This is a genomic window from Streptomyces sp. NPDC006516 (genome assembly GCF_040611875.1).
In the GTDB taxonomy this organism is placed as follows: domain Bacteria; phylum Actinomycetota; class Actinomycetes; order Streptomycetales; family Streptomycetaceae; genus Streptomyces.
Map to the genome: position 1 here is coordinate 57,672 of NZ_JBEXPD010000012.1, position 57,671 is coordinate 115,342.

General features: G+C 71.3%; 44 protein-coding genes, 1 tRNA gene and 1 pseudogene (1 of these 46 only partly in view). 16 read left to right on the forward strand and 30 right to left on the reverse strand.

Annotated elements, in window-relative coordinates:
• Positions 1 to 87: 87 nt before the first annotated feature.
• A pseudogene (locus tag ABZY45_RS27120) lies at positions 88 to 186 on the forward strand (SAM-dependent methyltransferase); the annotation flags it as partial.
• A 133-nt stretch (positions 187 to 319) separates the two neighbouring features.
• On the opposite strand, the gene ABZY45_RS27125 reads toward ABZY45_RS27120, so the two are convergent.
• The 3 genes from ABZY45_RS27125 to ABZY45_RS27135 form a co-directional block, all read right to left on the reverse strand.
• Entirely contained in the window at positions 320 to 2,140 is a 1,821-nt protein-coding gene (locus ABZY45_RS27125) for a VWA-like domain-containing protein (RefSeq protein ID WP_356743876.1), read from the reverse strand.
• Complete coding sequence (locus tag ABZY45_RS27130; RefSeq protein ID WP_356743878.1) at positions 2,137 to 3,198, reverse strand: MoxR family ATPase; 1,062 nt, start codon at positions 3,196 to 3,198, stop codon at positions 2,137 to 2,139. The genes ABZY45_RS27125 and ABZY45_RS27130 overlap by 4 nt, the downstream gene beginning before the upstream one ends.
• A gap of 237 nt (positions 3,199 to 3,435) precedes the next feature.
• Entirely contained in the window at positions 3,436 to 4,311 is an 876-nt protein-coding gene (locus tag ABZY45_RS27135; RefSeq protein WP_356743880.1) for an NAD(P)-binding domain-containing protein, read from the reverse strand.
• A gap of 189 nt (positions 4,312 to 4,500) precedes the next feature.
• Between ABZY45_RS27135 and ABZY45_RS27140 the strand changes: the two genes are divergently transcribed.
• The gene (locus tag ABZY45_RS27140) at positions 4,501 to 6,558 is read left to right on the forward strand and encodes an ATP-binding protein (protein WP_356743882.1); all 2,058 of its coding nucleotides are present in this window, start codon (positions 4,501 to 4,503) and stop codon (positions 6,556 to 6,558) included.
• A 111-nt stretch (positions 6,559 to 6,669) separates the two neighbouring features.
• Positions 6,670 to 8,109, forward strand: a complete 1,440-nt coding sequence (locus ABZY45_RS27145; RefSeq protein WP_356743884.1) for an FAD-dependent oxidoreductase — start codon at positions 6,670 to 6,672, stop codon at positions 8,107 to 8,109.
• A 353-nt stretch (positions 8,110 to 8,462) separates the two neighbouring features.
• Here ABZY45_RS27145 and ABZY45_RS27150 read toward each other — a convergent pair whose 3' ends face one another.
• The 3 genes from ABZY45_RS27150 to ABZY45_RS27160 all read right to left on the reverse strand — a co-directional run bounded on the left by ABZY45_RS27150 (position 8,463) and on the right by ABZY45_RS27160 (position 12,915).
• The gene (locus tag ABZY45_RS27150) at positions 8,463 to 9,974 is read right to left on the reverse strand and encodes a hypothetical protein (RefSeq protein ID WP_356743886.1); all 1,512 of its coding nucleotides are present in this window, start codon (positions 9,972 to 9,974) and stop codon (positions 8,463 to 8,465) included.
• Positions 9,975 to 10,138: 164 nt separating this feature from the next.
• Positions 10,139 to 10,687, reverse strand: coding sequence for a GNAT family N-acetyltransferase (locus tag ABZY45_RS27155; protein ID WP_356743888.1), 549 nt, complete (start codon positions 10,685 to 10,687; stop codon positions 10,139 to 10,141).
• Positions 10,684 to 12,915: a protein kinase gene (locus ABZY45_RS27160; protein WP_356743890.1), complete on the reverse strand. Its 2,232-nt coding sequence runs from the start codon at positions 12,913 to 12,915 to the stop codon at positions 10,684 to 10,686. Before ABZY45_RS27160 ends, ABZY45_RS27155 begins: the two co-directional genes overlap by 4 nt.
• A 397-nt stretch (positions 12,916 to 13,312) precedes the next feature.
• Here ABZY45_RS27160 and ABZY45_RS27165 point away from each other — a divergent pair, with 397 nt between their 5' ends.
• The 5 genes from ABZY45_RS27165 to ABZY45_RS27185 all read left to right on the forward strand — a co-directional run bounded on the left by ABZY45_RS27165 (position 13,313) and on the right by ABZY45_RS27185 (position 20,624).
• Complete coding sequence (locus ABZY45_RS27165) at positions 13,313 to 15,904, forward strand: glycoside hydrolase family 9 protein (protein WP_356743892.1); 2,592 nt, start codon at positions 13,313 to 13,315, stop codon at positions 15,902 to 15,904.
• A 227-nt stretch (positions 15,905 to 16,131) separates the two neighbouring features.
• Positions 16,132 to 16,890 carry an alpha/beta hydrolase gene (locus ABZY45_RS27170; protein WP_356743894.1) on the forward strand — a complete coding sequence of 253 codons (759 nt, stop codon included), beginning with the start codon at positions 16,132 to 16,134 and terminating at the stop codon, positions 16,888 to 16,890.
• 174 nt (positions 16,891 to 17,064) lie between these two features.
• Complete coding sequence (locus tag ABZY45_RS27175) at positions 17,065 to 17,619, forward strand: YceI family protein (RefSeq protein WP_356743896.1); 555 nt, start codon at positions 17,065 to 17,067, stop codon at positions 17,617 to 17,619.
• A gap of 86 nt (positions 17,620 to 17,705) precedes the next feature.
• Positions 17,706 to 19,214, forward strand: a complete 1,509-nt coding sequence (locus ABZY45_RS27180; protein WP_356743898.1) for a DUF4246 domain-containing protein — start codon at positions 17,706 to 17,708, stop codon at positions 19,212 to 19,214.
• A gap of 189 nt (positions 19,215 to 19,403) precedes the next feature.
• On the forward strand, positions 19,404 to 20,624 hold the full coding sequence (locus tag ABZY45_RS27185; protein WP_356743900.1) for a metallophosphoesterase: 1,221 nt from the start codon (positions 19,404 to 19,406) through the stop codon (positions 20,622 to 20,624).
• Between the two features lie 51 nt (positions 20,625 to 20,675).
• Here the strand turns inward: ABZY45_RS27185 and ABZY45_RS27190 are convergent, their stop codons facing one another.
• A complete protein-coding gene (locus ABZY45_RS27190; protein WP_356743902.1) occupies positions 20,676 to 21,509 on the reverse strand; it encodes a PIG-L family deacetylase in 834 nt (277 codons plus the stop codon).
• Positions 21,510 to 21,773: 264 nt separating this feature from the next.
• Positions 21,774 to 23,630 (reverse strand): NAD(P)/FAD-dependent oxidoreductase, encoded by a 1,857-nt coding sequence (locus tag ABZY45_RS27195; protein WP_356743904.1) that lies wholly within the window; start codon positions 23,628 to 23,630, stop codon positions 21,774 to 21,776.
• A 197-nt stretch (positions 23,631 to 23,827) separates the two neighbouring features.
• Between ABZY45_RS27195 and ABZY45_RS27200 the strand changes: the two genes are divergently transcribed.
• Entirely contained in the window at positions 23,828 to 24,847 is a 1,020-nt protein-coding gene (locus ABZY45_RS27200) for an SMP-30/gluconolactonase/LRE family protein (RefSeq protein ID WP_356743906.1), read from the forward strand.
• Positions 24,848 to 24,859: 12 nt separating this feature from the next.
• Here the strand turns inward: ABZY45_RS27200 and ABZY45_RS27205 are convergent, their stop codons facing one another.
• From ABZY45_RS27205 to ABZY45_RS27220, 4 genes are all read right to left on the reverse strand, one after another.
• Positions 24,860 to 25,450 (reverse strand): helix-turn-helix domain-containing protein, encoded by a 591-nt coding sequence (locus ABZY45_RS27205; protein ID WP_356743908.1) that lies wholly within the window; start codon positions 25,448 to 25,450, stop codon positions 24,860 to 24,862.
• 171 nt (positions 25,451 to 25,621) lie between these two features.
• A complete protein-coding gene (gene selB / locus ABZY45_RS27210) occupies positions 25,622 to 27,394 on the reverse strand; it encodes a selenocysteine-specific translation elongation factor (protein ID WP_356743910.1) in 1,773 nt (590 codons plus the stop codon).
• A gap of 2 nt (positions 27,395 to 27,396) precedes the next feature.
• Positions 27,397 to 28,707: an L-seryl-tRNA(Sec) selenium transferase gene (gene selA / locus ABZY45_RS27215; RefSeq protein ID WP_356744179.1), complete on the reverse strand. Its 1,311-nt coding sequence runs from the start codon at positions 28,705 to 28,707 to the stop codon at positions 27,397 to 27,399.
• A 32-nt stretch (positions 28,708 to 28,739) separates the two neighbouring features.
• Positions 28,740 to 28,833: transfer RNA gene (locus tag ABZY45_RS27220), tRNA-Sec, on the reverse strand.
• 56 nt (positions 28,834 to 28,889) lie between these two features.
• Here ABZY45_RS27220 and selD point away from each other — a divergent pair.
• Entirely contained in the window at positions 28,890 to 29,933 is a 1,044-nt protein-coding gene (gene selD / locus ABZY45_RS27225; RefSeq protein ID WP_356743912.1) for a selenide, water dikinase SelD, read from the forward strand.
• Between the two features lie 54 nt (positions 29,934 to 29,987).
• Here the strand turns inward: selD and ABZY45_RS27230 are convergent, their stop codons facing one another.
• The 9 genes from ABZY45_RS27230 to ABZY45_RS27270 all read right to left on the reverse strand — a co-directional run bounded on the left by ABZY45_RS27230 (position 29,988) and on the right by ABZY45_RS27270 (position 37,423).
• The gene (locus ABZY45_RS27230; protein WP_356743914.1) at positions 29,988 to 30,926 is read right to left on the reverse strand and encodes a penicillin-insensitive murein endopeptidase; all 939 of its coding nucleotides are present in this window, start codon (positions 30,924 to 30,926) and stop codon (positions 29,988 to 29,990) included.
• Between the two features lie 34 nt (positions 30,927 to 30,960).
• Positions 30,961 to 32,709 (reverse strand): glycoside hydrolase domain-containing protein, encoded by a 1,749-nt coding sequence (locus ABZY45_RS27235; protein WP_356743916.1) that lies wholly within the window; start codon positions 32,707 to 32,709, stop codon positions 30,961 to 30,963.
• 185 nt (positions 32,710 to 32,894) lie between these two features.
• The gene (locus tag ABZY45_RS27240) at positions 32,895 to 33,629 is read right to left on the reverse strand and encodes a D-Ala-D-Ala carboxypeptidase family metallohydrolase (RefSeq protein ID WP_356743917.1); all 735 of its coding nucleotides are present in this window, start codon (positions 33,627 to 33,629) and stop codon (positions 32,895 to 32,897) included.
• A gap of 198 nt (positions 33,630 to 33,827) precedes the next feature.
• The gene (locus ABZY45_RS27245) at positions 33,828 to 34,328 is read right to left on the reverse strand and encodes a hypothetical protein (RefSeq protein WP_356743919.1); all 501 of its coding nucleotides are present in this window, start codon (positions 34,326 to 34,328) and stop codon (positions 33,828 to 33,830) included.
• Positions 34,329 to 34,400: 72 nt separating this feature from the next.
• The gene (locus ABZY45_RS27250; RefSeq protein ID WP_356743921.1) at positions 34,401 to 34,589 is read right to left on the reverse strand and encodes a hypothetical protein; all 189 of its coding nucleotides are present in this window, start codon (positions 34,587 to 34,589) and stop codon (positions 34,401 to 34,403) included.
• The gene (locus ABZY45_RS27255) at positions 34,590 to 35,507 is read right to left on the reverse strand and encodes a peptidoglycan-binding protein (protein ID WP_356743923.1); all 918 of its coding nucleotides are present in this window, start codon (positions 35,505 to 35,507) and stop codon (positions 34,590 to 34,592) included.
• A complete protein-coding gene (locus tag ABZY45_RS27260; protein ID WP_356743924.1) occupies positions 35,504 to 36,100 on the reverse strand; it encodes a hypothetical protein in 597 nt (198 codons plus the stop codon). The genes ABZY45_RS27255 and ABZY45_RS27260 overlap by 4 nt, the downstream gene beginning before the upstream one ends.
• Positions 36,076 to 36,714, reverse strand: coding sequence for a MauE/DoxX family redox-associated membrane protein (locus ABZY45_RS27265; RefSeq protein ID WP_356743925.1), 639 nt, complete (start codon positions 36,712 to 36,714; stop codon positions 36,076 to 36,078). Before ABZY45_RS27265 ends, ABZY45_RS27260 begins: the two co-directional genes overlap by 25 nt.
• 7 nt (positions 36,715 to 36,721) lie before the next feature.
• On the reverse strand, positions 36,722 to 37,423 hold the full coding sequence (locus tag ABZY45_RS27270; RefSeq protein WP_356743927.1) for a hypothetical protein: 702 nt from the start codon (positions 37,421 to 37,423) through the stop codon (positions 36,722 to 36,724).
• A gap of 206 nt (positions 37,424 to 37,629) precedes the next feature.
• Here ABZY45_RS27270 and ABZY45_RS27275 point away from each other — a divergent pair, with 206 nt between their 5' ends.
• Both ABZY45_RS27275 and ABZY45_RS27280 read left to right on the forward strand, forming a co-directional pair.
• Positions 37,630 to 38,049: an FKBP-type peptidyl-prolyl cis-trans isomerase gene (locus tag ABZY45_RS27275; protein ID WP_356743929.1), complete on the forward strand. Its 420-nt coding sequence runs from the start codon at positions 37,630 to 37,632 to the stop codon at positions 38,047 to 38,049.
• A 299-nt stretch (positions 38,050 to 38,348) separates the two neighbouring features.
• A complete protein-coding gene (locus tag ABZY45_RS27280) occupies positions 38,349 to 38,882 on the forward strand; it encodes an EF-hand domain-containing protein (RefSeq protein WP_356744181.1) in 534 nt (177 codons plus the stop codon).
• Positions 38,883 to 38,996: 114 nt separating this feature from the next.
• On the opposite strand, the gene ABZY45_RS27285 is transcribed toward ABZY45_RS27280, so the two are convergent.
• The 7 genes from ABZY45_RS27285 to ABZY45_RS27315 all read right to left on the reverse strand — a co-directional run bounded on the left by ABZY45_RS27285 (position 38,997) and on the right by ABZY45_RS27315 (position 49,622).
• Positions 38,997 to 39,983, reverse strand: a complete 987-nt coding sequence (locus ABZY45_RS27285; protein WP_356743930.1) for a class I SAM-dependent methyltransferase — start codon at positions 39,981 to 39,983, stop codon at positions 38,997 to 38,999.
• Complete coding sequence (locus tag ABZY45_RS27290) at positions 39,980 to 41,086, reverse strand: NAD(P)-dependent alcohol dehydrogenase (RefSeq protein ID WP_356743932.1); 1,107 nt, start codon at positions 41,084 to 41,086, stop codon at positions 39,980 to 39,982. The genes ABZY45_RS27285 and ABZY45_RS27290 overlap by 4 nt, the downstream gene beginning before the upstream one ends.
• Entirely contained in the window at positions 41,083 to 42,492 is a 1,410-nt protein-coding gene (locus ABZY45_RS27295; RefSeq protein ID WP_356743934.1) for an aldehyde dehydrogenase family protein, read from the reverse strand. Before ABZY45_RS27295 ends, ABZY45_RS27290 begins: the two co-directional genes overlap by 4 nt.
• Positions 42,493 to 42,500: 8 nt before the next feature.
• Positions 42,501 to 43,256, reverse strand: a complete 756-nt coding sequence (locus ABZY45_RS27300) for a (5-formylfuran-3-yl)methyl phosphate synthase (protein WP_356743936.1) — start codon at positions 43,254 to 43,256, stop codon at positions 42,501 to 42,503.
• 473 nt (positions 43,257 to 43,729) lie between these two features.
• Positions 43,730 to 46,981: a GH92 family glycosyl hydrolase gene (locus tag ABZY45_RS27305; protein WP_356743938.1), complete on the reverse strand. Its 3,252-nt coding sequence runs from the start codon at positions 46,979 to 46,981 to the stop codon at positions 43,730 to 43,732.
• Between the two features lie 893 nt (positions 46,982 to 47,874).
• Entirely contained in the window at positions 47,875 to 48,861 is a 987-nt protein-coding gene (locus ABZY45_RS27310; protein ID WP_356743940.1) for an aldo/keto reductase, read from the reverse strand.
• Between the two features lie 338 nt (positions 48,862 to 49,199).
• Positions 49,200 to 49,622, reverse strand: a complete 423-nt coding sequence (locus ABZY45_RS27315; protein WP_356743942.1) for a secondary thiamine-phosphate synthase enzyme YjbQ — start codon at positions 49,620 to 49,622, stop codon at positions 49,200 to 49,202.
• 72 nt (positions 49,623 to 49,694) lie between these two features.
• Between ABZY45_RS27315 and ABZY45_RS27320 the strand changes: the two genes are divergently transcribed.
• Entirely contained in the window at positions 49,695 to 50,777 is a 1,083-nt protein-coding gene (locus ABZY45_RS27320; protein WP_356743944.1) for an NAD(P)-binding domain-containing protein, read from the forward strand.
• 159 nt (positions 50,778 to 50,936) lie between these two features.
• Here ABZY45_RS27320 and ABZY45_RS27325 read toward each other — a convergent pair whose 3' ends face one another.
• Positions 50,937 to 51,563 carry a hypothetical protein gene (locus ABZY45_RS27325; protein WP_356743946.1) on the reverse strand — a complete coding sequence of 209 codons (627 nt, stop codon included), beginning with the start codon at positions 51,561 to 51,563 and terminating at the stop codon, positions 50,937 to 50,939.
• Between the two features lie 51 nt (positions 51,564 to 51,614).
• A complete protein-coding gene (locus tag ABZY45_RS27330; RefSeq protein ID WP_356743948.1) occupies positions 51,615 to 53,423 on the reverse strand; it encodes an ABC transporter ATP-binding protein in 1,809 nt (602 codons plus the stop codon).
• Between the two features lie 172 nt (positions 53,424 to 53,595).
• On the opposite strand from ABZY45_RS27330, the gene ABZY45_RS27335 reads away from it, so the two are divergent.
• The 3 genes from ABZY45_RS27335 to ABZY45_RS27345 all read left to right on the forward strand — a co-directional run.
• Positions 53,596 to 54,042, forward strand: coding sequence for a MarR family transcriptional regulator (locus tag ABZY45_RS27335; RefSeq protein WP_356743950.1), 447 nt, complete (start codon positions 53,596 to 53,598; stop codon positions 54,040 to 54,042).
• Between the two features lie 46 nt (positions 54,043 to 54,088).
• The gene (locus ABZY45_RS27340) at positions 54,089 to 57,031 is read left to right on the forward strand and encodes an FAD-binding and (Fe-S)-binding domain-containing protein (protein ID WP_356743952.1); all 2,943 of its coding nucleotides are present in this window, start codon (positions 54,089 to 54,091) and stop codon (positions 57,029 to 57,031) included.
• A 231-nt stretch (positions 57,032 to 57,262) separates the two neighbouring features.
• Positions 57,263 to 57,671, forward strand: partial view of an ABC transporter ATP-binding protein gene (locus tag ABZY45_RS27345; protein ID WP_356743954.1) — the 5' portion only. Its footprint extends 1,421 nt past the window's final position; the window shows 409 of its 1,830 coding nt (coding positions 1-409); it begins with the start codon at positions 57,263 to 57,265; its stop codon lies beyond the right edge, outside the window.

Consider the following 57,671-nt stretch of genomic DNA (forward strand, 5'->3'; position numbering starts at 1 on the left):
GCGCGACGACCCTCAAGCCTTCCGGGTTGGTCGTGCATGCCCCGGAAGGGTTCGGGACAGCCGCAATCCACCAAGGAGTCACGCATGGCCACGTCGTCGCTGGGCACGGGGGTCGAGGACGCGTTCATCAGCTCCTACAGTGACGAGTCCTTCCAGTACCTCCTCATCGCGGCGGGCCGGGTCTGACCCACTGACCGGGTCGGCCCGCCCCGACGCGCGCTTCGGGCGGGCCGTCCCCGTGCTCGTATGTCGAACTTCCCGGGCCCTTCCCACCCGGCGCCCGTGACCGGCGGACCGTCGCCCCGGCGCCCACCGGGCATCAGCTCAGCCGGAACACCGGCCCCTGCGGTGTGAACGGCAGGCCGGCGCCCTGCGGGATCAGGAAGGCGTGCTCGCGCCGGATCCGCAGCGTGTCGCACCGGCCGTCGGTGATGACGAGCACCGGGGCCGCCGCGGGGAAGTCGTCCGCCCTCCGCAACAGGTCGATTCCTGGCTGCAGTTCGGTGCCGCCGCGGCCACGCACCCGTACCCGGCCCGCGATCTCGGCCGGGTGCAGGTACCCCGCGTCGTAGGGCGCGGCGTCGCAGAACACCACCCGCACCGCCGGTACGTCGCGTGCCTCCGCGTACGAGGCGATCGCTCCAAGAGCCTTGCCGAGCAGGGTGCTGTTCATCGAGCCGGAGGTGTCGAGTACGACTCCGAACGTGCAGCGGACCGTCTCCTCGGGTGGGAAATACCTGCCCGCCCGCGGGATGTCAGGGGTCGACGCCTGCCGGCGGGCAGGGCGGGCGTAGGAGCGGACGGCTTCGGGCCGCGGCACGTACTCGTCGAACCAGCGGGCGAGTCGCGCGTCCCACGGCACGGGCGGGTGGGCGAGCGCCCGGATCTCCTGGATCAGCCCGGCGGGCAGCAGGCCTCGCTCGCCGTACTGGTGGAGGTCGAAACCCTGGAGCAGGCCACGCCGGTAGAAGCCGTCGAGGTCCGTGTACGGGCGGGCACCGGCGTGCGGCACCGGCTCGCCGAGGATGTCACCGACCCCCTTGCCCCGCAGGGTCGCGAGCCTCCGCCGGCGGCGCAGGTCACCGGCGATCCGGTCGTACACCTCCTCCGCCGACAGATCCCGCAGCTCCGGGTCGTACAGCACGCCTTCGGGCATGTCGCCGACGCGCATCTGGACGAGCCAGTCGTTGACGACGTAGTCGGCGGCGACGTTGAAGAGGAACGGGTCGCGGCCACCGCGGCGTTCGCCGTGCCGCAGGGCGGCGTGCAGCATCTCGTGCGCGAGGACGAAGCGCCACTGCTCGTCGGTGAGCGGGCGCAGCGGGTTGACGTATATCTCCCCGGCGGCGGAGCTCACCGCCGCGATCGCGATGCCCTGCGCACGGGCCAGTTCCTCGTCGGCCACGACGGAGAGCCCCGCAGCGAGTCCGCCCAGCAGGGGGTAGGAGGACACGAACCAGTTCAGGGCGCGGTCCCAGGGCTGCAGCGGAGCCAGTTCACCGGTCTCCCGGTCGCGGCGGCCTCCCGCCGTGTCCATGGCGGCGGAGACACTGCGGGTGAGCGCGCGGGCGAAGGCGGTCTCCCAGTCGGGGACGGCGGAGTTCCACGCGTTGAAGATCGTGAGGATCTGGTCCGGATGCCCGCCCGCCGTGCCGCACTGCTCGTAGGCGGCAGGGATGCCGTCGCGTCGCCAGCGGGCCGCGAGCTGCTCCTCGTCACCGGCCGGGTATGCCGTCGGCAGGTGGTCGGGAGGACGGCCCATCGGGAAGGTGAGCAGGAAGCGGTTGACGACCGTGCAGCGGGCCGCGAGCGCGTACCGGTCGGGCTGCACCCGCGGATCGTCCTTGGACGCGGGCACGTGGCCGAAGCCCAGATGCAGCACGCAGTGGGCAAGAACCCAGGCCCATTCGGCGGGCTCCGCGCGCTTCGTGGGGTGCACGTGGACGATGCCGCCGGAGGTGACCGCGGCCAGTCCCCCGGGCGGTGTCAGGGAGCATCCGGTCTTCCGGCAGACGGAGAACGTCAGCGCGCCGAAGGCCGGGTTCCGGTTGAGGAGCACGAGGCCCGCCGCGAACGCCTCGGCGGCCGGATCGGGCTGGTCGCCCTTGCCCTTCCCGCCCTTGCCCGCCGTCGTCCTCACCGCCGGGCCTCGACGAGCCGGGGCATGTCTCGGGCCGCCTCGACGAGGAACCAGGCAGGCAGCACGGGCCGCCCGTCGGCGTCGTCCGCGATCACGGTCTGCGCGACCTCGACGGAGATCTCGGCGAGGCGCACGAGCAGCGACTTGGCCCGGTAGGCGGTCTGCCGCATCGACTCGGACACGTGTTCCTTCTGCCGGGGGAGCTCCTTCACCAGCCGTCCGCGGAACGCCTCGGCCAGGTAGTACAGGAGATCGCGGTCCTCGAGCCGGGTGGGCCAGGAGGCCTCGCCCTTGAGGATCGCCTCGATGCCGAAGGTGTGGCGCACGATCTTCGCGTAGCCGCAGAAGGAGACCGCGTGCGCGGGCGTCAGCGTGCCGTGCACGACGACCTTGAGCGTGTCCTCGTCGATGTCCGGGCCGAAGGAGTGCAGGGCGTCGGACAGCATGTGCCAGGAACGGGGCGTGGAGAACGGCTCCTCCGTCTTGGGCGGCTGCGACCACAGGTGGTCGGGGCGGTCGGTGACGTAGTCCGTCACCCAGGGGTGGATGCCGTTCTCCCCCGCCCAGACCAGCCAGTCCGCGGCGGAGGCCCGCAGGTGGACGTGGGTCAGTCGGTTGACCAGGGCGGAGGCGACGGGCCTCGCGAGCGCGTTGTCCGTCGCGCGGTTGCCGGCCCCGATGACGATCGAGCCGGCGGGGAGCTCGTACGAGCCGATCCGCCGGTCCAGGATCAGCGAGTAGAAGGCCTTCTGGACATCGGGGGTGGCGGCGTTCAGCTCGTCGAGGAAGAGGCAGTACGGCTCGTCGCGCGCGATGCTCTCCGGCGGGCAGAACACCGAGCGCCCGTCACGGATCTGGGGTACGCCGATCAGGTCCTCCGGGGCCAGCTGCGTCCCGAGGAGACTGACGCACTCCAGGCCCAGCGACTCGGCGAAGCCGCGTACGAGCGAGGACTTGCCGATACCGGGCGCTCCCCAGATGAACACGGGCCGCACGGTGGCGAGTCCGAGCAGCAGATGGGGAATCCGGGCGGGGGTGACGGTGACAGCGGCCTGCACGCGGAGGTGTCCCTTCGGGACGCGGAAGATGGAACCCGCTCAGTATGGGAGGCCTCCTCCGGCTGTCGCAGCTGAATTAACGACCGTGGCCAAGGGCCGGTGTCCGGGGGCATCCGCCCTGTCGGCCCGCACCTGACGAAGCCTCTCGGCGCCACCGCGGCACCACTCGGTCCACGGCCCCGCACCGTCGCCCGCAGTCGCCCGGGGGCAAGGCGCGACCCCCGTCCGCGCGGGTTCCTAGCCCGGCTGCTTGATGCTCTCGATGATGCGGGCGAAGCCCTCCTCTCCGTGCCCGGCATCGATCTGGCGCTGGACGAGCCGCTGGACCATGCTGACCACCTCGGTGCTGATGCCCTGGCCGGAACTGGCGGCCAAGAGGTGACCGAGGTCGGAGAAGTGAAGACTCTGCTGACCTTCCACGGTGTAGTCCCCACCATCGATGACCGCGGCGAACTCTTCGAAGGCGCCGGTCATGGCGGTCAGCCACGGAGCGGCCCTGGCGGCGAACTCACCCGCTGTCACTCCGGCCGGGGCGACCATCGCGGCACCGTGCATGAATCCCGCGAACATGACGTACATGCCGGCGAGCAGAGCGAGGTCGTACAGGGACGCGAGCCCGGCGTCCTCACCGAAGTAACTGCTGTCTCCCCACAGGTCGAGCAGCGGCCTGTACTGCTCGAAGACGTCGGCTGATCCGCTGTAGAGGACCGACGCCCCGGCTCGGCCGATCATCTGCGGTACGGCCATGATGCCGCCGTCCAGATACGCGACTCCCGCGCGGGCGGCCCACTCGGCCAACTCCCTCGACTGGGAGGGCGATGTCGTCGTCACGTTGACCAGGGTCCGTCCGGCAAGTTCGCCGGAGAGCGGATCGAGCACCTCATGGACCGAGGCGTGGTCCAGCAGGCACACGATCACCAACGGCCCGGCCCGGACCGCGTCGCGGGCCGTGTCGGCGGCCCGGGCGCCCTGCGCGACGAGGCCGTCCGCCTTCCCCGGTGTGCGGTTCCAGCATGTGGTCGCGTGACCGGCCTTCAGCAGGGCGCCCGCGAGCGCGCTGCCCATCGCCCCCAGCCCGAGAACACTCACGTGGACGCTGTTGTCGGTTGTCATTTCCGGCTCTTCTCCCTCGTGTTCGTCCTTCGGATCGATCCTCACCGCAGTCGGCGGAGTTGACCAGTACGGACTAATTGGTCGGGTACGCACCTGTGAGTAAGCCATGGCCCCTGATCGTCCAGCACGAGCCGTCCCACTCCTGGGCGCTCCCCCACGCCGCTCACCGCGAGCTCCTAACCTCATCCCATGAGCAGCGATTCGGGCAGTCTGGCGGAGCGGCTGAGGTGGGCGCGGGAACGGGCCTTCGTGGGGCGTCGTGAGGAGCTCGCGATGTTCCGCGATTCCCTCTCAGGAGTCGCGGGCGCTCCGGCCGTTCTGCATGTGCACGGCCCCGGCGGGGTCGGCAAGTCGACCCTGCTGCGTCGTTTCGCGGACGAGAGCCGGGACGCCGGGCGCCCTGTGGTCGAGGTGAACGGACGGCTGATCGATCCGTCCCCCAGCGGCTTCCGGGCCGAGGCGGCTGCGGTCGGCGCCGCCCCGGACACCGTGCTCCTCGTCGACGCGTTCGAACACTGCCAGGGGCTGGAGGGCTGGCTGCGCGATCGCTTCCTGCCCGCGCTGCCCGACCGGGCCCTGGTGGTGATCGCCGGACGGGAAGGCCCCAGCCCGGCCTGGAGCGCCGACCTCGCCTGGAGCGAGGCGCTGGCCGTGGTCCTGCTGTCCGACCTGGCCCTGGCGGACGCCGAGCGACTGCTCGAACTGCGGGACGTGGCACCCGCCGTGCGGGATCAGGTACTCGCCTTCGCCGGGGGGCACCCGCTCGCCCTCAGCCTCGCCGCGGGTGTCACGGCGCACCGCGAGGACACGGGCTGGGCGCCGACGCCGGAGGTTCTGACCGCGCTGCTCTCACAGATGGTCGGAGAGGTGCCCTCCGCGGAGCACCGGCTCGCCCTGGAGATCGCGGCGCATGCGATGACGACCACCGAGGGACTGCTGCGGGTCGTGCTCGGGGCCGAGCGGGGCGCCGAGCTGTTCACCTGGCTGCGCCGTCTGCCGGTCGCCGACTGGGGCCGGCAGGGTATGTTCCTGCACGATCTCGTCAGTGACGCCGTCGACGCCGACCTGCGCTGGCGCGATCCGCAGGGATACGAGGAGATGCACCGCCGGGTCGGCCATCATCTGCTCGCCCAGGCGCGCACCGCGTCGCCGGCGGAGGCCCTGGTGGCGATCCGCGAGCTCAGCTACCTCAAGCGGTACGGGCCCATGGGCGAGTACTTCCAGATGCGCCGCGAGGGCGATTATCACGAGGACGTCCTGCGCCCCGCTGACCACGACGCCGTACGGCGGCTGATCGCCGAGGCCGAGGGGCCCGAGTCCGCCGCGATCGTCGGCTTCTGGCTGGAGCGACAGCCGGAGGCGTTCTGGATGTACCGCGATTCCGCGACCGGCGAGCCCGTGGCGTTCATGACCTGGCTGCGGCTGTCCGAGCCCCGGCCCGACGAACTCGCCGCGGACCCGGTCCTGGCACAGGCGTGGGAACACACCCTGCGCACCGGCCCGTTGCGGCCGGGCGAACACCTGCTGCTGGCCCGGTTCCTCATCCACCCGCCGGCCTACTACGAGATATCCCCGGTGCTGCATCTGATGCAGCTGCGCATCTGCGCCGACTGGATCCGCTCCGGGGCTCTCGCCTGGTCGTTCATCATCAGCCCGTTCCCGGAGCAGTGGGAGACCCTGATGGAGCACCTTGGGCACGAGCAGGCCACCGCTCTGCCCTGGCACAACGGACACACCTACACCCTCTTCGCCTGCGACTGGCGGGTCACCCCGCTGTCGATCTGGTTCGACCGCACCCAGCCGGGCGCCCTGACCGAGACGCCCACTCACCCCGCCGGTACCGGCGGTCCTGCCGCCCCCCTGGCCCGCGTCGACTTCGACGCCGCCGTACGCGACGCGCTGCGTGACTGGCACCGGCCGGACGCGCTCGCGTCCGGCCCGCTGTGCGGCACCCGGATGGTCACCGGCCAGCCCGGTTACGCCGCCGAGCACGCCGGGGCGATGCTGCGGGATCTGCTCACCGACGCCGTGGACGCACTGCGGGCAGATCCGCGGGACGCCAAGCTCCACCGGGTGGTGGCCACCACCTACTTCCACCGGGTGCCGGGCCAGACGGTGGCCGCCGAGCGGCTGGGCCTGCCGTACAGCACCTACCGCAGGCATCTCCAGCGTGGCTGCCAACGGGTCTGCGACATCCTCTGGCAGCGGGAGACCGTCGGCCTGCCGATTCCCGCGCCGCACGTCTGACGTGGAACTGAGCACCGAACGGACAGCAGGTGAGCACCGAACGGACTGGTGACTGAGCAGCGGTCGACGCCAACGTGGCCTCCGACGGACTGAGGTTCAAGGAGGCTTCGAATGCCGGGACGACCGGAACAAGACGTGATCGTGATCGGCGCGGGACCCGTCGGACTGGCGACGGCGCTGTCGCTGGCCGGGCAGGGACTGCGTGTCACCGTGCTGGAGCGTGACGCGGACACCGTCGGGGAGGGCCCGGACCTCGCCGACCGCGCGTGGGAGCAGTGGCCCAGGCCAGGCGTGACGCAGTTCCGCCAGCCGCACATCCTGCTGCCCGCAGGGGCGGCGCTGCTGCGGTCACGGCTGCCGCAGGTCGTCGAGGCGCTGGAGGGGGCGGGTCCGCTGCGGCTCAACATAGCCGGTCCCGTACGGGAGTTGCCGGGCATGGGCGGGACACGGGACGGTGACGAACGCTATGACACGCTCACCGCGCGCCGGCCCGTCCTGGAAGCGGCGTTCGCCACGGCCGCCGCGGCCACGCCGGGGCTGGAGGTCCTCCGGAGCACCGAGGTGACCGGCCTGCTCACCGGGGCCGAAGAGCTCGAAGGGCGCCCCCGGGTGACCGGGGTGGTGACCCAGGACGGCGAGGAGTCACGCGCCGCGCTGGTGGTGGACGCAGGCGGCCGGAACTCCCCTGTGTCCGCGCTCCTCGCCCGGCTCGGGGGGCCGCCGCCCGCCGGCGAACGGGCCGAGGCCGGCTTCGTCTACTACGCGCGGACCTTCCGGGCCCCCGGTGGCGCGCCCGCCCAGCCCGACTGGCCCCTCGTCCACCATGAGGGCGTCTCCACCATCGTGATCCCCGCCGACCACGACACGTGGTCCGTGTGCCTGGTCGTCTCCAGCCGCGACCAGGCTTTCAAAGCCCTGCGTGAGCCCGCAGCATGGGAGCGGGCGGCACGAGTGATCCCGGAACTGGAGGGCCGGATCGAGGGCGAACCGATCACCGGGATCCAGGCCATGGCCGGCCTGCACAGCCGCATCCAGCGAACGGTGGTGGAGGGACAGCCGGTGGTGACCGGGCTGGTCCACGTCGGCGACGCCTGGGCCTCCACCGACCCGCAGTTCGGACTCGGCCTGTCGATGGGGCTGTTCCACGCCGCCGCACTCGGCGACGTGGTCGCCAAGACCGGGCTGTCGGACACCGTCGAACTGGCGCTGCGCTTCGACGAGGTGACCGAACAGACGCTCACACCCGTCTACGGACGGCTGCGTGAGTGGGACCGGCACCGGCTGGCCGAGATCGACGCCGCCGTCGCCGGACGCCGCTACGAGACGGACGACCCGGGCTGGAATCTCACCAACGCGCTGGACGGTGTGAAGCTCTCCGACCCGGACGTCCTGCGGGCCATGACCGAGGTGGCTTGCATGCTGGACACCCCGGAGAACGCTTTCGCAGCCCCCGGCCTGGTCGAACAGGCACTCGTCCTGAACGGCGGACCCGACTGGACGTGGCCGGGCCCCTCCCGCGCAGAGGTACTGGCCGCGGTGGAGGCCGGGTAGCACGATCACGCCCCCCGCGCCCGTCCGGGGAGCACGATCACGCCCCCCGCGCCCGTCCGGGGAGCACGATCACGCCCCCGTGCCCGACCGCGGAGCACATGCCTGGGGTTCTTCGCCGGGTCCTGCCACCGAACGCGGTGGCCGGACCCGTCGGCACCGTGCACATCACGCATCCGAGGCGTACGCATGCCGAGCATGCTCGCCGGGCCGGTCCATCGCGCGTCAGCCGTCGTGGGTGCGGTGCCCGTGGACGAGGTCGGTGGTCGCGGTCCATGGTCGAGGTCGACGGCGTCCATGATCACGCAACCTGGTGTCTTCCTCGCTCCGGCGAAACCCCGCCGGTCGGCGGGGTTTCACGGCAGACGCTTCGCCATCTCCTCCACCGGAAGTGCCGGGTTGGCCGCAGCGGCCTCCACCACCTCCTGGTCGTCGTCGGCGAGGAGCCCGACGATCGACCTTACGGGCAGATGGGGGTGACGGGCGGCCACGACGCGGGCCCGCTGGTCGCCGAGGCAGGCTTCCAGGGCCCCGGCCGGTGCCGCGGGATGCTGCGCGATGACACGCAGCGCCCTCCGGCCGGGGGGCAGTTGCGTGGCGAGGTCCGCCAGCAGCCCGGGCGGGGCGCCGGGGTTGGCTGCCACCTGGGCCGCGACCCGCACACCGTGCCGTTCCACCAAGGTGCGCAGCTGTGTCTCGGTCAGGCCGGGGTGCGGGGCGATGTTCTTGAGCACCTTGGCGTCGCGGTCGCCGGCCAGCATGTCGCGTACGCCCGACGGGAGGTCGCGGCGTGCCGCCACGAGCATCCTGACCGCCGGATCCGGGGAGGCGGCCAGCCGTGCGACGTCCTGGACCGACGCACGGGCGATGCACGGCAGCAGGGCGGTGCCCACCTTGATGCGGCTCGCCAGTCCGCCGAGCAACTCCTGTGGCAGGTGGGGGTGGTGCGCGAGTTCCCGGCGTACTGAGGGGTCGATGTCGGCTGCGAGCGTACGCATGACCTCCTCGCCGATCGTGGGGTTCCTGGAGAGGGCCGAGCGGACGCCGGGGGACGGGTCCTCGGCCAGGAGCCGGCAGACCTCCGGGGGAAGCCCCGGCCGCTCGGCGACACGCGCGCGTATCCACCACACGGGATCACCGGCGAACCGTACGGCCGCGGCCACCGGTACGGCCGGATTCCGCAGTGCCCTCTCCCGCATCCGGAGCACCGTCGACCCATGGGTCCCGTCACACGCCGCGCCCGGCAGCAGTTCGCAGTCGGTACGCGGGCATGCGGGCGGGTGGACGAACGGGATCGGCTCCCGGTCGCAGACCGAGCAGTGCAGCGCCGGTGGCAGTCCCTGCCCGGTGAGCAGTGCCTCCAGGACCTCCGCGGGTGTCGCCTCGTTGTCCGCCACGGCGGAGCGGACGTCGGCGTGCGGATGCCGGGCGAGCCGGACCGTCACGTCGGCCGGAGCCCACAGGGCGAGCTCCACGACGACTTCGACGTCCGGGTCCTCGACGAGCGTATCCACCACGTCGGGCGGCAGCCCGGGGCAGGCCGCCAGTCTCACCCGGCGCCGCACGTCCGCGTCCCCGGCGAAACGCCGCGCCCACTCCCCCGGCCCCACGCCTGCGTCGAGGAGGGCCAGCGCCGCCTCAGGCAGCAGGGCAGGATCGACCTGTTCCACGGTCAGCGTCCCCTCGTGGGCCAGGAGGACGGCCGTCTCGGGAAACCGTGCGACCAGGGCGGACACCTGGGCCGGGGCGAGGTCGGAGCGGTGCGCGAGCTCCCAGGCGATCTCGTCGTCGGCCGCTTCGATCAACCGGCCGATGAGTTCCGGCGGGAGGGACGGGTTGGCGGCGAGGCCGGCCTGCACTGCGTTCACGCCCTGACCCTGCCGCAGCCAAGGCCGGCAGCGCCAGTGAGTTCGGCCGGACCTCCGGCACCAGCAGCCCGGGCCCGCTTCCCGTCACCGTGGGAACGTCGCACAGGACGGGGCACGCACTCCCTGCATGCGGGTACGCCGGTCCCTACGGCCCGTGTGCGAGATCAGCCGGACGGCGCGGCCGGAGCCCGCACGCCGAGCCACTGCTCGGCGCCGTACTCCTCGAACCGCTCCACCTCGGTGAACCCCAGCCGCTCCGCGAGACGCATCGCGCGGCGATTGGCGGTCCGGGTGCGGAGCACGACGGGCTCCCCGGGGGACTCCTGGGCGAACCAGTCGAGTACCGCTGCACACGCCTCGGCGGCGTACCCACATCCCCACGCCTCCGGCAGGATCATGTAACCGAGCTCGGCCGCCCCGGCGCCGGAAGGGGCCTCCCCCGGACGCCCGGCATCACTCCGGTCGATCGAGACGGTGCCGATCATCGCACCATCGGCATCGATGACGAAGACACCGGGGCGGCGCCCAGGTACGTCAGGCATCGCACGTTCGAGCTCCTCGCGCGGCCGAGGGCCACCCAGGTAGGTGTGCACCTCCGGCGACGCGAACAGCTCGACGAACGCCGGGCGGTCGCGGGCTTCGGACGGACGGAGCACGAGCCGCTCGGTCCGGATCGGGGCGGGTGGCCAGGCCATGTGTGCGAGGTGGGTCATGACTGCGGCGGCTTCCGTGCGTCGAAGGCGAACAGGGTGTTCTCGGCCGCGGCCACGATCAGGGCACGCCCCGCGACGGTCACGCGCGGGCCGGCCCCCTGCTCACCCGTCAGCCCGTCGGCCTGCGGGTCCGTGGCCCACAGGAGCGCGCCGTCGTCCGGCGACAGCGCGACCACCCGGCCTGAGGCCGAACTGAAGTACAGCGCGCCCGCTCCCGCGACAGGACCCGAGGCGCCCTCCACGCTCGTCTGACGCGACCACTTCTTCCTGCCCGTGACGGGGTCGAGCGCCGTGACGAGGCCGGTCTGCCCGCTCACGTAGACGGTGCCGTCCACCATGCCCGGCGTCCCCGCGTAGGTCTCGGTCAGCCGGGAGTACGTGACCTTCCGCGAGGAGGGGTCGACCCGCGCCACGCCGTCGTAGCCGGCCAGCGCCGGTCCCTCCCTGTACTCCTGGAGGAGCACGAGCCTGCCGTCGGCGACACCCATCGGCACGGCGGGGCCGTCGACCGCGATGGGCCTGCCCAGGGCGCCCGAGGTGCTGTCGATCATGTACAGGACGGGGCCGGCCACCTCCAGGGCATCCATCTCCGCGTCCGTCGCGCACATCGCGGCGAGCCGGTCCCCCACCGGCACGGGCGCGCATCGCGTACCCGTGGGGAACGACGCCGTCCAGACGACGTCGCCGCTGTGCGCGTCCCGTGCCTCGAAGCGGGAGTTGGACGCGTCGACCGTCACGACGGAGGAGCCGGCCACCACGGCGTCCCGGGTGCGGCCCGTGACGGCCGTCGACTGGGCGCCGGACGGCACGGACCACAGCTCCCGGCCGGTGTCCGCGTCGAGCGCCACCACCTCGCTGGGAGGGTCCTGCGGGGCGTCCTCCGCGGCGAAGCGGTAACCGAGCACCGTGTCGTCGGTGGCGCCCACCAGGTGCATGCCCTGGACGGGGACGCCGGGGCTCTTCGCCGTCCAGACCCGCGATCCGTCCCCGGCCCTGATGCGTGCCGCGACGACACCCCCGCCCCCGCAGAACAGCGCGTCCCCGTGCGTGACGCAGCGCAGTTCGTCGGGGATGTCCTCGCGCCCGCCCAGCACGGTCGTGCGCCACGGCCGGAAACCGTCCGGGAGTGCCGGGCCCGGCGTCGCGACGACGCTGTCGCCCTTGTCGCCACCGCTGTCACCCCCGAAGCCGCCCGCCTGCAGCGCGGTGACTCCTCCGCCGATCGCAGCCACCGCGACCGCGGCCGCCAGCACAGGGCGCCACCGGCGCCGCAGACGACGGCCGATGGGGGCGCGCGCATCCCCCGTACCGGAACCGGCCGGTTCGCCGGGCGCGGGGGTGGCCGGCCTCGCGGGATCGTGCTGGGTGACCGTGTCGCGGGTGCGTCCGGCGCCGGCGCCGTCCGCACCGGGCCCACCGAGGTCGGCCGGCAGGTCCCGCAGCAGCACGAGGAGTTCGTCCGCCGACGGGCGTCCCTCGGGCTCCTTGGCCAGGCACGCCTCGACGACCTCGCGCAACGCCACCGGCACGGCACCCAAGGTCGGTTCCTCGTGCACGACCTGATAGGCGGTCATGTAAGGGCTGTCCGCGTCGAACGGCCCGTGGCCCGTAGCCGAGTACACCAGCAGCGTCCCCAGCGAGAAGACGTCGGAGCGCGGTCCGACGCCACGGGGCGCCTGCAGCTGCTCAGGCGACATGAAGGGTGGCGTACCGATGACCCGCCCCGTCATGGTCAGCGTCTGCTGGTCCACGGCGCGCGAGATGCCGAAGTCGATGACACGCGGACCCTCCGGCGAGAGCACGACGTTGGAGGGCTTCAGGTCACGGTGGACGACCCCGACGCGGTGGATGTCGCGCAGGGCCTCCGCGAGCCCGATCGCGAGCTTGCGCAACTCCGCCCCGTCCAGGGGGCCCTGCGCGGCGATGCGCTGGCTGAGCGTGGGCCCTTCGATGTAGGCCGTGGCCATCCAGGGCTGTTCCGCCTCAGGGGCGGCGTCGACCACGGCGGCGGTGAAAGCACCACTCACCCGCCTCGCCGCCGCCACCTCCTGCCGGAAACGGATGCGGAACTCGTCGTCCCCCGCGAAATGCTGGTGGATCAGCTTGACCGCGACAGGCCGCCCCGAACTCGTACGGGCCAGAAAGACCGTGCCCATGCCACCCGAGCCGAGCCGCGCCTCGAGCGGATAGCCGCCGATCTCGGCTGGATCACCTGCGCGCAGCGACACTCTTCCCGACCTTCCGTTCCCCGGGCACCTCTGCCGCCACGGGCCTGCATACCTGTCCTGCACACAAACTAGTCGCAGGGCGGTGCGGCGGAGCAAAGCGGGTGACGACCAGGGATCCTCCGGGGCCGCTCTCCGTGCCGAGCGGGCCGGAGCCCGCCACGCGTTGCCGCCTTTTCGGAACCCAAGACTGTCATGACCCTGGCGGACCACGCGCTCTACCCGCACAATGCCGATGGGAGCGCTCCCATCGTGCGGGACATGGATCCCCCATGTCCCGCACGTCCATGGCTCCCCACGCCCCTTGCCTCTGTCGACGAAAGGCCTTTCGGTGAACGCCTCACCACTTTCCGCACGGCCCGTGCGCATCCGCCCCCGGTACGGGCAACGCGTGTTCGGGATGTCGGCCGCAGCCTTACTGTTCGCGGCGGCCCTGGCGGTGCCCGGGACGGCCGGTGCGCTGGAAGCCGAACCCGGCCCCGAGCAGATCTCCAACGGCGACTTCGCCGCCGGCACCGCCCCCTGGTGGTGGACGGCGAACGCCCCGTCGGCAGTGTCGGACGGCCGACTGTGTGCGGAGGTGCCCGCGGGTACGGCGAACGCCTGGGACGTCATCATCGGCCAGAACGACGTCCCGATCGTCGCGGGCGAGAGCTATGAGCTGTCCTACACGGCCAGTTCCGCCGTCCCCCTGACCGTCCAGACCCGGGTCCAGCAGGCGGCCGAGCCGTACACGACCGTGCTCGCCACCGCGGACCCGGTGGGCACGGAGGTCACCGAGGTGACGCGTACGTTCACTGCCTCGGTCGACCTGCCGGCCGCGTCGGTGCAGTTGCAGATAGGCGGCGGTGAGCGGGCGACGACCTTCTGTCTGGACGACGTGTCGCTGCGGGGCGGGGCCGAACCGCCCGTGTACGTACCCGACACCGGCTCGCCCGTGCGGGTCAACCAGGTCGGCTACCTGCCCCACGGCCCCAAGAACGGCACCGTGGTCACCGAAACGGACGAACCGCTGACGTGGGCGGTGAAGGCCGAGGACGGTTCGACGGCCGCCACCGGCAAGACGGTGCCGCAGGGCGAGGACCCGAGCTCACGTCAGCGGGTCCACACCTTCGACTTCGGCGGTCTCACCACGGCGGGCGACAGGTACACCGTGGAGGTGGACGGCGAGACCAGCGAGCCGTTCTCGATCCGCGGTGACCTGTACGACGGGCTGCGCTCCGACGCGCTGGCGTACTTCTACCACAACCGCAGCGGTACCCCCATCGAGGCGGACCTCGTCGGTGAGGAGTACGCGCGCCCGGCCGGCCACATCGGCGTGGCGCCCAACAAGGGCGACACGGACGTCCCCTGCCAGCCAGGGGTCTGTGACTACCGGCTGGACGTGTCAGGCGGCTGGTACGACGCGGGCGACCACGGCAAGTACGTGGTCAACGGCGGCATCTCGGTGGCTCAGCTGATGTCCACGTACGAGCGCACCCTGACCGCCCCGGACGCCGAGTCGGCGGAGCTCGGCGACGGCGCGCTGCGGGTGCCCGAACGGGACAACGGAGTGCCGGACATCCTGGACGAGGCGCGCTGGGAGATGGACTTCCTGATCAAGATGCAGGTCCCCTCCGGCGAACCGCTGGCCGGCATGGCGCACCACAAGATGCACGACGCCGAGTGGACCGGGCTGCCGATGAAGCCTCATCTCGACCCGCAGCAGCGCGAGTTGCACCCCCCGTCGACGGCCGCCACGCTGAATCTCGCCGCCTCGGCGGCCCAGTGCGCCCGGCTCTACGCCCCCTTCGACGAGGACTTCGCGGACCGTTGCCTGCGGGCCGCCGAAACCGCGTGGGCCGCGGCGAAGCAGCACCCGGACGTGCTCGCCGATCCGAACGACGGCACCGGCGGCGGCGCCTACAGCGACACCGATGTCTCGGACGAGTTCTACTGGGCGGCGGCCGAACTGTTCACCACGACGGGCAAGGACACCTACCGCCAGGCAGTGCTGTCCTCCGCCCTGCACGGTGACACGGACGCGGTCTTCCCGGCGGGCGGCGGAATCTCGTGGGGGTCCACCGGTGGACTCGGGGTCCTCACGCTGGCCACCGTGCCGAACGGCCTGACGGCGGCCCAGCTCGGCAAGGTCCGCTCCGTCGTCACCACGGCCGCCGACCGCTACGCCGCGCAGTCCCGCACCCAGGCGTACGGACTGCCGTACGCCCCCGTGGGCGAGGACTACGTCTGGGGATCCAACAGTCAGGTCCTCAACAACATGATCGTGCTGGCCACGGCCCACGACCTGACCGACAAGACCGTCTACCAGGACGCGGTACTGCGGGGCACCGACTACCTGCTCGGCCGCAACCCCCTCAACCAGTCGTACGTCACCGGCTACGGTGAGCGGGACTCCCACAACCAGCACCACCGCTTCTGGGCGCACCAGAACGATCCCGCACTGCCGAACCCGGCCCCCGGTTCGGTGGCCGGCGGGCCCAACCTCACCGCGATCGCGTCCGGCGACCCGGTGGCGGCCGAGAAGCTGAGCGGCTGCGCACCGGCGATGTGCTACGTCGACGACATCGGCTCCTGGTCGACCAACGAGATCACCATCAACTGGAACGCGCCGCTGGCCTTCATCGCCTCCTACCTGGACGACGCGGGCGAAGGAGGCCCGTCCGGCGCGGCCCGTACCTGTAAGGTCGCCTACTCCTCTCACCCGTGGAACAGCGGCTCGACGGTGACGGTCCGGGTCGAGAACACCGGGCCGGAGCCGGTGTCCCCGTGGACGCTGACCTGGCTGCTCTCCGGCGACCAGCGACTGAGCCACACCTGGAGCGCGGAGTTCACCCAGTCCGGCCGCACGGTCAGCGCCAGGCCGCTGTCGTGGAACCGGACGCTGGCCCCCGGGGGGGCGATCGACTTCGGCTTCAACACCTCGGCCGCGGAGGCGGCACCGGATCCAGGGGCGTTCAAGCTGAACGGCCGGGCCTGCGCGTCAGGATGACTCCACCGTAGGTGTCGTACGGGCCCGGGTGCGGTCGCCGTTCGCGGTACCCACCCGGGCAGGTGACGGGCGGGCTCCGCGGTGCGCCTCCCCACCCGGGCCCGTACGTCCCTGGCACGATCACCGCCGGTCCGGGAGGGCCACGCGGGCCGACCGCGCCGAGCGGCGCGACGACAACCGGCAGGACCGGCGCCGCAGCGCCCGCCGGTAGAGTCGGCCCGAGGAACATGGTGATCGGGGGGATCATGACGGCAGCGGGCGCACCGCCCATCGTCCTCGTACACGGAACACGGTTCAGCGCGGGCCAGTGGAGCCCTCAGCTCGCCGCGCTCCAGAAGGACTTCCTGGTGGCCGCCGTCGAACTGCCGGGTCACGGCGCCCGATCCGCTCAGCCCTGGAGCCTGGACGCGGCGACGGAGGTCATCGCTGCCGCCGTGGACTCGCTCGCCGGCGGACCGGCTCTCGTCGTCGGCCACTCCCTCGGCGGATACGCCTCGCTGGAGTTCGCCCGGCGACACCCCGCGCGGTTGCGAGGGCTGGTCCTTGCCGGAGCCAGTGCCTCGACGCGGGGCCGCTGGGCAACGCCGTACCGGTGGGTCGCCGGGCTCGTCCCCCGCGTCCCGGCGGCCAGACTGGCGCGGTGGAACGACCGGTTGCTGCGCCGGCTCCATCCACCCGAGGTGGTGGAGGCAACGATCCTCGCGGGCTACGCCTTCCACACCCTGCCGGCCGCCTGGGGCGAGGTGCTGGGCCGCTTCGACGCGAGCGCGATGCGTCATGTGACCGCTCCCGTTCTCATCCTGAACGGCGAGAAGGACACCGTCTTCCGCTCCGGCGAGGCGGACTTCGCCCGTGCCCATCCGCAGGCCCGCATCGAGCTGATCCCCCGAGCCGGCCATCTGGCGAACTTCGATGCTCCCGATGCCTTCACCGACGCCGTCCGCCGCTTCGCCCGAGAACTGCCGGCGCTGCCCGCTCGCGACTGACGGCGTCCCGTGCGGGCGGTGGGCACGAGCGAGCGGCATTCCGCCCGCCGGGTGAGGCTCCCGTAGTCCAGTGGAATGACCCTGGAGGCCGAACGAAGCGCGGCCTCCACCCGGTGGGTGGCCCTCCGGCCTAGCGTGAGGAGCCCCTTTCCGAGCGATCCGACGGAGCACCACATGGCCACGCCTGCCCTCGCCGATCTGACCGGCACGTACGTGCTGGATCCCGCGCACACCCGGATCGGATTCGTGGCCCGGCACGCGATGATCACCAAGGTCCGGGGGGCGTTCCACGAATTCGAGGGCACCTTGCTCCTGGACGGTTCCGACCCGTCCAGGTCGAGCGCGTCCGTCTCCATCAAGGCGGACAGCATCGACACCGGTAACGCAGACCGCGACGGCCACCTGCGGACGAACGACTTCCTGGACGCGCCCACGTACCCCACGATCACCTTCACCTCCACCAAGTCCGAACAGGTGGACGACAGCCACTTCCGGCTGACCGGAGATCTGACGATCAAGGACACCACCAAGCCGATCAGTATCGACTTCGAATACACCGGCTCCGCCCGGGACCCGTTCGACAACCAGCGGGTGGGCTTCGAGGGCGCCATCACGGTCAGCCGCAAGGACTACGGCCTGACGTGGAACGCCGCTCTCGAAGGAGGCGGAGTCCTGGTCGGGGACAAGGTGGTACTGGAGTTCGACATCTCCGCGATCAAGCAGGCCTGACGGGAGAACCTCGTCCGGATCCTGCGGTGTCGGTGTGCTGACGTATCCTTCCGGCCACCGCACACCGACTCGAAGGGCCAGAAGAGTTGTCTGACCTGTCTGCTTTCCCGCTGCCCTTTCATGCCTCCCGTTCCATATCGTTCGCGCCACCCCGAACGCTGCGGGAACTGCACATGATGCGGTGCAGCGCTCACATCCGGGCGAAGCCCGGGTGGTTCGACAAGATGAACGACGCCGAAATCGTCGCCAGATGGACGCAGGAAGCGGTCGCCCAGGGCCTCACCGAGGCGCAGGTCAGTCATGTGCTCGCCGAACTCGTGCACTACGCGACGCTGCGGGACGCCCGGACGGGCATCGAGGTGTCCGCCGTCGACGGTGTGTGGCAGTCGGACACGCTGATGGACGAGGCGCTGAGGTCCCGGCTGCGCGAAGCCGTCCGGGTGCTGGAGCAGGTCCCGGAAGCCGAACAGGACTGGCACCCCGGATCCGGCGGCCAGGTACTGGATCTGGTGCACCCCTCACTGTTCTGCCTGGTGAGAGACGTGAGTGGTGGGCCCGAGCGGGCTTGGCAGAACCGGACGGACCGCTACTCGGCATACGAGTTCTCGAACAGGTTCCAGTGGCTCCCCACGGACGTGGACGTCAGTGCCGAGGGCGATGTCGCCTTCCGGTCGTACGTCAACAACGTCCACCCCGAGACCCATCACGAACTGGCCTCGGTCCTGCCGGACTTGTTCGCCCGCATGCGTCCCCTGCTGGAGAACGTGCTCACCGATCTGCGCCATCCGCGGCCCTTGCGGATCGAGGCCGATCCGTACGGGTGGTACGACTCGGAACCGGAGCATCCGGACCGGTCCGCCTACAGTGACGACGAGGCCTACGCAGAAGCGGTGAGGGCGTGGGAGGAGGCGCAGGACGACTGGTGGGAGAACCGTCGCCCCGTCGTCCCTGACGCCCCCGCCTTCACCCCGCCGGAGTTGCCCGGCGAATCCGCCCGGGTCGATCTACGAGGCCGCGGCCTCCAGGTCATCGTCAAGCTCGCCACCATTCATCTCACCCCGGAGAAGCCCGAGTACCCCGGTGGTTCCTGGCATGTCGAGGGGATGCTGAACGAGCGGATCGTCTCGACCGGCATCTACTACTGGGACAGCGAGAACATCACGGAGAGCCGGCTGAGTTTCCGGGCGGCACTCGACGACCCGAGCTACGAACAGAACGACGACAACGGTCTGCGCGACGTCTACGGCTTGGAGGACGAGGACGCGCTGAACCAGACGCTGGGATCGGCATCGACCCCGGCCGGCCGCTGCCTGGCGTTCCCGAACATCCTCCAGCACCGCGTCGGCTCGTTCCGCCTCGCGGATCCCACCCGCCCGGGCTGTCGCAAGATCCTGGCGTTCTTCCTGGTCGACCCGTCGGAGCGCATCGTCTCGACATCCGACGTGCCCCCGCAACAACCGTGGTCCGAGACCTCGACGATGACGCGTGAGCAAGCCGAGGGCTATCGCGAACAACTCATGCAGGAACGCAAGTTCTTCGTGGACGAGCACAACGAGCAGGTCTACGAGCGCGAATTCTCCCTCTGCGAGCACTGACCCTGTTCCGTCCTGCGCGTGCACAGGCCACAGGGACGGTCCGGAACGGCCCCCGTTCCGCAGGGTTTCGCGCTGGACCCGGCCCTTCGCCTCCCAGCTGCGATCCTGGGTGTCGTACACGGCCGCGGCAACGGGTGCTGGCCGTGTCCCTGCCGCACGCCCGCCGGACAGAACCCCAGGAGGGGAAGCGTGACCGAGACCAGCGACACCAGATCCGCCACCGGTAAAGCGCCCGAGGCGCCACCGAGCCGACTGCAACGCCTGATGCGCTACATCCCTATGATCGCCCCCCTCCTGCTGTGGGCCGTGCCGTGCCTGGTCCTCCTGCACACCGGCCAGCACTGGCCTCTTCCTGTCTCGCTGGCCGGCACCGCCCTCTTCTGCCTCGGCGTGCTCGGTATGCCGCTCGCGATGGTGCGCGGCCACGGACGGCGCCAGCAGGACACGTGGGCGATCGTCGGTGACACGCTCCTGGGCGGCATCTGGGTCCTGTTCACCTGGTCCGTGCTGCTCGGTGTCCTGCTGCGGCTCGCACTGGCCGTGGCCGGTGTCGGTGACGGACAGGGCCGGGCGCGCGTCGTCACCTGGGCCGTGCTGGGCGTAGCCGCCGTGCTGCTGGCCTGGGGGTACGCCGAGGCCCGGCGCGTGCCACGCGTGCGCCGGCTCGACGTACCGCTCCCACGTCTGGGCGCCGGGCTGGACGGCACCCGAGTCGTCCTGATCACGGACACCCACTACGGTCCGCTCGACCGCGCCCGCTGGTCGGCGCGGGTCTGCGAGACGGTGAACACGCTGGAAGCCGACCTGGTCTGCCACACCGGCGACATCGCGGACGGTACGGCCGAACGCCGCCGTGCCCAGGCAGTCCCGCTGGGCACCGTGCAGGCGACGCGGGCCCGGGTCTACGTCACCGGCAACCACGAGTACTACAGCGAGGCCCAGGGCTGGGTCGACCTGATGGACGAGCTGGGCTGGGAACCGCTGCGCAACCGGCATCTGCTGCTCGAACGCGGCGGCGACACGCTCGTGGTCGCCGGTGTGGACGACGTCACCGCCGAGTCCTCCGGCCTGGCGGGCCACCGCGCCCATCTCGCCGGAGCCCTCCACGGCGCCGACCCCGAGCTCCCCGTGCTCCTCCTCGCCCACCAGCCCAAGTTCATCGACCGCGCGGCAGCCCAGGGCATCGACCTCCAGCTCTCCGGCCACACCCATGGCGGCCAGATCTGGCCCTTCCATCATCTGGTCCGCCTCGACCAACCAGCCCTCGCCGGCCTCAGCCGCCACGGCACCCGCACCCTGCTCTACACGAGCCGCGGCACCGGCTTCTGGGGGCCGCCGTTCCGCGTCTTCGCGCCCAGTGAGATCACCCTGCTCGTACTCCGCTCCCCGCAGACGTCCACCACTCGCTGAGGCAGCGTTCCGGGCGCTGAGCTCGCCCGGAACCCGGCCGGAGGCGGAGGATCAGCGCAGTCCGGCGAAGAGGTCGTCCTCCGGCAGGGGCGCGCCGGTGGCGTCCTTGACACGGACGAAGGTCTCCATGCCCATCAGCTCACCGAACTTCTCCTTGCCCATCTTGAGGAAGAAGATGTTCTCGCCCTGACTGGCGTGCGCGGCGAGCGCGTCGAACTTCTGCCCGCTGAACGCGGTGGTGTCCACCCATGTGGTGATCTCGTCGTCGGGGAGGCCGATCTCGGCCATCGCGGCGGCTTCCGCAGGATCCGGCTCCGGCATGTCCTCCCCGAACTCGCTCATCGTCTCGCCGAACCGCCGCATCATCGACCGGGGCATCGTCGTCCAGTACACCTTCGGAGTCAGCCCCGTCAGCTCCAGCGCAGCCGTCGTGATGCGGTTGGCCTGGATGTGGTCGGGGTGGCCGTAGAAGCCGTTCTCGTCATAGGTGACGACCACATCGGGCCGGTAGTGCCTCATGAGTTCCGCGAGTCGGGCAGCGCCTTCCGCCACGGGGGTCCGCCAGAAGGATCCGGGCGCGTCGTTGCTGGGCCAGCTCATCATCCCGGAGTCGGCATAGTCCAGCATCTCCAGGTCACTGATCTTCAGGACGGCGCAGCTGGCCTCGAGCTCCTGGCGGCGCATCGAGGCGACGGCCGCCGGATCGTGCCCGGGGTCCCCCGGCTTGACACCCCCCGGGCCGTCCCCGCAACCGCCGTCGGTACACGTCACGAGAACGGTGCGGATGCCTTCCGCCGCATACCGCGCGAGGACCCCTCCGGTTCCTGTGGCCTCGTCGTCGGGGTGCGCGTGCACCGCCATGAGCGTCAACGGCCGCTCGGTCATGAACCATCCTCCTGCATGCATACGTCCTGGTCCGAGTGCGCGGCTGGAGCACCGCGATCTCGGAGCCGGGTCCTGGTGGGGCGACCGGCCCGGGAATCCAGATGTTCTCCGCCCGAACGGCGCCCGTATCTCGACCGATGCAACCATGCCGACCCGGCCGGCTGTTCCCGGCGCAGCGGATCAGTTCGGAGGCGTCAGAGACTCGCTCTTCCACGAACGTCCGGCTCTGACGCCGGCCCGGCCCGGACGAAGTCCGAACCGGCTTCACTCACCGCCCTCCCCCGGTGCTGCAAGGGGGCAGAGGTGGCCGCGAATTTCCTGGAGGACGGCCTTGGGCCGCAGCACCTCGCCGATGGATTCCTCGCGCCACTGCTCGAGCAGTTCGTGGAACGCGAAGGCGCCGTGGGGGTAGGCGCTCGCGGTGTTCGGGCGGCCGAGCCCTTCGCGGTTGTAGTAGCCGGGGGTGCACTCTGCGTGGAACCACTCGTGGTCCGCGGCGTCCTCGGCCAGAACTTCCAGCCAGGCGTCCTCGGCCTCGGGGGACGGTTCGATGAGGGCTCGACCGGATTCCGCCGCGGCCACGAGAGCGGCGGCGTGGACGGCCTGCTCGTCGAGTATGTGCGTGAAGTTGACGCTGCTCGCGTTGTGCAGGGACCCCATGTGGATCAGGTTCGGGAAGCCGTTGCCGGTGAAGCCGTGCAGAGTCCGGGGGCCCTGCTGCGCCCAGGCGTGCAGGAGCTGGGTGCCGCCCCGGCCGTGGACGGGCAGCTTGCCGGAGAGGATGCCGGACACCCCGACGGAGAATCCCGTGGCGAAGATCAGGCAGTCGAGCTCGTAGGTGTCGTCGCCGACGACGGCCCCGTGCTCGGTGATGCGCTCGATGCCGTGCGTGTCGGCGGTGTCGACCAGGGAGACGTTGCTGCGGTTGAACGCCTCGTAGTACGTGTCGGAGAAGGTGGGGCGCTTGCAGGCGTAGCGGTACCAGGGCTTGAGCTTCTCCGCGGTGCCGGGATCGGTGACCGTCTGCCCGACACGGGCGCGCAGTTGGTTCATCTTCGCGGCGTCGGCGAGTTCGTAGGCGGCTTCGAAGGACTGCCCCTGCTCGTCCCGACGGAAGCTGGGCAGGAGCTTTTCGAGGAGAGCGGCCGAGGCGGTCCAGCCGTCGGCCACGAGGTCCTGGTCGGCCGGCTCGCCGGAGACGATGCGCAGGAAGTTCTGACGCCGCTCGAGCGCCCAGCCCTCCCGGTCGGCACCGACATCCTCGGCGGTGGTGCGGCGGTTGGCGCGCACATCGACGCTGGAGGGGGTGCGCTGGAAGACGTAGACGTGCTCGGCGTCCTCGGCCAGCATCGGGATGGCCTGGACACCGGTGGCTCCGGTGCCGACGATGCCCACACGCTTGCCGGCGAGGCCGGTCATGCCGCCGTCCGGGGTGCCGCCGGTGTAGGAGTAGTCCCAGCGTGACGTGTGGAAGGTGTGGCCCCGGAAGGTCTCGATGCCGGGTATCCCGGGCAGCTTGGGCTCGGACATGGTGCCGGTGGACGTGACGACGTACGTGGCGTGGAAGGCGTCACCGCGGTCGGTGGCCACGATCCACGTCTCGGACGCGTCGTCCCAGGTGAGCGAGGTGACCGCGGTGGAGAACAGGGCCTCCGGATAGAGGTCGTACTTCTCGGCGATGCGCACCGCGTGGCGGCGGATCTCCTCGCCGGGAGCGTACTTCCACTCCGGCACGTAGCCGGTCTCGTCGAGCATCGGCAGGTAGACGTGCGACTCGATGTCGCAGTGGATGCCCGGATAGCGGTTCCAGTACCAGGTGCCGCCGAAGTCGCCGCCCTTCTCGACGATCCGCACGCGTTCCACGCCCTGCTGCCGCAGCCTCGCCCCGGCGAGGATGCCGCCGAACCCGCCGCCGACGACGGCGACGTCCACGGTGTCCAGCAGCGGCTCACGCCCGGCCACGTCCTCCGCGTAGGGGTCGGCGGCGTAATAGCCGAACTCGGCTTCTGTCTGGCGGTATTGGCGGGCGCCGTCGGGCCGTACCCGCCTTTCACGTTCGAGGCTGTAGCGCTGCCTGAGGGCGCACAGGTCGTTGGGGTCCGTCACCTGAGTGGGTGTCATGTGGGGGGTCTCACTCCAATCGGTCGGCCGCGTCGGATCGGGCGGCCATCCGTTACGGTAGCAACTACCGGACAGGGTTGTCCGGTTGCGGCACGGGTGAACCACGACACGCGTGCAGGGCGCCTCCGCTCCCCGTCCCGACCACGCGAACGGCGTGGCCCGACGGCAAACCCGCAGACAGGAAGAGTGATCCCCTCATGCGACGACTCGCGGTCCGGTCCCTCGCGGCACTCGCCACCGCCGGCACACTGGCCCTCACCGGGTGCGGTACGGAGACCAGCGGCTCCGCCGTCGGTGCACCGGCCGCCCGCGCCGACAGAACCATCCGCGCCCACCAGGTCATGCGGCTGACCGAGGTGCACGAGGAGACCGGGATGACCCTGCTCGAAGGCCCGACCTTCGACGCGGACGGCACACTGCTCGTCGTCGACGTCACCGCACCAGCGGGAGAGCCGAAGGTGATGCGGGTCGACGTGAGGAAGAAGACGTCGCAGCCCGTCCACTCGGACGACCGAGGGGCCTACACCTCGGCGCAGTTCAGCCCGTACGACGGCCGGCTGTACCTGACCGACTACGCCCACGGCGAGGTCGTCAGCCTGGCCCCGGACGGAAGCGACCCGCAGACCTTCTTCTCCGGGGAGGTCGACGGAGCGCGGATGAACCCCGACGACATCGCCTTCGACGAGGAGGGCAACCTGTACGTCAGCGACTCACGCAGCCTTTCCGCAGGCGACGCCCAGGGGCGTGTGGTGCGCATCGAGCGGGACGGCAAGAAGTCCACCGTCCTCGCCGGCGGGCTCGCCGCGACGAACGGGATCTCCTTCGACGCGGACCACCAGGGACTGTGGGTCAGTGAACTCACGCAGAACCGGATCTCCTACCTCCGCCTCGACGGAGAGGGAGAGGTGACGTCACGGCACACCGCGATCCGCGTGGACGGCGGGATCGCCCAGACCGACTCGATCGCCGTGGACGCGGAGGGCAACCTCTACCAGGCACTCCACGGCCGAGCCGCGATGGCCGTGTTCAGCAAGCACGGCGAACGCCTGGCGACGGTCGAGATCCCCGACCGTGCCGAAGGGCTCGAGTCCGCGACGAACGTGGCGATCACGCCCGGCGGGACCAAGGCGTACATGACCGTCAGCGGACCGGCCGGCGGTTACCTCTACACCTTCGACGCACTCGGTAAGGGCACCCGGCAGTCCAACGGCGGCTGAGGCCCCCGGCTCTCATCCCTCGAAAGGCCGGACCGGCCCCACTTCGACACCGAGGAGCCGCCATGCGGCCTTCGCCCGGCGTTCCCGCACCTCGCGGGTCGGACCGTTGGTGGCGCCGGACACCATGGCCACGGCCACCATGAGGTCGTCCGAAGCGCCCAGGCGGTGCCTCTCGGGCAGACGCTGCCGCAGGGCGGACTCGACCCGGCCCGAAAGGACCAGGGCGTGCGCGAGCGCGTCCGAGTGGCCGGTGGCCCCGTTGCTGTGCAGCAGGCTCAGGAACGCGGCCGACTCCGTCAGGTGCCAGGTGAGAACGCCGAGAACATCGGCGAGGAGCGCGCCCTCGGCCTCGGCGGCCTGTTCGACCTGCCGCACGTTCTCCTCGAGGACCGCGATCGCCACGGCCGCCCGGTCGGGGAAGTGCCGGTACAGGACGCCTTGCCCGACCCCCGCGCGCCGCGCGATCGCGGAGAGCGGAGCGTCCAGCCCGTCGGACGCGAAGATCTCTCGCGCGGCAGCGATCAGGGCGTCCCGATTGCGGGCAGCCACCTTCGGCCCTTGATTCGCCGGCCGCCGCTCGACGGGCATAAGGGGTTGGGTCATCCCGAAAGGGTACCGGCGGACCGAGCCGGCGCGGGCGGGGGCTGTTCCGCCGCCGGGCCTGCTGTGACCCTCGCAGCGGATCCGGCGAGTCGTGCAGACCCTTTCGCGAAGCCCGGAGGCACCCGCCCGTCGCCTGCCGCCCGGTCGAGCGCCGCGGTCGCGAGACGGAGGTCAGCCCGCTGCGGTGGCCGACGGCGCGCACCGGCGGCGCTTGTCGGGAAGCACCTGGGTGATGCCCTGGCCGTCGCAGTGCTCCAGCAGGGGGACGGTGACGCGTCGGGTGGTGTCCAGGGCGCGGCTCGCCTCCCCCACGGTGAACGGCCGGTCGAGTTCGCTCAGCCGGTCGGCGGCCAGGCGGGGAGCGTCCGGCAGCAGCACCACGTGCTCCGCGAGCCGCAGTATCGCCCCGTGGCGGGCCGCCGCGGCGAGTTCACGGCGGCCGAGGCCGAGTTCCGCGAGTCTCCGGGCGGGGGGCGCGGCGAAAGGCCGCCCGTCGAGTTCGGCGGTGAGCCGGCGCACCGCGGCCGTCACAGGGGCCGGCGGTTCCCCGGATCCGGCGGTCACACGCCCGTGGCTCAGCCGCAGGGGTGGCGTGACCAGTGCCTCCACGAGAGAGACGGCCGGCAGTCCCAGCCGGTGCCGGGCGGCCTCCACCGGTACGCCGTCCTCCGTGGGCCGCTCACGGAGGTACGCCGCCACCAGCTCGGCCAGCCGGGCACGCAGGGCGGCCCAGTGGGCGGGGTCGGCGAGCCAGTCACCCGCCACCGGTGCGGTGTGGACGGCCACCCCCATCGCCGTCAGCTCCCCGCGTCGGACCAGCAGTCGGCGCCCCAGCTCGGATGTCTCGCACGGGGTGCCGTCGGCGGGGCTCAGCTCGGCTGCCCGCCGTACCGCGGCGCCCCGGCGCCGCAGTTCGGGTGGCTGGGGGTCGAGCACCGTCAGACCGGCGAGCACCCGGCGCAGGCCCGGATCGCGCAGCACCGCGCGGTCGCCGATGCGCAGCGGCAGCGGTGCCGGGAGGGTCAGCCGGGCGGTCCCCTGGCCGAGTGCCCTCACACGGACGGGCACGGCCGCCGAGCCGATGTGGGCGACAGCGGTGCGGGGCAGTTCCGCCGCAGGGGCTCCGCCGTGCACACGTACGTCGCAGCGCAGACAGGGGAGGAAGCTCTCGGGCGTGAGAAGGGCGTCACCACGGCCCGTCGACTCCTTGTCGAGGCCGCGGAGGTTGACGGCGACCCGGGCGGTGGCCCGTACCAGGCCGGTCTCCTCGCCCAGTGCGTGCAGCGCCCTGACGCGCACGGACCGGCCGGAGCGGGCGGTCACCAGGACGTCGCCCCTGTGGATCCGCCCCGCCCCGAGGGTGCCGGTCACCACCAGTCCACTGCCGCGCACGGTGAAGGCCCGGTCGATCCACAGCCGTACCGGGGAGTCGGCGTCACCGTCCGGCAGCCGCTCGGCGAGCCGGCCGAGGGCGGCGCGCAGTTCGGCGAGTCCCTCGCCGGTGCGGGCGCTGACCGCCACGGCCTCGACACCGGCTAGGCTGCTGGACCCGATCCGGGCGAGGGCCTGCGCGGTGGCGGGGCCCGGGTCGGCCAGGTCGCAGCGGGTGACGACGAGCAGTCCGTGCCGTACGCCCAGGGCGTCCACGGCGGCCAGGTGCTCGGCGGACTGGGCCTTCCAGCCCTCGTCGGCGGCGACGACGAACAGCACGGCGGGCACCGGCCCCACACCCGCCAGCATGGTGGGCACGAACCTCTCGTGCCCCGGTACGTCGACGAACGCCAATCGTTCGCCCGAGGGCAGGTCCGTCCACGCGAAGCCGAGGTCGATGGTCAGCCCACGGCGGCGCTCCTCCGCCAGCCGGTCGGGGTGGGTGCCGGTCAGGGCCTGGATCAGCGTGCTCTTTCCGTGGTCGACGTGCCCCGCCGTCGCGATGACCCGCATGATCACCGCCCGGCCGCGCGCAGCACCGCTTGGAGGATGTCGCTGTCGCACGCCTCCGGCACGCACCGGAGGTCCAGCAGCAGCCGTCCGCGCAGCAGCCGTCCGAGGACGGCGGGTTCACCGCTGCGCAGCGGTTCTGCCAGGTCTGCGGGGAGGCTGAGCGCGCAGGACGGCAGAGCGGTCCCGGGCGCACCGCCTCCTCCGACCACCGCCTCATGAGGTACGACGCGCGCGTCGAGCCCTCGGCTCGCGACGTCCTCGGCCAGCCGCAGGGTACGGATGCGCAGCCGCGGCAGCGGCATGTGCACGGCCGTGTGCACGGGTGGCTCGGGACCGCGCAGGGTCGCTTCCAGCGCGGCCAGGGTGAACTTGTCCACGCGCAGGGCGCGGGCCAACGGGTGGCGGCGCATCCGTTCCACGACGGCGGCGCTGCCGAGGACCAGCCCCGCCTGCGGCCCGCCGAGCAGCTTGTCGCCGCTGGCGGTGACGAGGGTGGCTCCGGCGCGCAGAGCCGTAGCCGCGTCGGGCTCGTCCGGCAGCACCGGATCGGGCGCGAGGAGGCCGGAGCCGATGTCGACGACGACGGGCAGGCCCAGGGACGCCAGCTCCTCGGCCTCCACTCCCCCGGTGAAGCCGCTCACCGTGAAGTTCGAGGGGTGGACCTTGAGGATGAAGGCGGTGTCCGGGCCCGCCGCGTCCGCGTAGTCGCCGAGCCGGGTCCGGTTGGTGGTGCCGACCTCCCGTATCCGGGCGCCGCAGGAGACCAGCAGCTCGGGTATCCGGAAGCCGTCGCCGATCTCCACGAACTCGCCCCGGCTGAGCAGGATGTCGCGCCCCTGGGCCAGTGTGACGGCCGCCAGGGCCAGGGCGGCGGCTCCGTTGTTGACCACGTGCACAGCTTCTGCGGCCGGCACCGCCGCACGCAGGGCCGCCATGGCACTGCGGCCGCGCGGCGCCCGTCTGCCGGTCGAGAGATCGAGCTCGACGTCCGTGTATCCGCCGGCCGCCGCCATCGCCTCGAGCGCCGGCTGCGAAAGCGGCGCCCGTCCCAGATTGGTGTGCAGCACCACGCCGGTCGCGTTGTGCACGGGGCTCAGTCCCGCCGCGTGTGCGGGCAGCGCGTCAAGAGCGGCCCGCACCGCGTCGCCCGGGCCGATCCGTCCGTCGCGTACGAGTTGCTGAGCGGCGCCGACCGCTGCCTTGACGACGGCCCTGCCCAGCCTCGCGGATGCCTCGCTCAGCCGGGGGTCGCCGAGGAGCACCGTGGTGCTCGGCACCTTCCTCCGGAGGTCTGCGGGCGGCTCGCCCGTCAGGTCCGTCACCCGCGCCACCCCGATCGAAGTCAGCGGAGGCGGACGGGAATCGAACCCGCCTGGTCCGGATTCCGGACCACACCGATTTTGAAGATCGGGAGGGGCACCAGCCCGCCCAACGCCTCCGGAGCAAGATTGTGGTCCCCGCACACTGCCGGGGCAAGAGGTGAAATCATCGCCGTATGACGACAGTTGGCGCCACCGATGGGCCGGCCGCGCCCCTGCGGCTGACCCGGTTCGCACACGGCGGCGGCTGCGCCTGCAAGATCCCGCCGGGGGAACTGGAGGCGATGGTCGCGGGACTGCTGCCGCAGCGGATCCCCGGACAGGCCGATGGCAGCGACGAGGACCGGCTGCTGGTCGGACCGGGTGACGGCGACGATGCCGCGGTGGTGCTCACCGGTGACGGCACGGCACTGGTGTCGACTGCCGACTTCTTCACACCCGTCGTCGACGACGCCCGCGACTGGGGACGGATCGCCGCGGCCAACGCCCTGTCCGACGTCTACGCGATGGGCGGCCGGCCTGTCGTCGGGCTCAATCTGCTGGGCTGGCCCCGTGACGTCCTGCCCGCTGAGCTGGCCCGGGAGGTCCTGGCGGGCGCGCTCGAAGTGGCCCGCGAAGCCGGCTGCTTCGTCGGCGGCGGCCACAGCATCGACAGCCCGGAACCGCTCTACGGAATGGCCGTGACGGGTCTGGTGGATCCGGACCGGCTGCTGCGCAACGACACCGGCCGGCCGGGCGTGCCGCTGACCCTGACCAAACCGCTGGGCGTCGGGGTACTCAACAACCGCCACAAGCGGACCGGCGAGGTCTTCGCGCACGCCGTCGCCAGCATGGCCGCGCTCAACGACAAGGCCGCTGCGGCTGCCCTGGAGGCCGGGGCGGTGTGCGCCACCGATGTGACCGGATTCGGGCTGCTGGGCCATCTGCACAAGCTGGCGAGGGCCAGCGGTGTCACGGCCGTGGTGGACGCCGCCGCCGTCCCCGTGCTCGACGGCGTCTGGGAGTCCCTGCGGGCCGGGTACGTCAGCGGCGGCACCCGGCGCAATCTCGAATGGGTGCGCCCGCACCTCGACGCGGGACGGACGAGTGAGGACCGGCTGCACCTGCTCGCGGACGCGCAGACCTCCGGCGGCCTGCTGGTCGCCGGAGAGCTGCCCGGGCATCCGGTCATCGGGGAGCTGGTTCCCGCCGTGGCCGGAACCACGCTCGTGATCCGCTGAGCGCTGAGGACGCCGCGGGTCCGCGGGCGGGGCCCGGGTCCCGCGGCCGGCTCGTTACCGGTAGCGGATGTGCAGGTGGTTGTCGTGGTTGGCGTAGCTCGTGGTCAGCCCCTCCGAGATCAGCTGCGGGTCGTTGAAGAAGATCAGCTGGACATGGCCGGGGGCCTTCGCCCGGATCTCCTGTACGAGCCTGCGGGTGGCCGCGCGGTCGTAGGTGCTCGACTGCCAGGTGATACGTCCCGCGGTGCACTGGGCCGAGTCGGTGCGGGCCGGCCATACGTCGATGTCCATCCCGACTTCGTGGCTGCCGTGGCCGGGTATGTCGCCACCGTGCTCGAAGCCCGCGTCGCCGACGGGCAGTCTGCCGTTCCCTGTGGCGGCGAAGGTGGCGGCGGCGGCCTCCAGCTGGGCCACGGCACCGGCTGTCGCCCAGTGGGCGCCCGCATTGCCGTCGGGACTCTGTGCGCACATCGTGCTGCCGCCGAAATTGATGTTCTCGTAGTGCCACAGCAGGTTCTGCCAGGTCGTCGGCCCGACGACGCCGTCCGCGCCGATCCCCGCGTGGGACTGGAAGGTGCGGACGGCGGTGCCGGTGGCGGGCCCGAAGGCCCCGTCGGCCGAGAGTCCGGCGCCCCGCTTGGCGTTGAGCAGCGACTGGAGGGCCGTCACGGCCGGCCCGTTGTCGCCCTGTCGGACGGTGACCACGAGCGCGCCCCAGGTGGCGGGGCCGACGATGCCGTCCGCGCTCAGGCCCCTGGACTGCTGGAAGCCCACCACGGCGCTCTGTGTGCTCGAGCCGAAGACGCCGTCCACCGACACGGAGCGGCCGTGCGCGGCCAGCAGGTGCTGCAGCGCGACGACGTCGGAGCCCCGGTTGCCGTTACTGGTCAGCGGGAACGCCGCCTGCGGGAAGGCGTGCGCGGGGACGCCCAGTCCCAGGAGCAGGCCCGCCAGAGCGGTGAACAGCGTGATGACGCGTGCGAATCGTCTCACGGCTTCTGCCTCGTCTTCCTCTTCATTCCCCTGCTCACTTTCCGGACTGGAGTGCGCCCCAGGTGGCGGGGCCGACGATGCCGTCGGCACCCAGCCCGCGTGAGGACTGGTAGTCGCGTGCGGCCTGGGCGGTGCCCGAACCGAAGATGCCGTCGATGGACACCGTCCGGCCGAGCGCGGCGGTCAGGGCGCGCTGCAACCGGGTGACTGCCTCGCCCGTCGAGCCGCTCTGGACGGTCGGGGTGGATCCGCGGGACAACAGGGCCGTCCAGGTCTTCGCGCCGACCACCCCGTCCGCCGTGAGCCCCTTGCTGGACTGGAAGTTCCGGGCGGCGGCGGTCGTATCGGGCCCGAAGACCCCGTCCGGGGTGCCCGGGTCGAAGCCGGCGGCCTTGAGCAGGCACTGGGCGGCCTTGACCCGGTCTCCCGTCGAGCCGCTCCGGACGGCGGTGTACTCGGTGAAGTCGAGGTTCGCCCCGGTGCAGGTGGGCGTGGGCGTGGAGCCGTTGCCGACGTCCAGGTAGTCGCGGTCGATATTGATCGAGTAACCGCCGTAGGACTCGGTGACCTCGCCCGCGTACTGGTGGATCCGCTGGTGGTCGGACCAGTAGGAGGACGGCACATAGGTACCGGTGTTGGTGTCGGCGGCGCCGTTCCACCACGCGTAGAAGAGGTGGTCGACCCGTGTGTAGGCGCCGTTGTCGTACTCGGCGGCAGCGTCCTTGATGCCCGAGGCGGCACTGGAGTAGAAGCCCGACAGGTAGCCGCTGCTGTGCAGCCGTTCGGTCCAGCCGGACAGGTACGACAGCACGGCCGCCTTGCAGGAGGCCGTGGAGGTGTACGCCTCGATGTCGCTGTAGATGGCGCTGCCCGCCGGGATGCCGAGGTTCGACGCGGCGGTGATGGCACCGGCGGCCGCGGTGACGCCCTGGGACTTCGCCGTGGCCGGGTCGGTGGACATCTTCAGCGAGTAGCTGGTGCACGGCGCCTGGCGGCCGACGTCGATGGGAAACAGGCGCCATCCGTTGCCGGTCTGGCTGGTCACCCAGCTCGCCGTCAGATTCGGCTGGGCGCAGCCGCGGAAGGATCCGCTGATGTAGACACCGACCGCGCTGTACGGCGAGCCGGCCTGCCAGGCGTTCATCGCGGCCTGCGAGGGCGCGGTGCAGGCGTCGAAGCCCTTGCCCTGGTAGCTGCCGGGTTGCGGTCCGGCCGCGGCCAGGGGGGTGGCGTCGGACCGCTGGGCAGCGCGGGGCAGCGCGGTGCGCTCGGCGCCCTCGGTGAGCTCGGCGGAGGCGAGTACGCCGCGTACGAGGACCTCGGTGTCGGGTGTGTGGGCAGCGGTCACGAGGACGCCGGCGTCCTCGACCGCGATCTGGATGGTGTCGTTGCTGGACGCGGCGGACGGGGCGATGGCTGTGCCTCGCTGGGTCCGCGCGGTCGCCGCCGTCGCCTGGCCGGCGGAGCGGGCGGTGATGGGCTGCACGACGATGCCCGCCGAACGGCCGACGACTCGGGAGGGGCAGTCGTTCTGCTCGGCGGGCTCGCCCAGGTAGACGGCGGGTCTGTCGAACCGGAGGCAGGCACGCGGGTTCTCGGCCAGATCGACCACCTGCCATTCGGCGGGCACCTCGATGCGGTAGCCGTGGTAGGTGACGCTCTGCGGGCTCTCGGGCGCGGACTCTGCCAGGGCGGGGACGGGCGCGGCGAACGCGCCGATACCGGCGAGCACTGCCAGCAGGGCCGTTCCGGCGCGGGCGCGCCAGGGGATCCAGGACGACATCGGTTTCACTCCTGCTCGGAAGTGAGGGGAGGTGCGGGAGCGGCGCGGCAGGTCCGGCCGGTTCGCCACGCGCTGCGCGGCCCGTTGCCGGAACCTGCTCGGCCAAGGACTGTGCGGGCCCGCGCTCCGGGCCGGAGGCCGGCCCGGGAGCGCGGGCTGCTGTGCGGGTGCGTGAGGCTCGCCGGTCAGATGCCGCAGTTGGGCGCGGACCAGGAGCGGCTGGTGCGCCCGTCGACGTGGGTGTGGTCGTTGTGGTCGGGGTAGCCGGGGCCGAAGATGCCGCCGAAGCCGTGCGAGCGAGCCCGCTGGGCGAGCGCGCAGAACGACGGGCTGCCGACCAGGTCAGCGGCGTCGCCGTACAGGTGCCGGCTGTTCGAGGCACCGCCCGCCGCGTTGTTGCAGGCCGTCGAGCGGAATCCGCTGGACACGACGATCGGCACATCGCCCATCGCGTGCCGCAAGGCCTCCAGCTTCCACATCGTGCGCAGACCGTTGGACTTGGCCGTTGCGGCGCTGACCGCACCACCGGACCAGTCGGAGTTGCAGTTGTTCAGCTCGGCGTAGGTGAAGTGGACGGGCGTGCAGTCCGGGTCCTGCAGTGCGTAGATCTTGGTGAACGTCTGGGAACCCGCGATGCCGTCCGCTCCGAGACCGTACGCCTGCTGGAACTTGGTGACCGCGGCCTTGGTCCGCGGACCGAAGTTGCCGTCGACAGAGAGGATCTCCCCCTGGTCGACATGCCCGGCCACCCGGATCTGCAACTGCGTCACGTCTGCGCCGGACATGCCCTCGGACAGGGTGCGGCCCCAGGTGTAGCACTCGTCGGCCTGGGCCGGGGCGGCCGTGGCCAGCACTCCCCCCACGGCGGTAGCCATGATCATGACAAATGACAGAGCGAGTTGGATCGTACGCCTCAACATGGCGCCTCCGTTGTGAGTCCTTCCCGAATCCCCGCTAGAGGGCTGAGGCGAGTTTGACGCGCCCTTCCTCTGCGTGTCCACACCGGCACCATCTGCCACAGGACCAGACCTCCGGCACAACTCCCTTATGGCCAGAGGGCGTTGACTCACCAGCTGTGATTCGGTGCCGGAGGTTCGCCCGGAGAGGCGGGGACGCCGCTACCGGACCCCGCAGGCGGCACCGGCGATCAGCACGGAACACACCAGGGTCACGCCGCGCAGCCGGCCCGCGAGCAGGTCGTCCCAGCGCTCCCCGTTCCCGGAGAGCCTGCGCAGCGCAGGGGTGAGCGCCCGGCCCGCCCCGAAGCCGAGCCCGGCGGCCAGGGCGGGTGCGGGGGAGCCCCCGGACAGCAGCACCGCCACCGCCATCGCGTACGGCGCGCTCGCCGAGACGTAGGTGCGCACGCCCGTACCGAGCTCGAAGCCGAACTGCAGGGCGCCGCGCACCAGATGACGGCGCAGGACGTCCTGCGGTATCTGCCGGGCGTTCTGCGGCAGCCTCAGCGAGAGCGTTCCCGCGTCACGCAGCACGGCGAGCAGCGCGACGGCGACGATCAGCCCTTGCCTCACGCCGGCCGGGAGCGGCGTGAAGAGACCGGACAGGAGCCACAGCACCCCGGCCGTCAGCACCCCGCCGGCAAGCAGACCGCAGGTGAACACACCGAGGACCAGCGTCTGTCTGTACGTTGCCCGCCAACCTGGCGAGGCCAGCGCGAATGCGCTGTTACGCGTTCAAACGGATCCGGAGAGCGAGTAGCCGGCCAGACCACCGGTGATCGCCCAGGTCAGCACCGGCGCATGGAGGACGGCCGCGATCACCGCGACCCCCAGCGCCGCCACGGGCAGAACGGGATCGGTGAGCAGCGCCCGTACCGCACGGGCGCCGCTCGGCCGGTCCGCGGGGCGGACGGACCCGCCCACCTAGACCGTCCCGGTCAGTGTCAGCCAGGTGTTCGGGCCGACCACGCCGTCGGCGGCGAGGCCGTGCAGGGACTGGAACGCGATGACGGCCTGCCGTGTGAGCGAGCCGCAGTTACCGTCGACGGTCAGCGCGTAGCCGTGCTTGTTGAGCTGCCGCTGCGCGCCCCGCACGGCGTCGTTCACGCCTCCTTGGCGCACGGTGACGACCAGGACGGGCCAGGTGGCCGCGCTGACGCTGCCCGTGGTGCCGAGTCCGTTGGCCGACTGGAAAGCCTCGACCTGAGCCTCGGTGTCCGGCCCGAAGATGCCGTCGACGTCCGTCGGATGACCGTGGTGGGTGAGCAGATGCTGGACGGTGTGGACGTCGGGGCCCGTGGCGCCCTGCCCGACGGTCGGCCAGCTGACCGCGCCCGGGCAGTCGCAGCCGGTGGTCCACCGGCAGATGGACTTCACCCAGCCGGAGCCCGTGTTGCGGTAGCCGTCGTGGCAGCGCCGCTCGATGCCGCAGCCGCAGCTGCCGCAGGCCGCGCTGTATCGCCACAGCCAGCCGTCGTAGGTACCGGCGTAGCACTGGTTGGGACGCAGGGTCCAGGTGACTCCGTCGGTCCGGTGGAAGCCGGTGTTCGTCCCCGATGTCACGCACGCGTCGGCGTAGACGGTGCTGGGCCCGCAGCCCGGGGAGCAGTTGTGGTCCTCGGCGTAACTCGGGCACGCGCCGGTCCAGATGTCGTATCCGTCGGCGTACGCCTCCCTGGCGGCGGAGAAGACCCCCAGCGCGGCGAAGCCCAAGGCGGTCGCCGACTGCAGCACGGTGCGCCTGGACGGCGCGAAGGAGGAGAGCGCCCCGCGCCCGGTCCGTGATCGGCGGCCACCGGTACCTGAGCGGCGCAGCATGGGCACGTCGTCGAGCGGGATCATGGACGGCTCCTCGGCGTTGCGGGTGCGATGTCGTCGAGCAGCCGCAGCAGCGCGGTGGGGGAACCGAGCGGCTCGGCGCGCACGACCCGGCCTTCCGGATCGATGACCACCGCGTAGGGGGTGGCGGGGATGTCATAGGCCGCGAACAGCTCCGGACGGTGGTCCCTGACCGGGACGGCGCCCTCGTCCGCCCTCGGCCCGGCGCCCGCATCGGCACTCGGCCCGGCATCCGCATCGGCGTCCGGCCCGGCGTCCGCGTAGAGCCCGAGCACCTGCGGGGTGGCCGCGTCGCCCTGACGGGTCGTCCAGGCGCCGGCCTCGGCGAGCACCTGGCCGCAGGTGCGGCAGTCCGCGTCGAGGAAGAGCAGCAGCGCGGCGCGGCCCGGTGTCAGGAGGTCGTCGAGTCCTGCCGGATCGCGCCGGGACGCGTGGAGGCCGGGAGCGTGCGCGCCGGGCCCGAGGCCCACTCGCCCAGGGCGGTGCGGTGGTGTCCGTGACAACTGGTGCACCTGCCTGATCAGCCCCGAGACGACCAGCGCGAGCAGCGCGATCGCGGCCCACGAGGCAATCACAGCGCTGGTGGTGAAGTCCATCGCGTCGGCACTCCTTCGGCGGTCCGGTGGACGGTATGGGCTGGATCGTGGGCAGACGCCCTGGCCGGCGGGTGGGCGGCGGGTGCTGGGGTCGCCTCATGCATGGCAGCGGGCAGGGACCACAGCAGCGCGGTGCAGGCGGAAGCGGCGAGCATCAGCGTGACCAGCTCCACCGTGGAGTGAGGTTGTACGGGTCCTGCCCCGACGACGGCGGCGCCCGCCGTCGCCAGCACCGCGAGGGCCACCGCCCTCCAGGTCACCCAGCGGCTCAGGGGCAGATCCTGACCGGAACAGCCGCACGGTCCCCCGTGACCCAGGGCGAGGACGTGCCGCGTGTAGCCGGCGTAGAGCCCGAAGAGCGCGGCCCCGGCGGCGAGTACGGCCTGAAGTACTCCCTGGTGGCCCGTCAGGAGCGCCGTCGCGCCGATCACCCCCAGGGCACCCTCGGCGACCGGCACCACGACGGCCGCCGACCGGCGGAGCCGGGGGCCCAGTACGCCGTGCGCCCACAGCGCATCACCGAGGGCAGCCGGACTGGCGGCATGGGAGCCCGCGCCCAGGAGCAGGGTCAGGATGACGACGGAGGCTGTCAGCCCCCCGTAGAAGCCGATCACCGGCGGATCACCCGGCGCACCGCAGGGTGATCCGCCCCACGAGTTCGGGCACCCGCTCGACAGGAGTCGACGCGAGTGGCACCAGCGTGGCCCAGACCTCGGTGGAGGAGAGCACGAAGAACGGGCTGCCGTCGGAGAGCGTGTCGCGGAACAGCTCTCCGGACGCGACCGCCACTCCCTTCCAGGGTGGGAGCTGGGCGGTGTGTTCCTTCGTGCGCCGGGACAGCTCCAGCAGCCCGAGGCCGGGGACCTCCTTGATCACCGTCGCGGGCCGCGCGAAGGCACTTCCGGCCGAGGGATCCGGTTGCAGGGTGAGCCCGTGCTCGCTCTCCGCGATACGGACCGACCGGAGCAGCCCGAGCACCGCGGCCACGTCCAGGCCGTACAGCCGGGTCACGAGTGAGTGCCGCTCGCCACGCCACACGACGAGCGCCGGCCGCTCCACGAGCCCGGACCGCGGCTCGCGCTCCACCGACCGGAAGATGCGCAGAGCGCCCTTCTGGAAGGTGAGCTCGGATTCGGGTGACCCGATACCCAGGGAGGCGGCGACGTCGTCCCCCAGAGAGGCCTGCCCGGCGGTGAATTCGACCAGCCTGCCACCGGCCACCACCTCGACGGCCGACGTGCACGGGGCCTGGAGGTCGATGCCACCCCCCAGGTGGTACGTGCCTCCGTCGAGTGCACGATGAGTGACGAACGATGCGGCCATGTGCATCCTCCCGGGGGGCGGGGGTCCGGTGCGACACCGCAGCCGCTGAGGAAACTAGGGAAAAGTCATGCCCCTGTCAATGACGCGCATCGTCCGCAGCCGGATCGGCGTAGGGGCAATGCGGGTAGCGTGATCGACTGCCGCATGGAATGTCCATGTGTCCGGCCTGCCCCTGCGGGATTCCGGTGGCGAGTGAGGGGACCGTGATGAGCGAACCGAGGAAGCCCGCAATCGAGGTTCCGGAGGGGGACGCGCCCACCGAGCTGACGGTCCGTGACCTCGTGGTCGGGGACGGGCCCGAGGCGCTGCCGGGCAGGGTCGTCCAGGTCCACTACGTGGGGGTCACGTTCGCGTCCGGGCGGGAGTTCGACTCCTCCTGGGAGCGGGACCGGCCGTACAAGTTCGCCGTGGGTGGCGGCAAGGTCATCAAGGGCTGGGACCGGGGGGTCAGGGGGATGAAGGCCGGCGGCCGGCGCGAGATCATCGTTCCCCCGCGCCTCGGTTACGGAAAGCAGTCGCCCTCGTCGCTGATCCCGCCGGGCTCGACGCTGATCTTCGTCGTGGACCTGCTCACGGTGGCGGGCGGACCCGCCGGCCCGAGGCCCGGCCCGACCGGCCGGGCCTGAACCCGGCGCGCTCCCGAGAGGTCGGAGACGCCTCTCGCTGTCACGTGAGGACAGCCGCACTCACCGGCGGGGCGGTCGCTGCGCACGCACCGGGCCGGCGACGCGCGGGAAAGCCGCCCTTGGCCGGCCCGCGCGCCGGCACCACGGCGTCCTGCGCGTACGAACTGGTTGTCGGCCCACTCACTCGTTCTGGTAGCTGAGGTCTCCTCATCGTCCCGTTTCTCCCCCTGCGCGGTTACATAGGAGCACTCATCGAGCCAGGTCCGGGATCGAGGGACCGTAGGAGAGAAGTGATGGACATGCGAACTGAGGCCACCGAGAGGGCCGAGCTGGTCTTCTCCCTCTTCGACGCCAACGGCAACGGGGTCCTCGACTCCGAGGACTTCGACCTCATGACGGAACGTGTGCTGGAGGTGGCGGTCGCATCGGACGACGGCGCCAGGGAGGCCATCCGGGCCGCGTTCCGCCGCTACTGGACCACACTGGCCACAGAGCTGGACGCCAACGGCGATGGTGTGATCTCCATCGACGAGTTCCGTCCGTTCGTGCTCGACCCCGAGCGCTTCGGTCCCACGATCACCGAGTTCGCCGAGGCGCTCGCCGTACTCGGCGATCCCGACGGTGACGGCCTGATCGAGCGCCCGCTCTTCCTGTCGCTGATGATGGCGATCGGCTTCGCGGAGGCGAACATCCATGCGCTTTTCGACGCCTTCGGCCCGGACGCAGAGGACCGCATCACCGTGACCACGTGGGCCAGGGGCATCGAGGACTACTACGCGCCGGACCTGGGGGGAATTCCGGCTGACCAGCTGGTGGCCGTCCGGGCCGTCTGACACGGCGCGGGGACGCCGCCGGCGGGACCCCGGATCGCCCCCACGGGCGCGGGCATCGGCCCCGGTGAGGTCAAGGCGGTGCCGGGCCCGTGCTGACGTCTTCGTGAGCGGACGTCAGGATCGGGACTTGTGCGCGAAGACCCACCGGTTCCCCTCCAGCGCGTCGTTCGGCTCGGGAAGGGGACCACGTCCCCACTGCCGGGTGAAGTCGAAGGGCGTGTGCACCGAGGTGGACCAGCCCTTGGCCGCCAGGTCGCCCGCGGAGTCGGGGCGCGGTCCCCTGTCGAAGAGGTCGAGCAGATCGATGCCGATCTGCTCTCGCGTCGCCGTGTAGATCGGGCTGTCGCGGTACGCGAGCAGGTCCTTCTCCAGCTTGGCCTCGAAGGCCAGGGCGCTGCCCCCGGTGGTGAGCCGGTCCACCGTGTCGATGAGATACGTCTCGGCGGGGGCCGGTAGGTAGAAGAGCAGTCCTTCGGCCAGCCAGACGCTTGGAGCGGCCGGATCGAAGCCGACAGAGGTCAGGGCGGTGACCCAGTCGGCGCGCAGGTCGACCGGTACCGGGATCCGCTTCGCCTTCGGGGCGGCCGACAGGTCCGAAAGCACCTGTTCCTTGAAGGCCAGCACGCCGGCCCTGTCGATCTCGAAGACGACGCAGTCGGACGGCAGGTCCAGCCGGAAGGCGCGGGTGTCCAATCCCGCCCCCAGCAGGACCACTTGGCGAACGCCCGTACCGACCGACCGGTGGAGGAAGTCGTCGAGGACTGCGGTCCGCAGACCGAAGTAGCGGGCGAACCTTCCCCACAACGGGTTGTCGTCCCCCTCCGGGACCTGCTGGATGGTCACCGGCCAGTCCGCACAGGCGGGGGCGGCACGGACGAAGTGCTCCGCGTAGACGTCCTGGGCCAGGCTGTCGTGGCGGTGGGTCTCGATCGCCCGTGCGGCGGCGACCAGGAGGGCGGTCAGTCCCACGCCTGCGTCCACGCCTTCCGCGCCGGTCCGCCGCGTCGCCGTGGTGGTCGTGTCCCCTTCGGCGGAAGCCAGGAACTCGAAACGGCCGCTGGTGGGATGGCGAGGGTCTCCGGCTGTGGAGGTTTCACTCATCGGTCTCTTCTTTCCGGCAGCAGGACGGGCTTGATCACGCGTCCGGCGTCACAGTCGCGTTCGGCCTCGTCGATGTCGGCCAAGGGATAGGTGCGGATCAGTTGGTCGAAGGGGAAGCGGCCGGCCTGCCACAGACCGATCAGCCGGGGTATCAGCAATTCGGGTACGGCGTCCCCCTCGCAGATGTGCCGGATACCGCGGCCCCCCTCGAGCGTGCCCGGTTCGAGCGGCAGTGCGGTGTGGAGGCGTGCCACGAGACCGAGGGTGCCGGTGGGGCGCAGCGCGCGGAGCGCGTCGTTGATCAGCGGGGCGGAGGCCGTGGTGTCCAGGGCGTACTGCGCGCCGCCGTCGGTGTGCCGACGGATGCGCTCGGCCAGTCCGGCGGTCACGGCGGGCAGCGGGACCGCACCAAACCGTTCGGCCAGGTCCAGGCGCCCCGGATGCCGGTCGACGGCCACGGTCCGTACGCCGGCGGCGGTGGCCGCCATGACCGCGGCCAGGCCCACCGCTCCCGCGCCGAGTACGACGAGGGTGTCACCGGGGCCGGCACGGAAGGTGTTCAGCACGGCTCCGGCACCTGTGAGGGCGCCGCAGCCGAGCGGACCGAGCAGTTCGAGCGGCAGGGCGGGATCGACCCGGACGGCGTTGCGCGCCGGGACGAGGGCGTATTCGGCGAAGGAGGACTGGCCGAACCACCGAAAGGCCAGCGCTCCCCCGACGGCGTCGGTGAGCCTTGACGCAACCTCCTCGCGTCCCCCGAAGAGGTTGAGTGAGGCGAAGGAGTCACAGTAGGACGGGGCCGCGCCACGGCAGTTACGGCAGTCTCCACAGGAATCGAAGCTCAGCACCACGTGGTCACCGACGCCGATCCCACTGTCCGGGCCATCGCCCGACGCCACCACGACTCCGGCCCCCTCGTGGCCGAGGACCGCCGGCAGCGGGGTGCGGCCGGCTGATCGCCGGACCGCGAGGTCGGTCCGGCACATTCCGCATCCCGCGATCTCGACGAGGATCTCACCGGCGGCCGGGCCGGTGCTCAGGACGACCTCCTCGACCGCGAACGGGGTCTCGTAGGAGCGCAGCACGGCCGCTCGGAACCTCATCGCCCTTCCTCCCTCGGCCGGTGCACGACGAACGGACGGAGGTTGCCGTAGAGGCCCCACGGTCCACCCGCGACGCCGACCCCGCTGTCCTTGATGCCTGCGAAGGGCTGGGCAAGGGAGAGTTCGGCGTGGTGGTTGATCCAGGCCGTGCCGCATTCGAGCCGCTCGGCGGTCACCGTCGCCCGGTCGAGATCGGTGCCCCACACGGAGCCGCCCAGCCCGAAGCCGGTGCCGTTGGCCGCTTCGACGGCTTCGTCGAGGTCTCGGTACGGCAGCACCGGCAGGACCGGTCCGAACTGTTCTCCAGTCACCACCGGGTCCTCGGGAGGGACGTCCGTGAGGATCGTGGGAGCGAAGAAGTAGCCCGGTCCGTCGAGCCGGTGACCGCCGGCCGCCGCCCGGGCGCCCGCCGCCAGCGCCCGCCGCGTGACCTGCTCGACCCGGGCCAGCTGGGGAGCGTTGTTGACCGGCCCGAGCCGGGTGGCCGAGTCCAGGCCTGGCCCGACGACGACCGTCTTCGCGCGGTGTGCGAGGGCCTCGACGACCTCGGCGTGGAGCCGGGCCGGTGCGTAGACGCGTTTGACCGCCATACAGACCTGCCCGCAGTTACGGAAGGCGGCCCAGAACAGCCGGTCCGCGATCCGGTCCACGTCGACGTCGTCCAGGAGGACGGCCGCGTCGTTGCCGCCCAGTTCCAGGGTGACGCGGGCGAGGGAGGTCGCCGCAGCTGCGGCGACGGCCCGCCCGGTCGGCGCGGAGCCGGTGAAGGTGACGTGGCGGATACCCGGGTGGGAGACGAGGCGCGCGCCGAGGGGTTCCCGGCCGGTGATGACGGTCAGGACGTCCTCGGGCAGGGCTGTGGCGAGGACGGCACCGAGCAGTCGGGTGGCAAGCGGCGTGTAGGGGGAGGGTTTGAGGATCACGGTGTTGCCGGCCGCGAGTGCGGGCGCGAACTTCGCCGACGCGAGCTGGAGCGGGAAGTTCCACGGTACGATCGCGGCAACGGGGCCGAGTGGGCGCCAGCGGATCTCGCTGTGCACGGGGCGGCCGTCGTCGATCCGGCGGGTGCGGGGAGCCAGATCGGCGAAGTACCGCAACCGGGCCGCCGTGCGGGCGACCTCGGCGTACGACTCGGCCAGGGGCTTTCCCTGCTCCCGGGTGAGCAACGGAGCGAGGCCGTCTCCGGCAGCCTCCACGGCGTCGGCGGCGGCGTTCAGAGCGGTGGTGCGGGCGCCCGGGTCGGCACGCCATCCGGTCCAGGCGCGCCGGGCCCGGTCGACCGCGTCGTCCAGTTCGTGCGGCTGCTGGTCGGGGGTCTCGTCGAAGGTCTCCCCGGAGGCCGGGTCGATGACAGGGAGGCCTGGGGCGCGGTGTCCGGGGGGGCGGCCGGCTTCCGGTGTCGGCATCCCGGTGGTCAGTTCAGGGCCGGGACGTCGGCGGCATGCTCCCGGGCCTGCCGGTCCATCTCCGCCCGGAAGGCGGCGACCAACTGTGGCTGGATCCTTCCGGCATTGCGGTCACCGCCCGAGCAGACCGCTCCCCGCACGCCCACGATGTCCGTGCCGATACGGGTCAGCGGACCGAGGTCGGCCTGCTTGACGCTGCCCGCGAGGGCGGCGAGCAGACCGGACGCGTGGGCGCGGCGGACGAACTCGGCGCAGACGTCCGGCGGAACGTGGTCGAACAACCGCGTCCCGTCCTTGATCGCGGTGTCCAGCATGGCCGCGTCGGCACCGGCGCGGGCCGCGATGTCGGGCAGGGCGAGCGGATTCACGCAGCCGACGCGATGGGCGTCGGCGTAGCCCGAGGCGACGACCAACGCGTCCGGGCGGTGGTCCTTCACCGCCCGGACGACCGCCCTCATGACCTCGACGCCCTGCTCAGGAGTCGTGCATCCGTACAGGCCCACCTTGATGTACGTGGCGCCGGAGACGGCCGCGCCGAGCGCAGCCTGCGCCACGGTGCCGGGCTTGTACGGCACGTCGCCCACGGTGGCGGACACCGGTTTGTCCGCAGGTACCGCGTCGCGGATCTCCCGGATGACCCAGGGGAAGTTGGCGCCCAGAGAGCCCTCATCGGGCTTCTTGACGTCGACGATGTCGAGGTGCTCCGCCGCTTTCGCGCAGGCGAGCGCTTCCTCGATGCCGTCCGGGGAGATGAGAAGCAACACCGTGAACTCCTTCCGCCGCGAGTCCTCCCGGCCGGAGGACGGGGCACTGCGGATCACCTGGTTCATGTGCGGTGTGCTCATCCTTCCCAGTGCCCGCGCGCACCGGTAGGGCGTGCGGAGTTCTCCGGGCGGCGCGTGCACGCACGCGTATGACTCCGTGTGTACCGGCGCGAATCAGAGCCTGCTGAGCCACACCGAAACCGACCGCCCTCCTGGGTGCGCCCGGGCGCGCCCCCCAGGCCCTCCAAAGACCCCACCGATGCGACCCACTGACCGACGAAGCAGATGCCGACGGCACGGCAGCCGTGGCTGCCCCGTTCGGGCAGGCGTCGGCGCCCATCGGACGGTGGGCCGGATGCCGGGGTGGGTGAGTACGCGAAGGGCCCCGGCGCTTTCGCGTCGGGGCCCTGATGAGAGGGGTGCGCCGATCCGGAACGGCGCACCGCTGGGTTTCGGCGGTCCGCCGTCCTTCTCTAAACGAGCGTCATAGCGTAGATCTCGACGCGGGAGTCGTCCGGCAGCGAGACCGAACGGACCGTCTTGCCCCCATCGAGCTCGGCGGCCGTACCGAAGAGCCGAATGGACGGCCCGTCGACACCGCTGCCCCGCTTGATGCGGTGCGGCATGTCGAGGACGACCGTGCTGCCGTTCGGCGCGGAGCCCGCCCAGTCGCCGAACGTCACCGGTGCCTCCGTGCTGCTGCCGTCCGTGTAGTGCACGGTCAGTGTGGTGGTCACAGGACCGTTGTGCGCCGAGCCGACCAGCCGCAGCGCACTGTGCTGTCCGGCGGGCAGCAGGAGGGCCTGCCCGCTTGCTTCGAGGAAGTTGTTCGCCGTGCCGGTGGGGTCCGGCGCGTCGTACGTCACCCCGTCCCAGGTGACCGGCCCCGCCTGGGGCAGCAGGTCGCCGTCATAGCTCCAGCCATGCCCGTCGAAGTCGCCCTCGTCGGATTTCGCCACCGTGGCCGTGCCGTCGTGGCCGAGCTCCGTGCGCAGGTCCACTGCGCACTGCCCGTTCGCCTCACTCGCGCAGGTCGTGGCGGCTCCCACCGTGACGGTCGCCTTCCGGGTGACCGAGTTCGTCCCGCGGCCCGCGACCTTCACCTCCACCGGGTAGGACCCGGCCACGACGCCCGGGGGCACGGTGATGTCGAGCGACACCTTCTTCTGGACCGGAAGGTGACCGGAATCGATCACCAGTGGTGAACGCTGTGCCGTCGTGGCCTTCCAGCCGCTGGGCACCTTCGCCGTGACCGACACGTTCAGCTTGCCGGGAGCCTGCCCGAGGACGTCCAGCGTGAACTTCGCGGTCTGTGCGGCGTCACCCGTGGGGACGACCGCCGAGGCGGGACGCAGCGACGCGTCGACGTGCTTGCGGCTGTCGGGGGATGCCTGGTTGACGGAAGGCGGCTGGGCGCCCTTGCCCGTGCCCCAGGAGGAGGGGGAGGTCCCGAGCCGGTGGGCAAGGGTTCCGCCGTGCGCGAGCTTGTTCCAGCTCAGCCAGGTCTGGGGTACGTCCCGGCCGTTCAGGGCCACGCTCTGCACGTACCGCTTCGTGTCGCTCGCTCCGGGTGCTTCGATCGTCAGCGTGCCGCCCTGGCCCTTGGTGCCGGACGCCTTGGGATAGCTGCCGATCCGGACGGTCGCCGATTCGAACTGCGGGCTGGACACGGCCAGGAAGTCGCCGCCGCTCATCGTCGGGTAGAGGCCGAGGGAGGAGAAGACGTACCAGGCCGACATGGTGCCCAGGTCGTCGTTGCCCGTCATCCCGTCCGGCCCGTTGGTGAACAGCGTCATCGCCGCACGCACCACGGTCGCGGTCTTCGCCGGGGCGCCGACCCAGTTGTACATGTACGGGGCGTGCAGGTCAGGCTCGTTGTTGGGGTTGTACGTCGGCTTGCCGTAGTAGTCGTACGGCTGCGAGATCCAGTCGTTCCGGGCGGTGCCCGCCGGGTCGGTGAGCAGCTTGTCGTGGACGAAGAAGGAGTCGAGCCGCTTCTCGGTGGCGGTCCGGCCGCCCATCAGGCTGACGAGGCCGGCCGGGTCCTGCGGTACCAGCCACTGGTACTGGTACGCGCCGCCCTCATGGAACTGGTGCGCCGCCTCGACCGGGTCGTAGGGCGTGAGCCAGGTGCCGTCGGCCGTCCGCGGCCGGAACTGCTGGATCGAGGAGTCCCACAGGTTCCGGTACCACTGGCCGCGCGCGGCGAACATCTTGGCGTCCGACTTGTGTCCGAGCCGGTCGGCCATCAGCGCGAGCGACGCATCGGCGGCGGAGTACTCCATCGTCGCCGACGCCGGGTGCTTGCAGTCGTTGTCGCCGCCCTTGTCCGCGCAGTCCTTGCCGAGTTCGAGACCTGACGGGATGTAGCCGCGCTCGGTGTAGTGGTCCGATCCCGAGCGTCCGTTGTACGGCGAGTCGGCGGGCGGGGTGCTGGTCGCGTTCTTCTTCAGCAACGCATAGGTCTCTGCCTCGTGTCCGGCGAGCAGACCCTTTGACCAGGCCTCTACGAGGAAGGGCGTGACCGGGTCACCGGTCATGATGTTGGTCTCGCTGTTGGCGAGCGCCCAGCGGGGCAGCCAGCCGCCGTCCCGGCCGGCGGCGACGACCGACAGCGCGACGTCCCGGGCGACCTTCGGCGCCAGCATCTGCAGAAGCTGGTTCTGCGGCCGGTAGGTGTCCCAGAGCGAGAAGTTCTGATACGGCGTGTAGTCCTTTGCCGTGTGCGTCTTGTTGTCGAACCCCTGGTACGTGCCGTCGACGTCACCGGCGAGGTTCGGGTGCAACTGGCTGTGGTAGAGGGCGGTGTAGAAGGCCTTCTGCCGGTCCGCCGCGCCTCCGCCGACCCGGATGGAATCCAGCTGCTTCTTCCAGGTGTCCTGCAACGCCGCACGCGTGGCGTCGAAGTCGAAGGACTCCTTGGTCTCCGCGGCCAGGTTCTTACGGGCGCCCTCCACACCGGTGTAGGACAGCCCCACCTTCAGGACGGCGTCCCGGTCGGTGGTCGCGTCGAAGGTCACCCAGGCCCCCTTCTGGCCTCCTCCCTCCGCGTCGCGGGTACCGGGCTCGGGGTCTGCGCCGTCCCACGTGCCGTAGGCCTTGAAGGGCCGGTCGAAGGTGGCGCTGAAAAACACCGTGTGCTCGTCGTGTCCGGCGCAGAAGCCCCCGGCGTGTACCCGGCCTTCGATGGTCCGGTCGCCGACGACGTGCACCTCGGAGTCCAGCACGGACTGGTTGGCCCTGCCCGTGTTGAACAGGACGTTGGCCGAACCGGTGGAGGGGAAGGTGTAGCGCTGCCACCCGGTGCGCTCGGTGGCGGTGAGTTCCGCGTCGACGTCGTACTTCTTCAGCCCCACCCGGTAGTAGCCGGGACTGGCCTGCTCGTCGTCGTGGCTGTACGGGGAGCGGTAGGCGTTCGGGTCCACGGAGTCGACTGCACCCGTGGTCGGCATGATGGGCAGTTCGCCCATGACGCCGCAGCCGACGCCGGACAGGTGCGTCTGGCTGAATCCGTAGATCGAGTCCTGCTTGTAGTCGTAGCCGCCTTGGCCGCCGGTGTCCGGACTGACCTGGACCATGCCGAACGGCGCGCTCGCCCCGGGGAAGGTGTTGCCGAAGTTCTGGGTTCCGACGAACGGATTGACCAGGTCGATCGGTTCCGCGCCCGCGGCGGCGGCGGGCTCGGCGATGCCGACCACTCCACCACTCACGAGTACGGCGGCCATCAGACCGGCTGCTATACCGGAAGCACGGGGACGGAACGGTCTGAAAGCAAACCGCATGGGGTATTTCCCTTCGAGTCCTGCTCAACTGACAACGTTGTCACTCTGTTCGTTCGCACCATAATCCCCGGCCGCCCCGGATGTCACTGGGTGAGCGGGCAATTCTGACGCGCTGCATCGATTCTCCGGAGTGGGGCGTCGACAAGCGACCTGCCTGCCCTGGCGCGGCCTGCGGGGCGGATACGCCACCCAACGGCACACGGAGATGGGCGTAACCCTCGCGGCCGGAGAGGAACCGCGCGACGGCTTGGGCCGAGACCTCGTCGGGCACGTCGAGGTACAGGGTGGGACGGAATCCCCAGGCCCGGAGCGCCAACCTGTAGCCGCGGGCGAGCGGAACAATTCGTGACACCCGAGATCCGGCTCCGTCGGCTGCTGAACGCGCATCCGAGCCAAGTCGGCGGAAAACAGGGCGGGGTTGAGCAGCTGTCGCTGCCAGGTCCGTCTGATCAGGTTCGTCGTACAGCCGGGTGTGGCACTGCCCGCACCGGGCGATCTTCGTCAGGAGATATTCACGATTCGAGTTGCGCATCAGGTAGCCATGTGGCTTCCCGCGGGTTGACCCGATCTCCGTTCGGGACGAAGAAGTCGCGGGTTCGAATCCCGCCGTTCCGAAAGCCGAAATACCAGGCCAGAGGGCCCAGTGTGCAAGTTGCACCGGACCCTCTGGCGTTGCTGCGTGACTACCGCTCGTGATCGCCCTCGAAGAGGCCGTGCATGACCACGGCCCGGCCTGGATCACGGGGCGGAGCTGCTGCCGGTAGACCTCTTCGGCAACGGAACGGTCACCTGTCCTGGCTTCGGTGCCGAAGCCCTCCGATCTGCCGCGTGGACCGTCAGTGGACGGCGTCGAGCCGGGCTCGCTGATCAACTGTCAGCTCCAGGTCCACCGCGGCCAGGTTCTCCTCCAGTTGCGCCAGGGACGACGCCCCGGCCAGCGAGATGACCGGCAGCTCGCCGCCGATCTGCCAGGAGAGGACGACCTGGTTGACGGTTGCGCCAGTCTCCCGGGCGACGGAACGCAGCTCGGCGAGCCGGGCCGGGGTGCCCGGGTGGTCGTAGTCCGGCGGCAGCGGCTTGTCCTCGCGTACGTACGCACCGGCGAGCAGCGGAGAGTAGGCGACGAGGGTCAGGGCGGGCTCAGCCCGCAGGTAGCCGAACAATTCGGGGCCGGCGTGGCCGAGGCTGCCGTCCGGGAAGAGGTCGCTCGGCACGTCGAACCGGGGGCGCAGGTGACTGTGCTGGTACTGGAGCACCTCGTATCCGGGCAGCCCGGCCGCAGCGGCCAGCGCCCGGGCCCGTTCGACCCGCCACATCGCCTGGTTGCTGGCGCCGAGGAGTCCGACCGTGCCCTCCGCGGCCAAGGCGCCGAATCCCTCAACGGTCTCCTGCTGCGGTACGGAATAGTCGTCGATATGTGCGTACAGCAGGTCCAGCTTGTCGACACCCAGCCGTTCCCGGCTGGCCTCGGCCGCTTCGCGGATCATCTTGGCCGACAGACCCTCCGGGTTGTCGATGAAGCCGGTACCGGGAGCCAGGGGACGGGCGCCGAGCTTGGTGGCGATGACGATCTCGTCACCGACGCCCCGGCTGCGCCGCCACCGTCCCAGGACGTTCTCGCTGTGACCGCCCTGTCCCCCGTCGGTCCAGAAGGCGTAGTTGTCGGATGTGTCGATGAAGTTCCCGCCCGCTTCGGCGTAGCGGTCAAGAAGGGCGAAAGAGGTCTTCTCATCGGTGAGCGAACCGAACAGCATCGCGCCGAGCGCGAGCACGCTCACCTCACGCCGGTGGGCAGGGTCGGTGCCTATGGTGCGGTATTTCATGGTTGTCCTCCCCTTCGGCCCGGTAGTCCGGGCTCGATGGGGAGTCTGCATTTTGAAGTGCACTCCAGGTCAAGCGTTCCGGGGCTCCCCAGGGACGGAATCTCCGGACGCCCCGGCGGCGGAGGTCAGCCCACTGCCAGCAACGGCCTGACAAAGGTCAGGCCCAGGGATTGTCGGTCAGCACGCGTTCGATGCGGGTGATGCCGAGTTCCTTGCGGATGACATCCTCCCCAGGCGCACTTCGCCGCGCAGCACTGCTCATCCAGCCCTGCCCGGAGCCGGGCCTCCCTCACTTGGCGCGGCCGGACATCACTCCTGCAGTGACGGCAGACGCAGCCCTACCCGAGAAATGACAGGCGGACCTGACGGTTCGCATTGTCGCGATTTGTATCCACGAGACAGACCGATTGCCACGTCCCGAGTTCCAGCCTCCCCCCGATCACCGGCAAGGTGGCATGCGGCGGGACCAGGGCGGGGAGCACGTGGTCGCGTCCGTGGCCCGGGGTGCCGTGGCGATGGCGCCAGCGGTCGTCGGCGGGAAGCAGGGTATGCAGGGCGGTGAGGAGGTCGTCGTCGCTGCCCGCCCCGGTCTCCAGCACGGCGATCCCGGCCGTCGCGTGGGGCACGAAGATGTTGAGCAGGCCGTCCCTGCCGTGGGAGGCACGGTCGAGGAACTGCGTGCAGTCGTCGGTCAGGTCCAGGACCGTCTCGGTCCGTCCCGTGGTGACGTGCAGCACGTGGGTCGCGAAGGTGTCGGGCATGGCCCCATTGTCTCGCCGACTCGGCGGATCGCGCCTGGGAAGATCCGTAGCCTCTCAGGGGTTAGTAGAACCGTGAACGATTTCGGGACGCGCGAGTTCGACGTGGTGGTCATCGGTGCCGGGCAGGCGGGGCTGTCCGCCGCCTACCATCTGCGGCGCATCGGCCTCCGGCCCGGCGAGAACTTCGTCGTCCTGGACCACGCGCCACGGCCGGGCGGAGCCTGGCAGTTCCGGTGGCCCTCGCTCACGTACGGCAAGGTGCACGGTATGCACTCACTGCCCGGTATGGAGCTGACGGACGCCGACGACGACCGCCCCTCCTCCGAGGTGATCGGCGCGTACTTCGAGGCGTACGAGCGCCGCTTCGGCCTCCAGGTGCACCGTCCCGTCGAGGTGAGCGCCGTGCGCGAGGGCGCGGAAGGCCGGCTGCTCGTCGAGACCTCTGAGGGCACCTATGCTTCGCGCGCGCTGATCAGCGCCACCGGCACCTGGGACCGGCCGTTCTGGCCCCGCTATCCGGGCCAGGAGACTTTCAAGGGCCGGCAGCTGCACACGGCGAACTACCCCGGCCCCGAGGAGTTCGCCGACCTGAAGGTGGTGGTGGTCGGCGGGGGCGCATCGGGCACTCAGCACCTGATGGAGATCGCCGAGGTGGCGGCGGAGACGTACTGGGTGACACGGCGGCCCCCGGTGTTCCGCGAGGGACCGTTCGGCGAGGAGCAGGGACGCGCCGCCGTGGTCATGGTGGAGGAGCGGGTACGCCGTGGACTCCCGCCCCAGAGCGTGGTGAGTGTGACCGGACTGCCGCTCAACGACGCCGTCCGGCGCGCTCGCGAGCAGGGGGTCCTCGACCGGCTCCCGATGTTCGAGCGGATCACCCCGGACGGGGTGGCCTGGGCCGACGGCCGGTCCGTCGAGGCCGATGTGATCCTGTGGGCGACCGGCTTCCGGGCCGCCGTCGACCATCTGGCGCCGCTGCGACTCCGCGAGCCCGGCGGGGGCATCCGCGTCGAGGACACGCGGGCCGTACGCGACGGGCGCGTGCACCTCGTCGGCTACGGCCCGTCCGCCAGCACCATCGGAGCCAACCGCGCCGGCCGGGCGGCCGCGCGTTCGGTGAGCCGCCTGCTGGACCTGGACGGAGTGCCGGCCTGACCAGCGACCGGGCCCAGCAGCCCGGTGGGCAGAGCTCGATGGCCCACGTGCGCGGCCGCTCGGCCGAGCGGAGCTATCGCACGGCGCCGCCGCTTCCCGTCCCACGGGGGCGGCGGCGCTGTCGTGCGGGCTCGACGCGTCAGACCCAGGCCCGGCGCGTCACGCCCGGGCCGGCGGGCCGGCGAACGGCGGCAGAGCCGCGAAACCCGGGTCCACGGTGACGGCCTCCGCGAGCGCGTCCAGCGTCCGGCGCACCCGGCTCAGCGGGTGATCGGGGAATTCCGCGTCCCACTGGGCGTGGTCCGCCGCGTGGAACGGAAGGCCGCCCTGCACCTCGGGTGCGTAGGGGTGCGGCCGGAAGTACGAGTCGGGGCCGACCTTCCCCATGACGACGGCTTCCCGCATCCCCGTCATACCGCGCTCGGGGGCCTGGATCTTGACCACGGTGCTGCATCCCTGGCGCGGCACCGTGAAACTGCCGATGAAGACCTGCCCGCTGGGTTGCCGGGGCAGTGGCACCTTGAGTATCTGCCGCAGGGCGGGCAGTTCACCCAGTCGTTTCACCGTGGCCTCGATCAGCCCGCCGCCCGCCTGAGCCGTCCAGTGGGTGAGGGTGTGACGCAGGGTCGGGCCGTCGTCCAAGGCCGCCGGAAGATCCGGCGGCAGTGCGAAGAAGTGCAGGGACAGCACATCGCCTTCGTCGTTCGTCCAGGCGTCGCCGTGCTCTCCGCCACTGTTGTCCAGCGGCCGGTATCCGGGGAGTTCGACCCCGAGCAGTGCTCTCATGGGCCGCGATCATGCCGCACTGCCGCGCAGCCGCGCAGCCCGGTCCGCCCTTCAGGTCGCCGCGGGTGCCGCCACGCTGCTGTCGCGGCGGATCAGAGCGGCGTAGCGCCCGTCCAGGGCGAGCAACTGCTCGTGCGTACCGCGCTCGGCCACCCTGCCGTCGTCGAGGACGACGATCTCGTCCGCGTCCCGGACGGTGGAGAGCCGGTGCGCGATGGTGAGCGTGGTGCGCCCCTTCGACAGGGCATCGATGGCCTGCTGCACGGCGTGTTCCGTACGGGTGTCGAGAGCACTGGTCGCTTCGTCGAGGATCAGCACGGGCGGGTCGCGCAGAATCGTGCGTGCGATCGCCAGCCGCTGCTTCTCGCCCCCGGAGAAGCGGTACCCGCGCTCACCGACAAGGGTGTCGTAGCCGTCGGGCAGGCCGGCGATGTGATCGTGGATCTGCGCGGTGCGGGCGGCGGTCTCGATCTCCTCGTCGGTGGCGTCCGGCTTCGCGAAGCGGAGGTTCTCGGCGACCGAGGCGTGGAAGAGGTAGGTCTCCTGGGAGACCACGCCGACGGCCCGGGCGAGCGTGTCGAAGTCCAGGTCCCGCACGTCGACCCCGTCGAGGGTGACCCGGCCGCCGGTGACGTCGTAGAGCCGCGGCACCAGATAGCTGAGCGTGGACTTGCCGGATCCGGTGGGCCCGACGACGGCCAGACTGTTCCCCGCGGGCACGGTCACATCGATGCCGCTCAGCGTCGGCCCGCTCTTCTCGTCGTAGCTGAAGGTGACGCCCTCGAAGGCGATCTCGCCCCGGACTTCGTCCAGCCGGACGGGCTTCTCGGGCTCGGTGATGTCCACGTCGAGGTCGAGGTACTCGAAGATGCGTGCGAACAGAGCCAAGGACGTCTGCATCTGCACACCGGTGGAGAGCAGGCTCACGGCCGGCCGGAACAGCCCCTGCTGGAGCGAGACGAAGGCCACGAGGGTGCCGAGGGAGACGGCGCTGACTCCTGACTGGAGGGTGAGCCCCGCGGCCCAGTAGATGACGGCGGGCATCGCGGCCATCACGATCCCGATGGTCGACATCCTCCAGCGTCCGGCCATGTTGGAGCGCACTTCGAGGTCGACCAGGCGCTCCGACTCCTCCGTGAACGTCTTGGTGAGGGAGTCCGAGCGCCCCATGGTCCGGCCGAGCAGGATGCCGCTGACCGAGAGCGATTCGGTGACCGTGGCCGCCATCGCCGCCATCTGACGCTGGCGCTGGGTGGTGATCTTCTTGCGCTCCCGGCCGACACGACGGCTGATCCAGACGAAGACGGGGAGCAGGAGCAGGGAGACGACGGTGAGCCGCCAGTCCAGCGCGAGCATGGCGACCACGGTGGCGACGACCGAGGTGAGGTTGGAGACCAGCGAGGTCGCGGTGGAGGTGACTGTCGCCTGCATCCCGCCGATGTCGTTGGCGATGCGGGACTGGACCTCACCCGTGCGGGTCCGGGTGAAGAAGGCGAGCGGCATCCGCTGCAGCTGGGTGTAGACGGCGGTACGCAGATCGTGCATGACGCGCTGGCCGACCGTGGTGGAGATCAGGGTCTGCAGGACGCCGAAGACGCTGGTCATCACGGCGGTGAGGATCATGCCGAGCGCGAGCAGCGTGAGCAGCCCCGTGCGCCCCTGCGGAATCGCGGTGTCCAGGATCTCGCGGAGCAGGAACGGGGAGGCGACCGTGACCAGCGAGGCGGCGCCGACCAGCAGCCCGACCACGGCGAGCCGGCCGCGGTACGGACGGAAGAGCCGGAAGATGCGGCGCAGCTCGGCGGGCGGCTGACCGGCCTCCGCCGAGGGGGGTGTCCAGGTGGGTTCGTCGGGTTTCATGGGCTCCTTCGACTGCGTGCGGGAGGAAGGGTGCGCGGCTGCGGCGGCTCCCGTGGCACGTCCGGGAGCTGACGGTTGGGCTGCAGGTGAGCCGGCAGGTGAGCTGACCTTCGAGAGCCTAGCTCATTGTTACCTCTACTCACAATGAACGGGATCCTGATATTGTTCCCTCATGGACTCCCCCGACTCCGACGGCATGCTCGCCGAACAGCTGCTGCGGCTCACACGCCGCCTCCAGCGCATCCAGAGCCGGCAGCTGGAGCCGATCGGCATCACGCCGGCGCAGTTCCGCCTCCTGCGCACGACCGCGCACTACGACGGCCCGCCACGGATGGCCGATCTCGCCGAGCGGCTGGACGTCGTCCCCCGCGCGGTGACCACTCTCGTGGACGGCCTGGAGGCCGCGGGCCGGGTGCGCCGCGCCCCGGATCCGACCAACCGCCGGGTGATCCGGATCGAGATCACCGAGGAGGGCCGTTCCGTACTCCGTTCGATGCGCGACGCGCGCAAGGCCGCCGCGGAGGAGATCCTGGCTCCACTGAACGCCGATCAGCGCGAGGTGCTCGGCGGTCTGCTGAACGCTCTGGTCGACGGAATGCCGGAGCGCCGCCGCTGCTGAGGCGTGCGGTGCGGCCACCGCACCGCGCCGTCGAGGGGACTGTGACATGCCGCTGCTGGAGCCCAAGCCCGAGGCCCTGCGCCCCCGCGCGGCGCGGGCGCCGTCCCCCGATCGGGTGCCCGACCGGAAGTCGTCCGGAACCCCCGCGGAGCTGCGGGCCGCCCTGACCGCCCTCCTCGGCCCGGAGAAGGTGCTGTGGAAGGTCTCCGACCTCGTGCGGTACGCATCCGACGCCAGCCCCTACCGCTTCCTGCCGCAGGTCGTGCTGGTCCCCGAGGACCTGGACGACATCTCGGCCATCCTCTCGTACGCGCACGGCAACGGACGCGACGTCGTCTTCAGGGCCGCCGGCACCAGCCTCAACGGCCAGGCGCAGGGCGAGGACATCCTCGTGGACGTGCGCCATCACTGGCGGGGGATCGAGGTGCTGGACGGCGGCGCCAGGGCCCGGATCCGTCCCGGTACCACCGTGATGCGGGCCAACGCCGCACTCGCCCGGCACGGCAGGATCCTGGGCCCGGATCCGGCCAGCGCCATCGCCTGCACCATCGGCGGCGTCGTGGCGAACAACGCCTCCGGGATGACCGCGGGCACCACCCGCAACTCGTACCGCACGGTCTCCTCCCTGACGTTCGTCCTGCCGAGCGGCACCGTGGTGGACACGGGTGAGACGGAGGCCGACGAGCTCCTGCGCCACGCGGAGCCGCGCCTGTGCGACGAACTGCTGGCCATCAAGGCGGCCGTCGAGGCGGACGAGCGGCTCACCGCCCGGATCCGCGCCAAGTACGAGATCAAGAACACCAACGGCTACCGCCTCGACGCCTTCCTCGACGGATCGACGCCCGTGGAGATCCTGCGGGGACTCATGGTCGGCTCCGAGGGCACCTTCGGTTTCATCTCCGAGGTGGTCTTCGACACCCTGCCCCTGGAACGCCTCGTCTCCTCCGCGCTGCTGTTCTTCCCCTCGCTCCCGGCCGCCGCCGCGGCGGTCCCGGGGTTCAACGAGGCGGGCGCGGTCGCCGTCGAGCTGATGGACGGCAACACGCTGCGCGCCTCGGTGCGCGTCCAGGGGGTCCCCGCGGACTGGGCGGGGCTGCCGGAGGGGACGACGGCGCTCCTCGTGGAGTTCCGTGCGCCCGACGAAGCCGCCCTCACGGCCTACGAGCGGGCGGCAGCCTCCGTCGTCGCGGGCCTCGACCTGGTGACACCCGCCGTGTCCGTGACCAACGAGTTCACCCGGGACGCCGCCACCGTCTCCGGGTACTGGAAGGCGCGCAAGGCGTTCGTGACCGCCGTCGGCGGCTCCCGGCCCTCGGGGACGACGCTGATCACGGAGGACTTCGCCGTCCCTCCGGCCCGTCTCTCCGAAGCCTGTGAAGCGTTGCTCGCCCTCCAGGCGGTCCACGGATTCGACGCCGCCGTCGCGGGTCACGCCGCACACGGGAACCTGCACTTCCTGCTCGCCTTCGACGCCGCGAAGCCCTCCGACGTCGAGCGCTACGCCGCGTTCATGGAAGAGTTCTGCACGCTGGTCGTCGATCGGTTCGACGGTTCCCTCAAGGCGGAGCACGCGACCGGCCGCAACATCGCGCCTTTCCTGGAGCGGGAGTGGGGGGCCGAGGCGACAGCTCTCATGTGGCGTACGAAGCAGGCGATCGACCCCGACGGCGTACTTGCACCGCGGATCGTCCTCGACCGCGATCCGCAGGCGCATCTGCGCGGCCTCAAGACCATCCCCAAGGTGGAGCCGGTCGCGGACCCGTGCATCGAGTGCGGGTTCTGCGAACCGACCTGCCCCAGCGAGGACCTCACCACCACCCCCCGTCAACGGATCGTGCTGCGGCGGGAGATGATGCGGCAGCCCGGCGGCTCCCCCGTGGAGGCCGGCCTGCTCGACTCCTACGGCTACGACGCCGTGGACACCTGCGCCGGGGACTCCACCTGCAAGCTCGCGTGTCCGGTCGGCATCGACACCGGGGCGCTGATGAAGAGCTTCCGGCATCTTCGCCACTCGCCCCGGGAGGAGCGGGTGGCGGCGCTGACGGCCCAGCACTTCGGAGCGGTCGAGGCCTCCGCCCGGATCGTGCTCCGGGTGGCCGACGCCGTCTCCCGCCGGGCCGGTGACCGTCTGCCGGCCGCCCTCACCCGGCTCGCCCGCAAGGCCGTGCGGCCGGACCTGGTGCCGGAATGGCTGCCCGAGATCCCCGGGGCCGCCTCCCACGCACTGCCTCCGACCTCGCGGGCCGGGGCGAGCGCCGTCTACTACCCGGCCTGCGTGAACCGTATCTTCGCCGGCCCCCCGGACACGGGGACACTGTCGCTCGCCGAGGCGGTGGTCTCCCTGTCCGCACGGGCGGGCAGGCCCGTCTGGATTCCCGAGGACGTCTCCGGGACGTGCTGCGCGACGATCTGGCACTCCAAGGGGTACGACATCGGCAACGCGGTCATGGCCAACCGCATCGTGGAGGCCGCCTGGGGGTGGACCGCCGGGGGTGCGCTCCCGCTGGTCGTCGACGCCTCCTCGTGCACGCTGGGCCTCGCACACGAGGTGGTGCCGTATCTCACCGAGGACAACCGGGGGCTGCACCGCGAGATGACGTTCGTCGACTCGCTCGTCTGGGCCGCCGACGAACTCCTCCCCCACCTGACGGTGTTCCGCAGGACCGGATCCGCCGTACTGCACCCCACCTGCTCGATGGAGCATCTGGGTGATGCCGACCGTCTGCGTACGGTGGCCGAGGCCTGTGCCGACGAGGTCGTCGTGCCGGACGACGCCGGCTGCTGCGGATTCGCGGGCGACCGCGGCCTCCTGCACAAGGAACTCCCGGACAGCGCCACGGCCAGGGAGGCGGCGGAGGTCAACACGCGGGAGTACGACGCGTACCTGTCGGCGAACCGCACCTGCGAGATCGGGATGGACCGGGCGACGGGCCACCACTACCACTCGGCGCTCATCGAGCTGGAACAGGCGACCCGGCCCGTCCTCTGAGCCGGTCGGGAGACGAATAATCGGTTGCCTCGGCGGGGGGCGGGACGCGAACCTTGCACGGTTTGGTCCCCCACCACGAGGCCCGCAAGGATCTCGCGCGCAACAAGGTCCTTCCACGGACCCGCTCCACGAGATCCGTCGCCGGATCTCGCGCTCCACGAGGTCCGTTCGCGGATCTCCTTGTTCCACGAGGTCCGTCATGGATCTCCGCCGTCCGATCCTTGGGATGTCATGCAGATTCGCGATCTTCCGTACTCGGATCCCGGCGATCCCGATGTCCGTTCGGGTCCCCGTTTCCTGGTCTGGCTCGGCCGCAGCCAGCTCACCGGTCAGCTCAAGTCCCTCGCCTGGGGGCTGCTCCACCACTGCGCGATCGCCGGTCTTCCGCTCGCCGTCGGGCTGGCGGTGCAGGCCGTCGTGGACCGGTCCGGTCAGGACCTCGCCCTGGCCGGTGTCCTCCTCGTCCTCCTCGGCGTCCTCATCGCCGTGGGGGACACCATGCTCCACCGCACGGCCGTCACCAACTGGATCACCGCAGCGGCCCGCGTCCAGCAGCTGCTGGCCCGCAGGACCGCCGAGCTGGGCTCGGCCCTCACCCGCCGGGTGGCGGCCGGTGAAGTGGTGTCCGTATCCACAGGTG

Coding starts and splice junctions, on each gene's coding strand:
- ABZY45_RS27135 (WP_356743880.1), bottom strand. CDS start 4,311: ATGACAACCGACAACAGCGTCCACGTGAGTGTTCTCGGGCTGGGGGCG.
- ABZY45_RS27140 (WP_356743882.1), top strand. CDS start 4,501: ATGAGCAGCGATTCGGGCAGTCTGGCGGAGCGGCTGAGGTGGGCGCGG.
- ABZY45_RS27145 (WP_356743884.1), top strand. CDS start 6,670: ATGCCGGGACGACCGGAACAAGACGTGATCGTGATCGGCGCGGGACCC.
- ABZY45_RS27155 (WP_356743888.1), bottom strand. CDS start 10,687: ATGACCCACCTCGCACACATGGCCTGGCCACCCGCCCCGATCCGGACC.
- ABZY45_RS27165 (WP_356743892.1), top strand. CDS start 13,313: ATGTCGGCCGCAGCCTTACTGTTCGCGGCGGCCCTGGCGGTGCCCGGG.
- ABZY45_RS27170 (WP_356743894.1), top strand. CDS start 16,132: ATGGTGATCGGGGGGATCATGACGGCAGCGGGCGCACCGCCCATCGTC.
- ABZY45_RS27175 (WP_356743896.1), top strand. CDS start 17,065: ATGGCCACGCCTGCCCTCGCCGATCTGACCGGCACGTACGTGCTGGAT.
- ABZY45_RS27190 (WP_356743902.1), bottom strand. CDS start 21,509: ATGACCGAGCGGCCGTTGACGCTCATGGCGGTGCACGCGCACCCCGAC.
- ABZY45_RS27195 (WP_356743904.1), bottom strand. CDS start 23,630: ATGACACCCACTCAGGTGACGGACCCCAACGACCTGTGCGCCCTCAGG.
- ABZY45_RS27200 (WP_356743906.1), top strand. CDS start 23,828: ATGCGACGACTCGCGGTCCGGTCCCTCGCGGCACTCGCCACCGCCGGC.
- ABZY45_RS27205 (WP_356743908.1), bottom strand. CDS start 25,450: ATGACCCAACCCCTTATGCCCGTCGAGCGGCGGCCGGCGAATCAAGGG.
- selB (WP_356743910.1), bottom strand. CDS start 27,394: ATGCGGGTCATCGCGACGGCGGGGCACGTCGACCACGGAAAGAGCACG.
- selD (WP_356743912.1), top strand. CDS start 28,890: ATGACGACAGTTGGCGCCACCGATGGGCCGGCCGCGCCCCTGCGGCTG.
- ABZY45_RS27235 (WP_356743916.1), bottom strand. CDS start 32,709: ATGTCGTCCTGGATCCCCTGGCGCGCCCGCGCCGGAACGGCCCTGCTG.
- ABZY45_RS27240 (WP_356743917.1), bottom strand. CDS start 33,629: ATGTTGAGGCGTACGATCCAACTCGCTCTGTCATTTGTCATGATCATG.
- ABZY45_RS27255 (WP_356743923.1), bottom strand. CDS start 35,507: ATGATCCCGCTCGACGACGTGCCCATGCTGCGCCGCTCAGGTACCGGT.
- ABZY45_RS27260 (WP_356743924.1), bottom strand. CDS start 36,100: ATGGACTTCACCACCAGCGCTGTGATTGCCTCGTGGGCCGCGATCGCG.
- ABZY45_RS27270 (WP_356743927.1), bottom strand. CDS start 37,423: ATGGCCGCATCGTTCGTCACTCATCGTGCACTCGACGGAGGCACGTAC.
- ABZY45_RS27275 (WP_356743929.1), top strand. CDS start 37,630: ATGAGCGAACCGAGGAAGCCCGCAATCGAGGTTCCGGAGGGGGACGCG.
- ABZY45_RS27280 (WP_356744181.1), top strand. CDS start 38,349: ATGCGAACTGAGGCCACCGAGAGGGCCGAGCTGGTCTTCTCCCTCTTC.
- ABZY45_RS27285 (WP_356743930.1), bottom strand. CDS start 39,983: ATGAGTGAAACCTCCACAGCCGGAGACCCTCGCCATCCCACCAGCGGC.
- ABZY45_RS27290 (WP_356743932.1), bottom strand. CDS start 41,086: ATGAGGTTCCGAGCGGCCGTGCTGCGCTCCTACGAGACCCCGTTCGCG.
- ABZY45_RS27295 (WP_356743934.1), bottom strand. CDS start 42,492: ATGCCGACACCGGAAGCCGGCCGCCCCCCCGGACACCGCGCCCCAGGC.
- ABZY45_RS27305 (WP_356743938.1), bottom strand. CDS start 46,981: ATGGCCGCCGTACTCGTGAGTGGTGGAGTGGTCGGCATCGCCGAGCCC.
- ABZY45_RS27310 (WP_356743940.1), bottom strand. CDS start 48,861: ATGAAATACCGCACCATAGGCACCGACCCTGCCCACCGGCGTGAGGTG.
- ABZY45_RS27315 (WP_356743942.1), bottom strand. CDS start 49,622: ATGCCCGACACCTTCGCGACCCACGTGCTGCACGTCACCACGGGACGG.
- ABZY45_RS27325 (WP_356743946.1), bottom strand. CDS start 51,563: ATGAGAGCACTGCTCGGGGTCGAACTCCCCGGATACCGGCCGCTGGAC.
- ABZY45_RS27330 (WP_356743948.1), bottom strand. CDS start 53,423: ATGAAACCCGACGAACCCACCTGGACACCCCCCTCGGCGGAGGCCGGT.
- ABZY45_RS27335 (WP_356743950.1), top strand. CDS start 53,596: ATGGACTCCCCCGACTCCGACGGCATGCTCGCCGAACAGCTGCTGCGG.
- ABZY45_RS27340 (WP_356743952.1), top strand. CDS start 54,089: ATGCCGCTGCTGGAGCCCAAGCCCGAGGCCCTGCGCCCCCGCGCGGCG.